This is a genomic window from Methanimicrococcus blatticola (assembly GCF_004363215.1).
Lineage (GTDB): Archaea > Halobacteriota > Methanosarcinia > Methanosarcinales > Methanosarcinaceae > Methanimicrococcus > Methanimicrococcus blatticola.
Genome location: NZ_SNYS01000008.1, coordinates 57,672 through 114,818, shown reverse-complemented (window position 1 = coordinate 114,818; position 57,147 = coordinate 57,672). Strand labels below are relative to the sequence as shown.

60 protein-coding genes and 3 tRNA genes (2 of these 63 running past the window's edge) are annotated in these 57,147 nt (G+C 43.7%); 25 read left to right on the top strand and 38 right to left on the bottom strand.

Annotated elements, in window-relative coordinates:
- On the top strand, window positions 1–69 hold the final stretch of the coding sequence (locus tag C7391_RS04995) for a hypothetical protein (RefSeq protein ID WP_133517452.1). 249 nt of this gene lie to the left of the window's left edge; only the last 69 of its 318 coding nucleotides appear in the window; its start codon lies off the left edge, out of view; it ends in the stop codon at window positions 67–69.
- A gap of 91 nt (window positions 70–160) precedes the next feature.
- Here C7391_RS04995 and artA read toward each other — a convergent pair whose 3' ends face one another.
- The 10 genes from artA to C7391_RS04945 form a co-directional block, all read right to left on the bottom strand.
- Window positions 161–1,024, bottom strand: a complete 864-nt coding sequence (artA, locus tag C7391_RS04990) for an archaeosortase A (RefSeq protein ID WP_133517451.1) — start codon at window positions 1,022–1,024, stop codon at window positions 161–163.
- A 42-nt stretch (window positions 1,025–1,066) separates the two neighbouring features.
- The gene (gene pscS, locus C7391_RS04985; protein WP_279526729.1) at window positions 1,067–2,239 is read right to left on the bottom strand and encodes an O-phospho-L-seryl-tRNA:Cys-tRNA synthase; all 1,173 of its coding nucleotides are present in this window, start codon (window positions 2,237–2,239) and stop codon (window positions 1,067–1,069) included.
- A 66-nt stretch (window positions 2,240–2,305) separates the two neighbouring features.
- Entirely contained in the window at window positions 2,306–2,599 is a 294-nt protein-coding gene (locus C7391_RS04980) for a DNA-directed RNA polymerase subunit L (RefSeq protein WP_133517450.1), read from the bottom strand.
- An 84-nt stretch (window positions 2,600–2,683) separates the two neighbouring features.
- Window positions 2,684–3,781, bottom strand: coding sequence for an exosome complex RNA-binding protein Csl4 (locus C7391_RS04975; protein WP_133517449.1), 1,098 nt, complete (start codon window positions 3,779–3,781; stop codon window positions 2,684–2,686).
- Window positions 3,782–3,938: 157 nt separating this feature from the next.
- Window positions 3,939–4,586 carry an METTL5 family protein gene (locus tag C7391_RS04970; RefSeq protein ID WP_133517448.1) on the bottom strand — a complete coding sequence of 216 codons (648 nt, stop codon included), beginning with the start codon at window positions 4,584–4,586 and terminating at the stop codon, window positions 3,939–3,941.
- A 14-nt stretch (window positions 4,587–4,600) separates the two neighbouring features.
- Window positions 4,601–4,951 carry a hypothetical protein gene (locus C7391_RS04965; RefSeq protein ID WP_133517447.1) on the bottom strand — a complete coding sequence of 117 codons (351 nt, stop codon included), beginning with the start codon at window positions 4,949–4,951 and terminating at the stop codon, window positions 4,601–4,603.
- Between the two features lie 65 nt (window positions 4,952–5,016).
- Entirely contained in the window at window positions 5,017–6,060 is a 1,044-nt protein-coding gene (gene dph2, locus C7391_RS04960) for a diphthamide biosynthesis enzyme Dph2 (protein ID WP_133517446.1), read from the bottom strand.
- A complete protein-coding gene (gene hpt, locus C7391_RS04955; RefSeq protein ID WP_133517445.1) occupies window positions 6,057–6,638 on the bottom strand; it encodes a hypoxanthine/guanine phosphoribosyltransferase in 582 nt (193 codons plus the stop codon). Before hpt ends, dph2 begins: the two co-directional genes overlap by 4 nt.
- A 143-nt stretch (window positions 6,639–6,781) precedes the next feature.
- Window positions 6,782–8,380 carry a lysine--tRNA ligase gene (gene lysS, locus C7391_RS04950; RefSeq protein WP_133517444.1) on the bottom strand — a complete coding sequence of 533 codons (1,599 nt, stop codon included), beginning with the start codon at window positions 8,378–8,380 and terminating at the stop codon, window positions 6,782–6,784.
- A gap of 82 nt (window positions 8,381–8,462) precedes the next feature.
- A complete protein-coding gene (locus C7391_RS04945) occupies window positions 8,463–9,803 on the bottom strand; it encodes a (Fe-S)-binding protein (RefSeq protein WP_133517443.1) in 1,341 nt (446 codons plus the stop codon).
- 149 nt (window positions 9,804–9,952) lie between these two features.
- Between C7391_RS04945 and aroC the strand changes: the two genes are divergently transcribed.
- The 14 genes from aroC to C7391_RS04875 all read left to right on the top strand — a co-directional run bounded on the left by aroC (window position 9,953) and on the right by C7391_RS04875 (window position 21,727).
- On the top strand, window positions 9,953–11,068 hold the full coding sequence (gene aroC, locus C7391_RS04940; RefSeq protein WP_133517442.1) for a chorismate synthase: 1,116 nt from the start codon (window positions 9,953–9,955) through the stop codon (window positions 11,066–11,068).
- A gap of 20 nt (window positions 11,069–11,088) precedes the next feature.
- Window positions 11,089–12,198 (top strand): heme b synthase, encoded by a 1,110-nt coding sequence (ahbD, locus tag C7391_RS04935; protein WP_133517441.1) that lies wholly within the window; start codon window positions 11,089–11,091, stop codon window positions 12,196–12,198.
- Complete coding sequence (gene ahbA / locus C7391_RS04930; RefSeq protein ID WP_133517440.1) at window positions 12,199–12,672, top strand: siroheme decarboxylase subunit alpha; 474 nt, start codon at window positions 12,199–12,201, stop codon at window positions 12,670–12,672.
- Entirely contained in the window at window positions 12,665–13,156 is a 492-nt protein-coding gene (gene ahbB / locus C7391_RS04925) for a siroheme decarboxylase subunit beta (RefSeq protein WP_223611001.1), read from the top strand. The genes ahbA and ahbB overlap by 8 nt, the downstream gene beginning before the upstream one ends.
- Window positions 13,157–13,182: 26 nt before the next feature.
- A complete protein-coding gene (locus C7391_RS04920) occupies window positions 13,183–13,845 on the top strand; it encodes a precorrin-2 dehydrogenase/sirohydrochlorin ferrochelatase family protein (RefSeq protein ID WP_133517439.1) in 663 nt (220 codons plus the stop codon).
- A gap of 104 nt (window positions 13,846–13,949) precedes the next feature.
- A complete protein-coding gene (hemA, locus tag C7391_RS04915) occupies window positions 13,950–15,206 on the top strand; it encodes a glutamyl-tRNA reductase (protein ID WP_133517438.1) in 1,257 nt (418 codons plus the stop codon).
- Window positions 15,207–15,351: 145 nt separating this feature from the next.
- Window positions 15,352–15,627, top strand: coding sequence for a hypothetical protein (locus tag C7391_RS04910; RefSeq protein WP_133517437.1), 276 nt, complete (start codon window positions 15,352–15,354; stop codon window positions 15,625–15,627).
- Window positions 15,628–15,779: 152 nt separating this feature from the next.
- A complete protein-coding gene (locus tag C7391_RS04905; protein WP_133517436.1) occupies window positions 15,780–16,178 on the top strand; it encodes a hypothetical protein in 399 nt (132 codons plus the stop codon).
- A gap of 275 nt (window positions 16,179–16,453) precedes the next feature.
- Window positions 16,454–17,434 carry a porphobilinogen synthase gene (gene hemB / locus C7391_RS04900; RefSeq protein ID WP_133517435.1) on the top strand — a complete coding sequence of 327 codons (981 nt, stop codon included), beginning with the start codon at window positions 16,454–16,456 and terminating at the stop codon, window positions 17,432–17,434.
- 8 nt (window positions 17,435–17,442) lie between these two features.
- Window positions 17,443–18,711, top strand: a complete 1,269-nt coding sequence (gene hemL / locus C7391_RS04895; RefSeq protein WP_133517566.1) for a glutamate-1-semialdehyde 2,1-aminomutase — start codon at window positions 17,443–17,445, stop codon at window positions 18,709–18,711.
- A gap of 34 nt (window positions 18,712–18,745) precedes the next feature.
- Entirely contained in the window at window positions 18,746–18,940 is a 195-nt protein-coding gene (locus C7391_RS04890; RefSeq protein ID WP_133517434.1) for a hypothetical protein, read from the top strand.
- A 71-nt stretch (window positions 18,941–19,011) separates the two neighbouring features.
- Complete coding sequence (gene hemC, locus C7391_RS04885; RefSeq protein WP_133517433.1) at window positions 19,012–19,959, top strand: hydroxymethylbilane synthase; 948 nt, start codon at window positions 19,012–19,014, stop codon at window positions 19,957–19,959.
- 27 nt (window positions 19,960–19,986) lie between these two features.
- The gene (locus C7391_RS04880; RefSeq protein WP_133517432.1) at window positions 19,987–20,913 is read left to right on the top strand and encodes a dihydroorotate dehydrogenase; all 927 of its coding nucleotides are present in this window, start codon (window positions 19,987–19,989) and stop codon (window positions 20,911–20,913) included.
- Between the two features lies 1 nt (window position 20,914).
- On the top strand, window positions 20,915–21,727 hold the full coding sequence (locus C7391_RS04875; RefSeq protein WP_133517431.1) for a dihydroorotate dehydrogenase electron transfer subunit: 813 nt from the start codon (window positions 20,915–20,917) through the stop codon (window positions 21,725–21,727).
- A 97-nt stretch (window positions 21,728–21,824) separates the two neighbouring features.
- Here C7391_RS04875 and C7391_RS04870 read toward each other — a convergent pair whose 3' ends face one another.
- The 7 genes from C7391_RS04870 to C7391_RS04840 form a co-directional block, all read right to left on the bottom strand.
- The gene (locus tag C7391_RS04870) at window positions 21,825–22,700 is read right to left on the bottom strand and encodes a DUF7714 family protein (protein ID WP_133517430.1); all 876 of its coding nucleotides are present in this window, start codon (window positions 22,698–22,700) and stop codon (window positions 21,825–21,827) included.
- Between the two features lie 181 nt (window positions 22,701–22,881).
- Window positions 22,882–23,631 carry a hypothetical protein gene (locus C7391_RS04865; RefSeq protein ID WP_133517429.1) on the bottom strand — a complete coding sequence of 250 codons (750 nt, stop codon included), beginning with the start codon at window positions 23,629–23,631 and terminating at the stop codon, window positions 22,882–22,884.
- A gap of 159 nt (window positions 23,632–23,790) precedes the next feature.
- Entirely contained in the window at window positions 23,791–24,489 is a 699-nt protein-coding gene (locus tag C7391_RS04860) for a hypothetical protein (protein WP_133517428.1), read from the bottom strand.
- Window positions 24,490–24,820: 331 nt separating this feature from the next.
- Window positions 24,821–26,011 (bottom strand): TIGR04013 family B12-binding domain/radical SAM domain-containing protein, encoded by a 1,191-nt coding sequence (locus C7391_RS04855; protein WP_133517427.1) that lies wholly within the window; start codon window positions 26,009–26,011, stop codon window positions 24,821–24,823.
- Window positions 26,012–26,029: 18 nt separating this feature from the next.
- Entirely contained in the window at window positions 26,030–26,434 is a 405-nt protein-coding gene (locus tag C7391_RS04850) for a DUF126 domain-containing protein (protein WP_133517426.1), read from the bottom strand.
- Window positions 26,435–27,622 (bottom strand): aconitase X, encoded by a 1,188-nt coding sequence (locus C7391_RS04845; protein WP_133517425.1) that lies wholly within the window; start codon window positions 27,620–27,622, stop codon window positions 26,435–26,437.
- A gap of 21 nt (window positions 27,623–27,643) precedes the next feature.
- Window positions 27,644–28,927: a UbiD family decarboxylase gene (locus C7391_RS04840; RefSeq protein ID WP_133517424.1), complete on the bottom strand. Its 1,284-nt coding sequence runs from the start codon at window positions 28,925–28,927 to the stop codon at window positions 27,644–27,646.
- A 305-nt stretch (window positions 28,928–29,232) separates the two neighbouring features.
- On the opposite strand from C7391_RS04840, the gene C7391_RS08300 reads away from it, so the two are divergent.
- Window positions 29,233–29,409: a hypothetical protein gene (locus tag C7391_RS08300; RefSeq protein ID WP_166627412.1), complete on the top strand. Its 177-nt coding sequence runs from the start codon at window positions 29,233–29,235 to the stop codon at window positions 29,407–29,409.
- 53 nt (window positions 29,410–29,462) lie between these two features.
- Here C7391_RS08300 and C7391_RS04835 read toward each other — a convergent pair whose 3' ends face one another.
- From C7391_RS04835 to C7391_RS04825, 3 genes are all read right to left on the bottom strand, one after another.
- Window positions 29,463–30,725 (bottom strand): diaminopimelate decarboxylase family protein, encoded by a 1,263-nt coding sequence (locus C7391_RS04835; RefSeq protein ID WP_133517423.1) that lies wholly within the window; start codon window positions 30,723–30,725, stop codon window positions 29,463–29,465.
- A 254-nt stretch (window positions 30,726–30,979) separates the two neighbouring features.
- Entirely contained in the window at window positions 30,980–31,402 is a 423-nt protein-coding gene (locus tag C7391_RS04830) for a GNAT family N-acetyltransferase (RefSeq protein ID WP_133517422.1), read from the bottom strand.
- Between the two features lie 144 nt (window positions 31,403–31,546).
- Window positions 31,547–31,624: transfer RNA gene (locus tag C7391_RS04825), tRNA-Pro, on the bottom strand.
- Window positions 31,625–31,871: 247 nt separating this feature from the next.
- Here C7391_RS04825 and C7391_RS04820 point away from each other — a divergent pair.
- The gene (locus C7391_RS04820) at window positions 31,872–33,407 is read left to right on the top strand and encodes a PIN domain-containing protein (RefSeq protein WP_133517421.1); all 1,536 of its coding nucleotides are present in this window, start codon (window positions 31,872–31,874) and stop codon (window positions 33,405–33,407) included.
- A complete protein-coding gene (locus C7391_RS04815; protein ID WP_208107063.1) occupies window positions 33,404–33,820 on the top strand; it encodes an ASCH domain-containing protein in 417 nt (138 codons plus the stop codon). The genes C7391_RS04820 and C7391_RS04815 overlap by 4 nt, the downstream gene beginning before the upstream one ends.
- Before the next feature lie 133 nt (window positions 33,821–33,953).
- Here the strand turns inward: C7391_RS04815 and pyrF are convergent, their stop codons facing one another.
- The 4 genes from pyrF to C7391_RS04795 all read right to left on the bottom strand — a co-directional run bounded on the left by pyrF (window position 33,954) and on the right by C7391_RS04795 (window position 38,625).
- On the bottom strand, window positions 33,954–34,628 hold the full coding sequence (gene pyrF / locus C7391_RS04810; RefSeq protein ID WP_133517420.1) for an orotidine-5'-phosphate decarboxylase: 675 nt from the start codon (window positions 34,626–34,628) through the stop codon (window positions 33,954–33,956).
- 51 nt (window positions 34,629–34,679) lie between these two features.
- Complete coding sequence (locus tag C7391_RS04805) at window positions 34,680–35,705, bottom strand: deoxyhypusine synthase (RefSeq protein WP_133517419.1); 1,026 nt, start codon at window positions 35,703–35,705, stop codon at window positions 34,680–34,682.
- A gap of 413 nt (window positions 35,706–36,118) precedes the next feature.
- Window positions 36,119–36,685: a LemA family protein gene (locus C7391_RS04800; protein WP_133517418.1), complete on the bottom strand. Its 567-nt coding sequence runs from the start codon at window positions 36,683–36,685 to the stop codon at window positions 36,119–36,121.
- Window positions 36,686–36,792: 107 nt separating this feature from the next.
- Entirely contained in the window at window positions 36,793–38,625 is a 1,833-nt protein-coding gene (locus C7391_RS04795) for a DUF2207 domain-containing protein (protein ID WP_133517417.1), read from the bottom strand.
- Window positions 38,626–38,761: 136 nt separating this feature from the next.
- Between C7391_RS04795 and C7391_RS04790 the strand changes: the two genes are divergently transcribed.
- Window positions 38,762–39,397, top strand: a complete 636-nt coding sequence (locus tag C7391_RS04790; RefSeq protein WP_223611000.1) for an ArsR family transcriptional regulator — start codon at window positions 38,762–38,764, stop codon at window positions 39,395–39,397.
- A gap of 119 nt (window positions 39,398–39,516) precedes the next feature.
- Here C7391_RS04790 and C7391_RS04785 read toward each other — a convergent pair whose 3' ends face one another.
- The 4 genes from C7391_RS04785 to oadA all read right to left on the bottom strand — a co-directional run bounded on the left by C7391_RS04785 (window position 39,517) and on the right by oadA (window position 44,567).
- The gene (locus C7391_RS04785) at window positions 39,517–40,050 is read right to left on the bottom strand and encodes a hypothetical protein (RefSeq protein WP_166627411.1); all 534 of its coding nucleotides are present in this window, start codon (window positions 40,048–40,050) and stop codon (window positions 39,517–39,519) included.
- A gap of 158 nt (window positions 40,051–40,208) precedes the next feature.
- On the bottom strand, window positions 40,209–41,183 hold the full coding sequence (locus C7391_RS04780; RefSeq protein ID WP_133517415.1) for a biotin--[acetyl-CoA-carboxylase] ligase: 975 nt from the start codon (window positions 41,181–41,183) through the stop codon (window positions 40,209–40,211).
- 106 nt (window positions 41,184–41,289) lie between these two features.
- A complete protein-coding gene (locus C7391_RS04775; protein ID WP_133517414.1) occupies window positions 41,290–42,795 on the bottom strand; it encodes an acetyl-CoA carboxylase biotin carboxylase subunit in 1,506 nt (501 codons plus the stop codon).
- A gap of 14 nt (window positions 42,796–42,809) precedes the next feature.
- Window positions 42,810–44,567 carry a sodium-extruding oxaloacetate decarboxylase subunit alpha gene (gene oadA, locus C7391_RS04770; protein WP_133517413.1) on the bottom strand — a complete coding sequence of 586 codons (1,758 nt, stop codon included), beginning with the start codon at window positions 44,565–44,567 and terminating at the stop codon, window positions 42,810–42,812.
- A gap of 374 nt (window positions 44,568–44,941) precedes the next feature.
- Here oadA and C7391_RS04765 point away from each other — a divergent pair, with 374 nt between their 5' ends.
- On the top strand, window positions 44,942–45,346 hold the full coding sequence (locus C7391_RS04765; RefSeq protein WP_133517412.1) for a hypothetical protein: 405 nt from the start codon (window positions 44,942–44,944) through the stop codon (window positions 45,344–45,346).
- 102 nt (window positions 45,347–45,448) lie between these two features.
- Here the strand turns inward: C7391_RS04765 and C7391_RS04760 are convergent, their stop codons facing one another.
- Together C7391_RS04760 and pta are read right to left on the bottom strand one after the other, a co-directional pair.
- Window positions 45,449–46,639, bottom strand: a complete 1,191-nt coding sequence (locus C7391_RS04760; protein WP_133517411.1) for an acetate/propionate family kinase — start codon at window positions 46,637–46,639, stop codon at window positions 45,449–45,451.
- A gap of 65 nt (window positions 46,640–46,704) precedes the next feature.
- Entirely contained in the window at window positions 46,705–47,700 is a 996-nt protein-coding gene (gene pta / locus C7391_RS04755) for a phosphate acetyltransferase (protein ID WP_133517410.1), read from the bottom strand.
- Between the two features lie 657 nt (window positions 47,701–48,357).
- On the opposite strand from pta, the gene C7391_RS04750 reads away from it, so the two are divergent.
- Window positions 48,358–48,690 (top strand): thioredoxin family protein, encoded by a 333-nt coding sequence (locus tag C7391_RS04750; RefSeq protein WP_133517409.1) that lies wholly within the window; start codon window positions 48,358–48,360, stop codon window positions 48,688–48,690.
- A gap of 54 nt (window positions 48,691–48,744) precedes the next feature.
- On the opposite strand, the gene C7391_RS04745 is transcribed toward C7391_RS04750, so the two are convergent.
- The 3 genes from C7391_RS04745 to C7391_RS04735 all read right to left on the bottom strand — a co-directional run bounded on the left by C7391_RS04745 (window position 48,745) and on the right by C7391_RS04735 (window position 50,795).
- Window positions 48,745–49,074, bottom strand: coding sequence for a hypothetical protein (locus tag C7391_RS04745; RefSeq protein ID WP_133517408.1), 330 nt, complete (start codon window positions 49,072–49,074; stop codon window positions 48,745–48,747).
- A gap of 151 nt (window positions 49,075–49,225) precedes the next feature.
- On the bottom strand, window positions 49,226–49,450 hold the full coding sequence (locus C7391_RS04740; RefSeq protein ID WP_133517407.1) for a hypothetical protein: 225 nt from the start codon (window positions 49,448–49,450) through the stop codon (window positions 49,226–49,228).
- Window positions 49,451–49,550: 100 nt separating this feature from the next.
- Window positions 49,551–50,795 (bottom strand): HD domain-containing protein, encoded by a 1,245-nt coding sequence (locus tag C7391_RS04735; RefSeq protein WP_133517406.1) that lies wholly within the window; start codon window positions 50,793–50,795, stop codon window positions 49,551–49,553.
- A gap of 363 nt (window positions 50,796–51,158) precedes the next feature.
- Here C7391_RS04735 and cofH point away from each other — a divergent pair, with 363 nt between their 5' ends.
- The 4 genes from cofH (at window position 51,159) to cofD (ending at window position 54,833) form a co-directional block, all read left to right on the top strand.
- Window positions 51,159–52,268: a 5-amino-6-(D-ribitylamino)uracil--L-tyrosine 4-hydroxyphenyl transferase CofH gene (cofH, locus tag C7391_RS04730; RefSeq protein ID WP_133517405.1), complete on the top strand. Its 1,110-nt coding sequence runs from the start codon at window positions 51,159–51,161 to the stop codon at window positions 52,266–52,268.
- Window positions 52,269–52,480: 212 nt separating this feature from the next.
- Window positions 52,481–53,404, top strand: coding sequence for an AEC family transporter (locus C7391_RS04725; protein WP_133517404.1), 924 nt, complete (start codon window positions 52,481–52,483; stop codon window positions 53,402–53,404).
- A 100-nt stretch (window positions 53,405–53,504) separates the two neighbouring features.
- Window positions 53,505–53,783, top strand: a complete 279-nt coding sequence (locus C7391_RS04720) for a hypothetical protein (RefSeq protein ID WP_133517403.1) — start codon at window positions 53,505–53,507, stop codon at window positions 53,781–53,783.
- 126 nt (window positions 53,784–53,909) lie between these two features.
- Complete coding sequence (cofD, locus tag C7391_RS04715) at window positions 53,910–54,833, top strand: 2-phospho-L-lactate transferase (protein WP_133517402.1); 924 nt, start codon at window positions 53,910–53,912, stop codon at window positions 54,831–54,833.
- Between the two features lie 12 nt (window positions 54,834–54,845).
- On the opposite strand, the gene C7391_RS04710 is transcribed toward cofD, so the two are convergent.
- From C7391_RS04710 to C7391_RS04690, 5 genes are all read right to left on the bottom strand, one after another.
- Window positions 54,846–55,274, bottom strand: coding sequence for a hypothetical protein (locus tag C7391_RS04710; protein WP_166627410.1), 429 nt, complete (start codon window positions 55,272–55,274; stop codon window positions 54,846–54,848).
- 268 nt (window positions 55,275–55,542) lie between these two features.
- Window positions 55,543–55,615, bottom strand: a tRNA-Asp gene (locus C7391_RS04705).
- 140 nt (window positions 55,616–55,755) lie between these two features.
- Window positions 55,756–55,865, bottom strand: a tRNA-Tyr gene (locus C7391_RS04700).
- 217 nt (window positions 55,866–56,082) lie between these two features.
- Complete coding sequence (locus C7391_RS04695) at window positions 56,083–56,880, bottom strand: hypothetical protein (RefSeq protein WP_133517400.1); 798 nt, start codon at window positions 56,878–56,880, stop codon at window positions 56,083–56,085.
- 174 nt (window positions 56,881–57,054) lie between these two features.
- Window positions 57,055–57,147: the 3' end of a hypothetical protein gene (locus C7391_RS04690; protein ID WP_133517399.1), read on the bottom strand. The gene runs 675 nt beyond the window's last position; the window shows 93 of its 768 coding nt (coding positions 676–768); the start codon falls outside the window, past its right edge; it ends in the stop codon at window positions 57,055–57,057.

The following is a 57,147-nucleotide window of genomic DNA, read 5'->3' as shown; positions in this document are numbered from 1 at the left end:
CTATTGATATTAATATTCGGATTAACGGTGATTGTTGCCATCGTGAATCACAGCTTAAAAAAAGAATAAATCGGATATTTCAAAAAAATGAAATATACGTCGATTTTTTGAATCAGAATACATTTTCGGATTATTTTTTGAATCGGGATACAGTTTCTGATTATTTTTCATCTTTTGTTTTCGGTTTTATTTTGAGAATATAACGGATTTCGTCAACAAATAAATCCCAAACACCGAGAACGTCATCAATTAATCCCGGGAGCAATCTCATCGTGAGATAAGCAAAAACAATCAAAGCAACGCCGGACCCTGCTTTTCCGATGTAATGATGCGCGATTTCAAAACTGTTTGCGCCGAACCACAAATCGCCGTAAGCGACAACAATGAAGATGTTGCGAACCAGATTCAAAACGTAAATGACCGGAACCGTCAGCAAGAACGCAATTCCTTTGGATTTGGGAGAGCCCGGAACAGCCAGAATCAAACCCGTGAAAAAGGCAATGCTTTCGATGGCGGTACACGCTAAAATAACGACAACTCTGATGCCGTTGTAAGCAATTGTGTTGTAATCGGCAAGCGTTGCGTTGTAGCCGAGGAAATTCAGTAGCTCTACCGTTTGTGTTGCCACGGTTTCAATGATAAAATGATTGAGCGGCGGGAACAAACTAAACGGCATGTAAATGATGCAAACGACGGCGATTAGTTTTGTCAAATCAAAAAGCAATTTAACGCGACGGTTCAGTAAAACGGAATCGGCGTGTTTCGGATTTTCACGGCGCGTTTTGTTTTTGAAAGCGCGGGCTGCGAAATTCGCGAGCAGCAGACAAAATAAAAATAAAAGAATCGTCAACACGATGTTTGTGTAATCAGCTTTCGCGTAATAATAAGGAATGAGCGTGATCCAATAAAACCCGAATATCAGCCAGCCGGCACCGCAAATCATTTCAGCGATTTTATTATCCTTTTTCAAAAATATCGCCGCAATCATCAAAACAGCGGAAAACCAAAGCAAGCTTGTTGTCATTTATATCCTCATTTTAAATTAAAATAAATTAAATTTGAAATCTCAGATTTCATCGTATTTTTTCAGAATATCAATAAAAGAATCGGCGATAAAATCAAGTTTCTCTTGACCGAGACCGTATGTGCTCATTTTGAAATTCTTCGTCAGTCCGGGTTTGATGCCGTGAATTTTTTTGTCTTTCAATTCATCATAAAGGAAATAACGTCCGCGTTTTGCCTTTTCGGAAATGTTGAAAAAACCGGCGGCTTCAAAGAACATTAAATCGTGATTGTGCGGATTTTGCCCGAAAAGTTTGAACTTGCCGGTTTCTTCCAATTTTTGAATAAAACCGCGGGCGAGATGAACTTCTTTTTCCCAATTTTCGGGCTGCGTTCGTTCAACGACTTCCGGAAAAGACGCCATCAATGTCATGATCGGCGCGCCGCGTGACGTACAGCCGAGAAGTTCAACCTCTTTGACTTTGTTGTAAGCGGATTTGCGGAAAAGCTGCTCTGCCGCCTCGTCGCCGACGACGCCGAGAACGCCGACCGGACCGCAGGCCGACATAGACTTGTGACCGCTGCCGACAATATAGTCGACACCGAACTCTTTAGCGTTGACCGGCATTCGGCCGACCGCATAAGCACCGTTTAAGAGAACGGGAACATCGAATTCGTGAGAAATGGCGGCAATCTTTTTGACATCAGCCAAATTGCCGTAACTGCCGTCGGGATAAGTGAGAAGTGTTAAAAGCGGTTTTTTGCCGTATTTCTCAATACCTGTTTCAATGGCTTTGAGAAAATCTTCGGGCATGATTTCTTTTTCAGGCTTTTCGGTTTGAACAATTTCCAAACCGGCGCGTTCCGCTGCGACTTTGCTGGAATAATGCGCCCAAGCGTCCATCACGACATAATTATTTTTGTCAGCAGCAGTACTTGCAAGCGAATGCATGACAGCGAATTTGGATTCGCGCGCGCCGTTCATCACGCGAGCGGTGTCGGTTCCCAAGAATTCGGGAAGCGCTTTGTAAACAAATTCCTGAATCGGCGGTTTTTTAACCAAATCCAAAGCGCCGTTACAATAATCACAAACGGAATAACCGTCGCCCCACTCGATAAGAGCGTCGCGGGCCGCATCGGTTAAAAGACCGGCTGTCTGAAGCGGATCAATATTGATAAAATCACGCGTATCGCGTTTGATAAATTGAAACATTTGAAGATTATTGTTCGCTGCCACTTGTGCCACCTCAATAAAAATCCGGCATGAGTGCCGGAAAAAGTTGAAAAAAGAAAAGCAGAAGAATTATTTCTGCTGAACTGCCTTTGTAAAAGCGGTTGAAAACTCGTCACACATCGCCATGATTTTGTCGGCGACATCTTTTAAGATTTCAATCGGCTTTTCGCCGGGCATTGTTTTGATGTAGAGAACGGGTTCTCTCTCGACGGAATTGGATAATCTTTTCACGTCATAGAAAGCTGTTTCAATACGCGGGTCATCTAAAAGCGTCGCTTTGATAATGTTCATCAGGGTGTGTGTTTCCCCTTTGACGAGAATTTCCATCTCGTCTTTACTTTGTGAAAGAATTGTAAGTTCCATAATTTAATCTCACTTTAAGTCAAAATATTTGATTTTCAGAAATGAATGATTTCGGATAAATTTAACGGTGAAACCTTAAAAAAATTAAGGCGCGGAGGAAATGCCTTTGCCGTATCCTTCCGCAAGTTTGCGTCTTTCTCTGTTGCCGCAATTGCCGCAAACCAAACCCTCATCGCTCTTTGTGAGAGACGTTTTGCATTTGGAGCAGTACGCTTTCAAAACACCGAGTTCGGGCTCAACCGTTGACAAGCCGATTTTCTTGCTGTCAATGACTTTGGCGCGAACAATGTCACCGACACTGAATTCCTCGGCAACGGATTTGGCAAAGCCGTCTTTAATGTTGGAAACGTAAATTTCAGCATTTCCTTTGTTGACGATTTCTTCACCCAAACTCTTTTCAGCCGCAACAATATCAACGCGCGCATTGGATTCGCGGACATCGGTAATGGATGCGATGACAATGTCGCCTTCCGTAATCATGTTGAGCGTCTTTGTTTTCGGAATAACGGTAATCATGCGGTGTTCTTTGTTAACGCCGATAACGCCGGAAACGGTTGCGCGAATCGTGCCGTCATCATTAACGGTACCGAAGCCGGGCTTGTATTCTTCAATTGCGCCGACAATTTCGCCCGGGAAGACAAACTGTTTTGTCTTTTCGTAAACGATTTTCTCGGGGCGTTTCTTCTTTTCAGCGGGTTTTCTGCCGCCGAAGCCGCCTCTGCCGTTGCGGTCATTGCGTCCGCCGTTACGGTCTCTGCCGCCGTCTCTGTCTCTGCCGCGTCCGTCCCGGCTGCCGCGGTCACCATTGCCGTAATTGCTGCGGCCGTCACGGTCATTGCTGCGACCATTGCGGTCACCGTTGCGGCTGTTTTCGCCGCGGTCAGATCTTCTGTCAGAGCGCTCCGCCGAAGCAGGTGCACGGCGCGGTCTTTCTTCGGGCTGCTCTTCTGCCGCATCGGGTGCCGAGCGCGCGGTTCTGCGAACAACGCGTTTTGCAGGCGCATCCGCCTCGGGCTTTGCCGCGACTTCAGGCTTAGGTTTTCTCGGGATACGGGATTTCGGCGTATCTTCTGCGGGAGCAGCATTAACCGGCTCGGACGGTTCGAACGATTTCGGGTCTTCCGCCTTTCCTGCGGCGTCTTTCAATCTTCTTCTGATTGGTTTTTTTTGCACTCTGCTCATAAATGAACCTTCGTAATTTGATAATTGTGAATCCGGACAGCGAATTAATTCGATCGCCGTCGTTTAAACATATAATTGCTGACCATTCAGCGTTGTTATATTCAATTCGGTGAAATGAATATACATTAAACATAGATAAAATAATCTTTTCAGGAAATCAGCGTCGTGACTCAATCCTGTAAATTTCAACATCGATTGACAGAATATCTTTCTTATGAAAATCAAATGTTTTTCGTATCGGAAAATCTGTTATAAAACAATCTGTTACAACAGCGGGTTTAATAAATTTTTCTATAAAAGCGCGGCTGCCTTTATTGTGAATGGAATAAATCACATTGCCCGCCGCAAGCGCCGCTTCCAAAAACGGCCGATCGTTTCCTTTTTCCTGCGCTCCAAACGGCGGATTCATGAGAATCGTATCGGCCCGTTTCAATTCACCGCTTTCAATTTTTTCAGAAATGTTTGAAACATTTGAGACGATAAAATCAATATCAAATTCAGACTCAGACCCCTGAATTTCAGAACACATCAAAGCCGCGTTATTTTTCGCCCCGAGAACCGCCGATTCGTCAATATCAAAACCGGTCACCTCAGAAGCACCCAAAATTGCCGCGCCGATGGATAAAATTCCGGTGCCGCAGCCGAGATCGTAAACGGTTTTGCCTTCAATATCGCCGCTCATAAACGCCAAATGAAGAAACGGCGCGGCAACGACAGCAGGCGTTTTGTACTGCTCGTAACCGACATTCGGGGATTCAAACCCTTCCACTTTTTCAAGTGCCATTTCCAATTTTCTGAGTTTCATGATCGGTGACGGAATTATTCAAACATCCGCTCTCCCAAATATTTATCGTGAGGCACAATCAGGCATTTGTCAATTTCCTTCCAATAACTTTCGTACAAATCCTTTTGCGCGGCACCGTAATGCTCGATTGTCTCAAATTCCCAATAAAGCAAATATTTAACGCTTTTAACAACGCGGGTCAGTTTTTTCGGCGGCAGCCCTTCTTTGATTTGTTCAAAATCAATATTGTAACCCCGTTTTATAAAACGAAGCAGAAGCAACCCGTCGCGCTGTTCCATAAATCGGGCGGCATCGTTCATGAGAGATTCAAAGTTATCGACTTTGTCGGGTTTGACTTGATAAACGCAAATTTCAGAAAAAGACATTCTTCGCCTTCCTTTTTCACTTTCTTTTGACTTTCTTTTGACTTTCTTTTGACTTTCTTTTTGATTTAATCCTGCCCGCCTTCCAAGATTTCATCCAAAACCAAATCTTCCCACGCCCGCTCACCCAAAACGATTTCAAATTCCTGCGGCGTTAAAACCGGTGCGGGATATCTTCCGGAATCATCAATTGCCAACCGCGGGCAGGCGGTATTGACAAAAGCGTCCGCCTTAAACGAAAGCATTTGATCGGGCGACACGAAATCCATGAACAAAACAAAAGCCGTTTTCCCGTGCGCTTCTGCTTTCGCTTTCAAAGATTCCGCCAACGATTTTCGATACTGTCCGTTTTTGGTTGAAACAATAATACAAAACGTTTCTGCATCCGCCGCGTTTCCGATGACCGCGCTTCGCTGCATCAAAAATTTGCGGTCACTGAGCTCAAAAACATCAGATGTAAACGGGTCGGCGCAAACCACGCGTTTTTTAGATGAAAGCGCGGCACCGATCGGATGAAATTGACCGCTGCCGATATACAAAAGCGCGCCGCATTTTTCAATTTCATCAGAATGCGCCGCCGAGAAATTGCACCCGAGAATTTGACCGGGATAAGCGATTCTTCGATCGCCCTCGGCAATAATGACGGTTTTGCCGGCCGCTTCCAAGATTTGCTTGGCTTGTGTCAATTGGTGGACATGCTGAACCGTTGTCACCAATCCGATTGTCTGTTCCGGCAGAAGCGGAAGCGCAGACTTGACCGCATCGGAAATGTCAACTTTGGAACGCGCTTCAACGAAGCGGACTTTCTTTTCAATATCGCCCTGTTTGAGTTCGGCGTGCCCGAAATGGAAAAACAGATCAGATTTTTCAAGCAAACGCATATCCAGATCGCAGGCGCCGAAACACGGATCGGCAGAAATATAAACGGTTGATCCTGTTTTTTCTTCGATTTGAGACGCAATTTCAAGCGCGTGTTTTTTCAATCCTTCAGGAAACTGGAGACCGACAACAATTTCACCGTTTTTTTCTGTTTTAATTTTTTCAATCTCTTCAAAAACGGTTTTTATTTCAAAATCATAAGAAGAAGCGGAAAATGTCGGAAGCTGAGTCATTTCACGCCCCCGATAACCGTCACGCCGTCTTTTGAAACGGAAATGTCAACCAATACCGTCACGTCAACGCCTGTTTTTTCTTTGATGTGACCCATTCCTTCACCGCGCCCGATGACGCAATAAACGCCTGCGACATCCGCCCCCATGCCGTTTAATGTTTCCAGCAACGGCAAAAGCGTTCCGCCCGTGCTGATAACGTCATCAACAATAAGAATGCGGTCGCCTTTTTTGAGACCGTTGATAAAAAGAGCGCCTTTGGAATAACCGGTGGATTGCGACAATTCAACTTCGCCGACCATTCCGTATTTCCTTTTGCGGATAATTGAGACCGGAATCCGCGTTTTTAATGAAAGCGTTGTTGCAATCGGGATTCCCATCGCTTCAACAGTGACGATTTTATCAATCCCGCCGACTTTGCCGTCAGCGATAATAAAATCTGCAATTTCCTCTAAAATTGCGGGATCCGTTTCGGGAATACCGTCTGAAATCGGATGAATAAAATAATTGTAAATCTGCCCGTCACATTCCTTTTGAATCACGGGCGCCTCTTCTAAGGACTTTTTAAGTTTCTCAAGCATATTCGTATCTCAAAGAATTCAGCGTATTTATATTTCACTTTAAACGGCTCATTGTACTGCCCGCCGTCTGCGCGCGTGAGTTGCACAGATTTTTAAAAAAGAAGAAAAAAGAAACGACGTTTTTTCAAAAAATAAAAAAGAAATTAAGGCCGATATTCAGCGGCCTCTTTAAATCTGACAACCAAAAAACTGTTGTCAAACGACGTTAAGAACCAGCCGGCTTTCGGACCGGACGGCTGTCCCAAAAGTGCCGTGTAAATTGCGGAAAAGAAATTTTTGGTATCAATTTCTTCGGCTGGAATTTCGCCGCCGGCGTATTCTTCCATTTTCTTTGAAATGGGAGACGCGGGCTCTTTGGTTTCATAAACGATGCGCTGAATGTCTTCGGGACCGAGTTCTTTGTCCGCTGCTAAAAGCTCATCCGCAAACGCTTTTAAGAATGCGCGCTGCGTGTTTGTCAACGATGCAGCCTGAACCGGAACGGTGTCTTTGACGCCGAATTTGGCGAAAGACGGCGCGTATTTGTCAAGCCAAAGACCGACATTGTGCGCCATTAAATTGATAATTTCGGGATCTTCATCAAAACCGGAGCGTTTGGCAATCGCGTCAATTTTGTCCAAATCACCGCCGGCAACCTGATAAATGGTTACCATCTGTTTAAACGGAATCTTCGACTGCTTCACGTCTTTGGACTGAGACAAGCTGACGATGCGCTTTTCAAATTCGGACGGTTCTTCTTTGTCGCGCAAGCGTTCGTATTCGTCCACCAAATTCAAAAGCGGTTGTCCGGGGTCGAACTTAATGTGCTTTTCCGGGCGCGTTTTCATGATTAAGAAACGCAACGCTTCCGGCGGAACAACGTCAAGCATATCTGAAATAGAAACAACGACACCGGATGACGAAGACATCGCGCCTTTTTCGCCGAGCATGATCCATTCATAAACAATTGGAAGCGGCGGTTCGTTGTTGAAAATTTCACGGGATATTCTAATGCCTGAATCGTAAGAGCCGCCGCTTGATGCATGGTCTTTACCGAACGGCTCGGCGGTAACGCCTAAAATTTTCCACTTTGCCGGCCATTCCACACGCCAGGTCAGCTTGCCGCCGCCGGTCATGGACACTTTGCCGGATGTGCCGCAAGCGGGGCAGTCGTAACTGACCGTCTCTTCCGCTTCGTCAAAGCCTGTGACTTTCGCGCTGTTGATGCGTTTGCAGCCCTCACAAATCGGATTAAACGGACTCCAGTCTTCCTGAACTTCTTTGCCGGAAACTTCTTCCAAAATCTTGGCAATCGCGTCGCGGTTTTTAAGCGCGGTTTTGATGGCGTCAACGAATTTGCCGGCCTTGTAGAGTTCATCCGTTCTCTTCACTTCAGGGTGAATGCCGAGCGTTTCCATTGCGGCGATAAACGGTTCTAAAAAGTGATCGGCATAGCTTTTGTGTTGACCGCACGGGCAGGGAATTTCAGAAATCGGTTTGCCGACGTGCTGCGCATAGTCTTCTTCTTTTAAAAACGGATAGACCTTGCGAAGCGGGTCGTAATTGTCGGCGATGTAGAAAAAGTCTGGCTCTTCGCCTTTGTTTTTCAAAGCGCAGTAAACGGCGTCCGCTGTCAGCACTTCTCTCATATTTCCGATATGAATGTGGCCGGAAGGCGTAATTCCGGTTGAAATCACATTCTTCTTGTTTTTTGTCGTCGCCTCTTCCGCAACGACATCTGCCCAGTGGGTAATCTCTGTCATATTATTTCCTTAAAAATTGATAAAAATTAAAATAAATCGATTTGAAGTGATGTCTTAATCATTCTTTTTTATTAAAACTTTCTCATTTCAAATCGGGGTCGTAATCAGCCGCCAATTCTTCAAAGGGCTCGTAATCGTAATGCGTCAGGCATTCTTTCAATGATTTATTGGAAAGATAAATCAATTTCAAATCATCACGCTCTGTCGGTTCGTTGCCGCAGGCAATGGAAATGAATTCCGCCAAATCATAAACAGGAAGACCGGCGTTTTCGGGACCGTTCTCTTTTCCCGACATATAACCGCCTTCAATGATATTTTTCATACAGCCGCCGCAATTTGTAATAATAATATCACTGTCGAGGCTTTTGGCATATTCATGAACGTCGGCGGCCTGATCAACTGATTTTTTCGGAAAAGACGTACGAACGCCGCCGCCGAAACCGCAGCAGATTGAACCGTCAGGCGTCGGATTGACAAGTTCAGCGCCGGGAACAGCAGACAAAACGCGGCGCGGGTCTTCATAAATTCCGAGCGCACGTGTCAAATGGCACGGGTCCTGATAGAAAATCCGAAGTTTGCCATCGGGGTTGTCATTTTTGTCGCTGCCGACAGAGTTACCGCTGCCGACAGTGCTGCTGCCAACAGTGCTGCCGTCATCCCCTGCACTGCTTTTGAAATATTCGTCCATATCTCTTTTGAAATTCAATTTGCCTTCATTCAGCAACCGGGCGAAGTATTCCGATGTTTGAAGAACTTCAAAATTCAGATTTTCAAATTTCTGCGGATAGAGTAATTTAAAAGCGCGGTAGCAACCGGGGCACGTCGTAATTAAAATTTTAGAACCGCGGGCATTGATTTCATCAATATTTCTCTGCCCGAGTTTTTCCAAAGGAACAGTATTGCCGGCACCCGCCGACACAGAGCCGCAGCAATAATCAACGCCGCTCATCACAGAATAATCAACGCCGGCGGCATTCAATGCTCTGACGGTGGATTTCCCGACAACTTTATTCATGCAGGAAGCGGCGCAACCCGGGAAATAAACAACATCGCTCTTTCGCCCTTCGTTTTTAAATTCAACCGGATTTTCCCATTCACCGATTTTTTTGTAAATATTATTGTTTGAAAACGGATCGACCAATCCTTGTTCTTCGGATGCGCCGCGGATTTTTGTCTTTTTCTCGCGGGACGCGGAAATGAGCTTTCGGATGCCCAAATCTTCGGGACAGGCAACCGTGCAGACATTGCAGGTGTAGCAAAGGCGAATATCGAATTCCAGCGGGCGTCCTTCTTCCTCTTTGCCGCCCGATTGAATGTAATCGCAAAGAGAAGGAATCATGTCAACCGTGTCATAGCTTGGGCAGACATCAATGCACAAGCCGCACATGCTGCATTTATCAGTATAAAGTTGAATGAGGTCCATAAATAATCCTTTTTGTTTTTGAAAAACTTATATCTATGAGGCAATTTATTATTTCAGCCTCAACAAATTGCAAATAAAATATCTTTTATGCAGGCAAATGATTAAAAAGTATTCTGAAATTTTAAGATTTGAAATAAAAGGAGACACTCATGGCAGGAAACACTTTCGGCAATGTTTTTCGAATCACGACTTGGGGCGAATCTCACGGTCCCGCTGTCGGTGTCGTGATTGACGGCGCGATTCCCGGAATTGCAATCACAGCCGAAGAAATCCAAAAGGAATTGGACCGCAGAAAGCCCGGCCAAAGCGATGTCTCCACATCACGTAAAGAATCCGACACGGTTGAGATTCTCTCCGGCGTTTTTGAAGGGAAAACAACCGGAACGCCGATTTCTCTTTTGATTCGAAATACGGATCAAAATTCTTCTTCTTACGATGACCTGCGCGACACACCGCGTCCCGGGCACGCCGATTTCGGTTACGCCGAAAAATACGGCATTCGTGACCATCGCGGCGGCGGGCGCAGCTCGGGCAGAGAAACGGCCGCAAGAGTCGCGGCAGGCGCGGTTGCCAAGAAGATTTTAACGCAGTACGGCATTGAAGTCGTCTGCCATACGGTTCAAATCGGCAAGGTTTGCGCCGATTCGGCAATTATATCACAATTCTCTTTTGATGAAATCAAAGAAAATATTGAAACGAATCCCGTTCGCTGCGCCGACTCCGAGACGGCGGCGAAAATGGAAGCCGAGATTTTAGCCGCCAAAGAAAAAGGCGATTCCGTCGGCGGAATTGTTGAAGGACTCATCCGCGGTGTTCCCGCAGGACTCGGCGAACCAGTTTTTGACAAATTGGACGCGGACTTGGCAAAAGCGATTATGAGCATCGGCGCCGTCAAAGGATTTGAAATCGGCGGCGGATTTGATGCGGCCGCGTGCTGCGGCAGCGAATTTAATGATGCGTTTGAAATCAACAGCGAAAACGGAAGAATTAAAACCGTAACAAACAATGCCGGCGGCATTCTGGGCGGCATTTCAACCGGTGAGACGATTCGATTCAGAGCGGCGATTAAGCCGACACCATCTGTTTCGACGGTTCAGAAAACAGTCAATCTGAAAGACATGACGGAAACGGAAATCGTAATTTCAGGTCGGCATGATCCGGTGATTGCGCCGCGTTTTGTTCCGGTCGGCGAAGCGATGGCGGCAATTGTGATTTTGGACCACTTGATGAGAAACGAAGCTTTACATTTATCAATTCAAAAATAAAAACGAAGAGAGGAAAATTAATGGATTACAAAAATGAAGGAAACTGCCCGCACGGACACGGCGCGGCAATGCCTCAAGCGGAAGGCGGCGTTCGTCCTCCGAGAATTTTAGCGTGGGAAACGACCGGTGCATGCAATTTAAAATGCAAACACTGCCGCGGCTCGTCCACGGAAGACGTTTCCGAAGGCGAATTGTCAACAGCGGAAGCCAAAAAACTGCTTGACGATATTCGCGAAACCGGAACGCCGATTATTATTCTCAGCGGCGGCGAACCATTAATGAGAGAAGACATTTTCGAAATCGCGCGTTACGGAACAGATTTGGGATTCCGTATGACGCTTGCAACCAACGGCGTTCCCGTGACGGAAGAAGTCGCTCATAAAATCAAAGACGCCGGCATTCAGCGTGTCAGCATCAGCTTGGACGGCCGTGAAAAAACGCATGACGCGTTCCGAATGATTCCGAACTGTTTTAACGATTCCATGAAAGGCATTGAAAATTTGAAAAAAGCGGGCGTTGAGTTTCAAATCAACACGACGGTTTCCAAATTCAATCTTCACGAAATCGAAGATGTTCACAATTTTACCAAAGAAATCGGCGCGGCAGCGCACCACTTTTTCTTTTTGGTTCCGACCGGCCGCGGCGCGGAATTAACGGAATTTGAAATTACGCCCGAAGAATATGAAGTCGCTTTGGAATTGCTTCATGATTTATCCCGCAAAACTGATTTACAAATTCGTCCGACCTGCGCGCCGCATTATTTCAGAATATTGCGCCAGCGCGCCAAAAAAGAAGGCATTGAAATCACGCCGAAAACACACGGCTTGGACGCGATGACAAAAGGATGCCTCGGCGGCATTTCTTTCGGATTTATTTCAAGAAACGGCGATGTCAATCCGTGCGGCTACCTCCCCGTATCCGCCGGAAACGTGCGTCAGCAATCTTTTAAAGACATTTGGGAAAACGCAAAAGTGTTCAATGATTTGCGCAATTACGACGCGTATAAAGGAAAATGCGGTGCCTGCGAATACAAGACGGTTTGCGGCGGCTGCCGTGCCCGCGCTTATTCCGAGACGGGCGACTATATGGAAGAAGAGCCTCTTTGTTCTTATTATCCGGAGGGATATTGAATGGCAGCGGTACAAAATAAACCCGTTGAATTGGATGAAATTGATCGAAAACTCATCAATTTAATTCAGCTGAATTTTCCGGTTTCTGCTCATCCGTTTGAAGACATTGCCGCTGAAATCGGCACAACCGAAGATGTTGTGATTGACAAGCTCAGCCGCTTGAAAAAGGAAGGCGTGATTCGCCGAATCGGCCCGATCATCAACACACGCGGCATCGGCGGAACGAATACGCTTGCCGCAGTCAAAGTGCCGGAAAATCAGATTGATAAAGCGGCCGCAGTCATCAACAGATATGACGAAGTGTCTCACAATTATCTCAGAAATGAAGAATATAATATTTGGTTCACGGTGTCGGCGCCGACGCAGGACCGGCTGAATCAAATTTTGTCGGAAATTCAAACGGAACTGGATTGTCCGCTTTTGGATTTGCCGACGATTAAACAATTCAAAATACAGGTGAATTTCCATGTCTGAACAAAAACCGGTTTGGAAATCCGATATGGATGAAATTGATGAAAAACTCATTCGTTTGATTCAGGACGGCATTGAATTCACGCATTCGCCCTTTGCCGCGGCGGCGGTCGAGCTCGGCATTTCAGAAGATGAAATTGTCAGCCATTTGAAAAAATTAATTGAAGAGAAAAAAATCCGCCGTTTCGGCGCGTCAATCGGTCACATCGCGCTCGGTTTTACAGCAAACGGCATGGGTGTTTGGGATATTCCCGAGGACAAAATTGAAGAAATCGGGCAAAAAATGGCGTCGTTTCACGAAGTCAGCCATTGCTACCAGCGACCGAGATCGGAAGAGTGGCCTTATAATATGTATACAATGATTCACGGCCGAACGCAGGACGAATGTAAAGCGGTCGCTGAAAAGATTTCAATTGCTGTCGGCATTTCCGAGTACAAACTTGTTTTCAGCGAAAGAGAATTGAAGAAAAAAGGCGTTCGAATCTGACTAGAAGAAATGAAGGAGAAAGAGAAATGACAATACCGCCGCAGGATGAAATGAACCCGTATCTGCCTTTAATGATTGATTTTACGGACAAGATTGTCGTTATTTTCGGCGGCGGCGCTGTCGGCGAGCGCAAGGTGAAGCGTTTTGCCGAGAAGGCACTTGTCACGGTTGTCAGCTCGGGTTTGACGCCGGACCTTCGGCAAATGGAAAAAGAAGATTCGATTTTGTTTATTGAAAAGAATCTGGATGAATTGACCGACGGCGAAATTTTTGACTGCATGTCGGATGCTTTTTTGGCGATTGCGGCAACTTCTGATTCAGCTGTCAACCGCCGGATTGTTTCAATGGCAAAAACCGCCGGCGTTTTGGTGAATGACACTGAAAAAGCTGACGAAGTCATTATTCCTTCTTTTATTGAACGCGGCGGGCTTCAAATCGCGATTTCATCGGGCGGCGAAAGCCCGGCGGTGACAAAATACGCCCGCATGAAAATTGAAGAAGCGATTGATGATGATTTAGAACTCATGATTGAGCTTCAGAATGAAATGCGCGAATATTTGAAAACGGTTGAGTCGGATCAAAAGAAGCGGCAGGAAGTTCTGTGGAATATTATGAATGATGAAGAAATTTGGAAACTGCTGCCGGCGGATTTCGAAAAAGCGAAAGAGAAAGCGATGAATAAAGTTTGAGATTATCATTTTTACATCGTTTAGCGGGAAACATTCATATTTGAGTTGAATTAATTAGTATTACTTTTGACTTCAATTAATCATACGATTTTTTAGGTTGTATCATGAACGAAATTTCAAGCATGGTTATCTCTCACAAAAAAGCGACAGTCGCTGAAATGGAATGCGCGTGGCCGCTGACAACCGAAGAGATGCTCGAAAAGCTCTATGAGAGTGAACTCGTTTATGAATGTGTTATTTTAAAAACATGCAACCGCGCTGAAATTTATGTTGTTTCCGAGAAGGGAAGCAGCGTTTTATTCAATTTTTCAAAAGCGATCGGCGTTGAGACCCGAATCGTTGATTTCCATGACCATGAAGAATCATTGGATCACCTGCTTCGGCTTTCCTGCGGTTTGGAATCCATGATTATGGGCGAAGACCAGATTCTCGGCCAAATCCGTGACGCTTACAATTTGGCGGTCAAAAAGAAAACAATCGGGCGCATTTTGGACACGGCGTTTACAAAAGCGATTCAAGTTGGCAAACGCGCCCGCACGGAAACCCGGATCAATGAAGGATCTGTTTCCATCGGCTCGGCTGCTGTCGAGTTGGCGGAAGACACGCTTGGCGGACTGGACGGCAAAACCATCATGGTTGTCGGTGTCGGTGAAATCGGCGTTTTGGTTGCCCGCGCGCTGGCAGATAAGAATTTGGAAGGCATTTACATTTCCAACCGAACGCACCAAAAAGCGCAGGAATTGGCATATGACCTCGGCGGCGAAGCGATTTTATTTGATGATGTTCCCGATTATTTGAAAAATGCCGATGTCGTTATCAGCGCAACCGGCGCGCCGCATTATGTGATTACGAAAAAAATCGTTGAAGAGGCTGTTCCGAAAAGAAACGGCAAACCGCTTTTTATGGTTGATATCGCCAACCCGAGAGATATTGAAGAATCCGTCAATGATTTAGACGGCGTCACACTTTGCAACATTGATAATTTGCGCGTCATCAGCGAAAAAACGCTTAAAATGCGCAATGAAGAAGCCAAAAAAGTCATTGAAATCATCAATGAAGAATTGGATTTGCTCGGCAAGCAATACAAAAGACAGAAAGCGGATGACATTATTGCCGCTTTATACAGAAGCGTTTACGACATTCGTGAAGAAGAGAAGCAAAAAGCGGTCAACAAATTCCGCGTAAAACATACCATCGGCGATTTTGAAGAGAAAATTTTAGAAAACTTAACGCACAGCATTGCCAATCAAATTCTGGCCGAGCCGACTAAAATTCTCAGAAACGCGGCGGAATCAGATGACGACGATTTGTTGGAAGCTGTCGCCCGCGTGTTTAATATTGAACACACAACCGAAGAATAATTTTTTTGACGAATTATTTTGTTTTTTTGATTTACTTAATTCGTTTGAATTGAAAAAGCAGACACCTCTTTTTTAATTTGTTTTGTTGTGTGTCGACTCGACTGTGTGCATCTGCTCTCGACTATGTGCATCTGCTCTCGACTGTGTGCATCTGCTCTTTTTTATGGCAGCCGTTCGCTTGCGCGAACGTGACACTATTACCTTACTGTTTGAGTTGACGCTGCTACCTTACTGTTTGCGTTACTGCTGCTATCTTACTGTTTGCGTTACTGCTGCTACCTTACTGTTTGCGTTACTGCTGCTATCTTACTGTTTGCATTGCTGCCTGCTACCTTGCCGTTTGCTGCCGCCGACTGCCGCGCCGCCGTCGAACAATCACCCTGAAATGAATACATTTTTCAAATGCAGCCGTCATTTTTAAATTATTTTGGAAAGATTTTACATTTTTATAAAAAATCTTCCAAAAAGAGCCAATTTTGCCCGAATCTTGAGAAAAGCATAAATAGTAAATATGAAAGTCTAAAAACAAGAATTGTATTGGCAACGATACAGGATGAATTTCAGAGGCATAATATGGAGAAAATGAAAGATATTCTCGGAGAACCGATGGATTTAGTCATTGTTTCACTCAATGAAGACGAAGATTACGGCATTTGTGTGATATCGGTTCGTGATGATGATCCCATTTATCAAATTAAAATGTTCCAGAATCCCTTGGATTTGGAAGATAAAAGCCTGACAAAGGCATTGGAAGAACTTGAAGATTATTCCAAAGTCTTCACCGAAGAATCCAATGACATCTACGAAATTTTAAATGTCCATCGCGACTTCTGGCTTCAGCCGGAAATCACATCTGATGAATGCGACAAACTTCCCGTCACAGTCGTTTCAAGCTGGTCCGAATTGGAAGAAGTTGTTCGCAAAGGAAAATTGAAAGGATTGTTCAATTATTTTGCATTGGATGATAAATAATTGTATTTCTGTTTTTACTTATTTTGCCGATGCGGAGAATGCCGGCAAAACTACTTTTATTCTTTGTAATATCCGATTTTAAACATTTGATGCCACCCGGCCAGCATAATTTTCGGAAATAAAAACAAGAATTTATTTTTTCATATCCGTGCAAACCTGTTCATTTCATATATATTTTCGCGGAATGCGAAAGCTATTTTATGTAAATGCATCTTAATTCTTTCACATACCCGTTCAAGGTTTTTTTTGAAAAAACCGCACAGGAGAAAACAATCATGTTTCCGCAGACCCGAATGAGACGCTTAAGATACGGAAAATTAAAAGACATGGTCAGAGAAAACACACTGACTGTCAACGATTTGATTTATCCGTTTTTCGTGGATGAAACAACGGATAAAAAAATCGACGTCGCTTCCATGCCTGGCGTTTCCCGCTGGCCGCTCGCGCAAGCCGTCGATGCCGCCCGCGAAGCATATGATTTGGGCATTCCCGCCGTTTTGATTTTCGGCATCCCGAAGACAAAAGACGCGGAAGGAAAGTCAGCTTACGGCGATGATGATGTCGTTCAGGCTGCTGTCCGCGCCATTAAAGCGGAATTCGGAAAGGATTTGATTGTGATTACCGATCTTTGCATGTGCGAATACACCGACCACGGTCACTGCGGAATCGTGAATTTCGAAACGCACGATGTTGTCAATGATCTGACGCTTCCGATTCTCGGAAAAATTGCAGTCAGCCACGCCAAAGCCGGCGCAGATATTGTCGCCCCGTCCGGAATGATGGACGGCATGATTGAAGCGATCCGCTCGGCATTGGATGAAAATGGTTTTGAAAACACGCCGATTATGTCTTATTCTTCGAAATACGCGTCCGTCTTTTACGGTCCGTTCAGGGACGCGGCCGACTCGGGATTCTGTTTCGGTGACCGTTCTGAATATCAAATGGACCCGGCCAACAGCGATGAAGCGATTCGCGAAACCGAATTGGATGTTTTGGAAGGCGCCGACATGCTGATGGTAAAGCCCGGCATGCCTTATTTGGATATTGTTTACAGAATCAAGCAGGAATTCGGATTGCCGCTTGCCGTTTATCAAGTCAGCGGCGAATACGCGATGATTAAAGCGGCTGCTGCAAACGGCTGGCTGGATGAAGAAAAAGCATTTTATGAAGCCTGTCTTTCCATGAAAAGGGCGGGCGCTGACATGATTATTACTTATTACGCCAAAGAATTGGCAATGATTTTAGCGGAAAAATGACGGTGACGATGATGAATTTTGAAAAATCAGAAAAATTGTACAACACTGCAAAAACAATGATTCCGGGAGGTGTCAGCAGCCCGGTCCGCGCGATTAAACCGTTTCCGTTTTACACCGCTTCTGCAAACGGTTCTAAAATTTACGATGAAGACGGCAACGAATTTATTGATTATTGCATGGCGTACGGGCCGATGATTTTGGGTCACAATCCGGCGGTTGTTCGTCAGGCAATTGAAAAGCAACTTGAAAAGAGCTGGCTTTACGGAACGCCGAGCGCATTGGAAATTGAAATGGCGAACCGGATTTCAAACTTATATCCGTCGATTGAAATGATGAGATTCGTTTCATCGGGGTCGGAAGCGACGATGAGCGCGATCAGATTGGCGCGCGGATTTACGAAAAAGAACAAAATCATCAAGATTGAAGGCGGATTCCACGGCGCGCACGATGCTGTTTTAGTGAAAGCCGGCTCCGGCGCGACAACGCACGGAGAGCCGAATTCTCCCGGAATTCCGACGGGTGTAACGGAACACACGCTTCAAGTGCCTTACAATGATATTGAAAAAATGACAGAAGTCATTGAAAAGAATAAAAATGATATGGCAGCCGTCATTTTGGAGCCGGTTCTCGGCAACATCGGACCGGTTTTGCCCGAAGGCGATTATTTAAAAGAATTGCGCGCGGTGACTGCTGAAAATGATGTTTTGCTCATTTTTGACGAAGTGATTACCGGATTCAGACTGGCGCCGGGCGGTGCTCAGGAATATTTCGGCATCAAGCCGGATTTAACAACGCTCGGAAAGATTGCCGGCGGCGGTATGCCGATTGGAATTTTCGGCGGTCGCAAAGATATTATGGAAATGATTTCACCAAACGGTCCCGTATATCAGGCCGGAACATTCAGCGGAAGCCCGTGTTCTATGTCTGCCGGCATCGCCGTTTTGGATTATTTGAAAGAAAACAACGTTCAGGAAACTTTGAACAAACGCGGCGACGTTTTCAGAAAAATGCTTTCGGATGTTGTCACAGATAAAAAACCGGATTATTATGTCGGCGGATTATCGTCCTTGTTTGTGATTTTCTTCGGCGGCAAACCGTTGAATTATCAGGACGTTTTGAAATGCGATTCCGCTAAATACATGGAATTCTTCCACAAAATGCTGAATTCAGGCGTCTTTTTGCCGCCGTCGCAATTTGAAACAAATTTCATTTCACTCGCGCACACCGATGAGGATTTCAGCAAAACGGCTGAAGCGGTTGAAAAGAATTTGATTTAAGCGGAACGAAGAAAACGGAAAAAAGAGGGGCGAAATGGAACACTTCATCAAATGTCCGGCATGCTGTATGACAGATGTCGTGCCGACGGAAATCGGCAGAGGCGCAGGAGACAAATATATCTGTGCCGGCTGCAATCACGGTTTTACGGTAAAATATACGAAAACGCCCCAAACGATTGTGGAACAATATTGGAAAAGAGCGCTGATCGCCGCAATCCTATTGCTGTAGATCGGGGTTTTGATTTGGTTCTTCTTTTTAAGATGAATGGAAATGAACGGGAAACAAAAAGGAAAGTAATTATGATTATCGGAACAAGAGGAAGCCGGCTTGCGTTGGTTCAAACAAGAAAAGTCGCCGCGCTTTTGAAAGAAAAAGGAATCGAGACGGATGAACAAATCATTAAAACCGACGGTGACCGCTTCACCGACAGACCGCTCTACCAGGTTTCAACCGGCGTCGGTGCGTTTGTTCGTGAACTGGATGACGCGATGATTGCAGACGGCATTGAAATTGCCGTTCATTCCATGAAAGATCTGCCGACCGTCCGCCCGGACGAATTGGTGACAGCAGCGGTTTTACCGCGTGATTCTCCTTATGATGTTCTTTTGACAAAAGCCGGTTTAACAATTGATGAGCTTCCGAAAAACGCAATCATCGGGACGAGCTCCATGCGCCGCCGCGCTCAGCTTCTGCGCTACCGCCCGGACTTAACAATTGAAGAGTTGCGCGGAAACATTGACACGCGCCTTCGAAAACTCGAAGAAGGACAATATGACGGCATTATTTTAGCCGAAGCCGGTTTGGAGCGGATGGGCTGGAACGACATGGTCCGCACGCGCTTGGACATTGATATGTTTACGCCGTCTCCGAATCAGGGAACGGTTGCCGTGGTCGCGCTTGCCGGAACGCCGGCTGTTGACGCTGTTGCGCTTTTGAATGATGAAAAATCCCAAATTGAAACAACGATTGAAAGGCTTGTTGTGAAAGATTTGGAAGGCGGCTGCACAACGCCGATCGGTGCTTACGCGAAATTTGAATCAAACGGCAAAAGGATTCGTGTGCGCGCTGAAGTTCTGTCCTGTGACGGTACAAAAAGCATCAAAGTGGATGAAAAGATTTCTGCCGACAACTGGGCGGAAGAAGCTGAAAAACTCGGTAAGGACTTGGCGAATTCCGGCGGAAAAATGCTTGCTGAAGAAGCGATTTGCTACATTCAGGAACTGAAAGATCAAAAAGAGAAGAAATAAAAAGAGAAAAATAAAAAAGGTAAAATTATGGTTTATATAGCGGCAGGCGTTCCTCTTAAAAATCCGACAATTTTAGCGGCCGGCATTCTCGGAACAACCGGCGCGTCCATGACACGCGTAATTCAAAACGGCGCAGGCGCGGTTGTCACAAAATCAATCGGCCCGGTTCCGGTTTACGGCCATGCCAATCCGTCTATGATTACACTTAATGCCGACGGCGGCAAAGGGCAGACATTCGGTTATTTAAACGCGATGGGTCTCCCGAATCCGTCTTACGGTGAATTCACGCAGGAAATCGAATTTGCCAAAAAGAACGGCGACGCGCCCGTTATCGCAAGTATTTTCGGCGGCGACTCAAAGGATTTCGTTGCCGTCGCAGAAGGGCTTATGCCGTCAAAACCCGATGCTTTTGAATTGAATTTAAGTTGCCCGCACGCGAAAGGTTACGGCGCGGACATCGGCAGCCAGCCCTGTCACGTGGAAGAAATTACAGCGGCGGTTAAAAATGCCGTTGATGTGCCTGTTTGGGTGAAGCTGACGCCCAATGTCGCCAACATTAAAGACATCGGTCTTGCGGCTCAAGCCGGCGGCGCTGACGCTGTTGTTGCGATTAATACAGTTCGCGGAATGGTGATTGACATTCATTCCGGCTGGCCCGTTCTCGGCAACCGTGCCGGCGGCATGTCCGGCCCCGCGGTAAAACCCGTTGCGGTGAAATGCGTTTATGATTTGTATGAAGCGCTTGAGATTCCGGTAATCGGTGTCGGCGGCATTTCTTGCTATGAAGATATGATTGAAATGATGATGGCCGGCGCTTCCGCGGTTCAAATCGGTTCGGCGGTTTACGAGAGTGACCGGATTTTTGAAAATATTTGGGCCGGCGCGCAGCAATTTATGAAAGAAAACGGTTACGCGTTTGATGAGCTCATCGGCATGGCGCACAGGAGGAAATGAAATGGCTGAGAACTGTCAATGTTTTTCGGGCGGCTTTCCGATGAACGCGAAAATTATTGAAATTATTGATGAAACAAATACGGGCAAAAGAACGCTTCTTTTTGACCGTGAATTTGAAAACATGAATCCCGGCAATTTTTGTATGGTTTGGATTCGCGGCGTAGATGAAATCCCGCTCGGCTGCGCTTACAAAAACGGCGTGACTTTCCAAACGGTCGGTCCCGCGACAAATGCGCTTTTCGACTTGAAAGTCGGTGACAGCGTCGGTCTTCGCGGCCCGCTCGGCAATCCGTTTACGCTTCCCGAGAAAGGCGAAAAGGTTTTGATCATTTCAGGCGGCATCGGTGCGGCACCGCTCGCGCCGCTGGCTGAAAAATCAAAAGAAATCGGCGCGGACGTGACAATCATTCTCGGCGCAAGAAGCGAAGCCGATTTGATTTTTGAACAGCGTTTCGGCAAAACCGGAGAAGTCCTGCTCACAACCGATGACGGAACCAAAGGACGAAAAGGATTTGTCACAGATATTTTAGCGGAACTTGATTTGACAAAAATCGATAAAATTTATGTTTGCGGTCCCGAAATGATGATGAAATTCGTCATGAAAATCTTAATTGAAAAAGACGCGCTTGAAAAGGCAGAGTTTTCGATGGAACGCTATTTCAAATGCGGCATCGGTGTTTGCGGCGCTTGCTGCATTGACACGCTCGGCGTTCGCGTCTGCAAAGACGGGCCTGTTTTCAAGGCGGAAACATTGATTGATTCCGAATTCGGGAAATATCACCGCGATGCTTCCGGGAAAAGAATATCTTATTGATTTCGTTGCTCGCCGCACGCGAGCTACGCCGTTTTTTTTAAATAATAAAAACAGACCGTTTTTTGAAAAGATGAAATGAAAACCAATCCGACTTCCATCATTTTTTGCGAAGCTCAAGCGCTAATTTTCGAATGCTCTCGGCGATTTGCCACTCGCCTGCGCCCCAATGAACAATAACACCGGTTTGCCCGTTGATTTGAACGATTTTTCCCGAGTTTTCCGATTTGCAGCAACGCATAATAAATGGTTTTTCGGGTTTTGTACGGTCTGATCTCATCGGACACATGTCAATAAAATCGTATTTTAAATTCGGATACAAAGCTCCGATGAGTTTTTTAGAAGTGTCGCAGCCGACTAAGGTCCAGCCGTCTTCTTTTTCATCCAATTTGTCGGAATCCAAAAATTTGCCTTTCAAACCGGAAGAATGGCAGGGATAAATGGTTTTATCACCTTGGTAAACGGAAAGGTCGACTGACTTTTCGGAAAACTTGATTTGAAGATCACCGAAAAGATTGGCGGCATCAATTCTTTGAATACAATTTGAAAGCCATGGCGGCTCCGGCGGAAAAACATCAATGATTTCAATTTCCAATATTTCGGAAACATCGGGGTCTTTGACAAAAGTCAAATGTTTGTCAAACCCTTTGAAAACAACCGTTGTCAAGGGTTTTCCGAAATTGCGTTTTTTATTTTCATCCTGAAGCAAACGCGCCGCCGCTTCAATTAAAAAAGTCCGGTTTTTAATATTCATTTCCTCAGGACAAATGAAAATTTCATCTTCGCCTGCGATGAGTTTTGACCCGACAGGCTCTCTGAGAAAACCGGATCCTTTATGCTCAATTTCATATAAATTGTAGCCGGCATCCGTTTTCTCAAGAATGTATTGAGACAAAAAATAAACTTTATTCAAATCGGATGCATCCTTTCCTTGCTCTGTCCATCCGATTGTTTTGTATTCTTCCGGGAAAATCATCAAAAATCCTCTTGCTTACTCTAAATTGAAAAGAGGTCTATAAAAAGATTACAGAAAAGAAAACAGAAAAGAAAAATCAAGATGAAGAGAAATCAAGAGAAAGAGAAATCAAGAGAAAGAGCTGTCACTAAAAAAAGAAATGTTGCCTGAAAATCAGGCAACAATTCATCAAACAGCGATTTTAAACAACAGCTTCCATACCGGATTCGTCTTTAATTGTCGGCTTCAATTCTTTGAGCATATACGCACCGAAAATATAGCCGAGCGGGATTGTAATGATTAAGATGGAGAGAATCCAGGAAATAATAATCGTTAAAATGACCATAACGATATTGTCTTTCCCGATATTGACACTTTCTTTTAAGGCGTAGAAGAACCCTTCTCCCGGCGTCATCACGTAAATGTAGATGGTGTAGAAGAAGAAAATCTCAACGAGAAGCATTAACAAGAAAGTCAGAATACCGGCGACCAGCACGCCCGTTGAAAGGTCGACAATGCCGATTATACCGCCGATAAAATCAGAAACAACGACGACAACAAAGCTGACAACGGTCACAACGATTGTGTAAACAAGAACGTAAATCAAACTTCTTGTAAAGGCTTTGCCGGATTTAAAACCGTAAAAAAGGTCGCCGATTTTAACCTTTTCACCGCGCGTTCCTTTGATAGCCATGTAATATGTACTGTACATTAAGGGCGAAAGAATCAGAAAACCGATGAGTGCTGCAATGACCGTAATCAAAAGAGCAACACCGAATTCCATATTGACAAACGCTTCATAGACCGCAGCAATGCCGCCTGCAAAACCGATTGCATATACAATTCCCGTAATGATAAAGAAAAGAATAATTGCAACAACATAAGCAACAATGTTGTCGATATATGAATGGAAAGCTTTCTTAATGCCTTCAACTAACAAACCAAATTCCATACACATCACCTGTATTATATATATCTAATTTGTTTTAACCACATTATATTTATTTAATTGTTTTTAGTTTTATATTTTTATATAATTTGTTTGGCAAAAAAAATTCAGAGTCCGAATGAACGAACTCTGAATTAGTTTTCGTATAATTATTCAGTCAAATTACTGACCGGATGCATCGCTGAGTTCCGGCTTGAGTGATTTCAAGACAGCTGTTGCGAAGATGAGTGCAATCGGCAATGTGACCAAAAGGCCGATACCGAACAAAATTGCGCCGATCATAACGAGGACAATGTAGACGATGTATGCAACAAGCACCAAGATCAGGTTGTCCTTAATGATATTGAAACTTTCCTTAAATGCGTAAACGATGTTTTCGGAAGGTGTCATGATGTAAATGTAGATTGCGAAGAACAACAAAAATTCAACGATTAAAGCGATAAGTCCACCGATAATCGGAATAATGCCCAAAATACCGAAGATAACAGCATAAACAACGCCGAAGATCAACATTCTGACATAGTTCTCCTTGCGGAAGGAATAGAAGATGTCTTTAATTTCAACTTTTTCTCCGCGGAAGCCTTTAATTGCCATAAAGGTAACACCGAAGCCGAGCGGCATGAGAACAAGGATAGAAACAATTAAAGCAACTAACATTCCGGCAGCTGCCAAGCCCAAGCCGGCAGTTGAACCTGTTTCAATTGCAGTAACGAGTGAAGCACCGCCCAATAAAGCGACAATAGCACCGATAATAATAGCGACGACGATCATGAGAATAAGTCCGACAACATACGCGACGGCGTTGTTTTTCCAGACTTCCCAGCCTTTTTTAAGGCTGTTTGTAATGATATCAAAATCCATAACAATGACTCCTTAATATTTTTAACAAGTATTACAATTTTTAAATCTTTGAATCGGCAATAATAACACAAATCGCGATCACCGCATAATAAAATCATTGCCAAAATCAGCATTCATTGACATTAAAAAAGGATTGACGAATATTTATTTCAGATATAATATAATAATATTATTCCTGAAACAATTAAATATATACCTCTATAAATGCCTCTGCATACATATTTAATGAAAACGTTCTATTAATACGTTTCCATTCCTTGCTAATTATATTAGACATCTTATATATATTTTATCTATTCATCTGAATAAAATGAAAATAATCGTTTGGCACTTATTCGATTTTCGGAATGTTTTCCCACGTTCCTTTCAGCTTTCCGCCAAGCGCCAATTTGCCGAGCTGTTTGGAAATTTCAGGATGTACTTCTGACGGAACAATATTTTCATATGCTGTTGACGGCAGCGGCGACAAATAATGTGCGCGCACTTCCCCGCCGCGTTGGCAGAGCCAATCAATCATTTCCAAAGATTGTTGCTGATCGCTTTCGGTTTCACTCGGAAACCCGATGATGAAATCAACAATCGGTGTTATGCCATTGGCAAAACAGATTTCTGCGGCGTTGTAAACATCTTCAGCCAAATGTCCGCGCCCGATTTCTTTTAAAACAATATCGCTGCCGGATTGCGCACCGATGCTGAGCGAATCATTGGCGCAATAGGTCTTGACCAAATCAATCATTTCATCCGTTACGAATTCCGGGCGCACTTCTGACGGGAAAGTGCCGAAAAAAATTCTTTTGTTTTCCAACTCGGAAAGCGAAGACAATAATTCTTTGACTTTTTCAGATTTCGCTGTCACACCATTGCTGCCGTAAGCGAATGCGTTTGAAGAGATGAAACGCAAATCATCATAATACGCCGCGTATTTGACAATTTCCGAAACGCTGCGATGACGCATTTGATGCCCGAAAATCTGCGGCGTTTGACAGAATTTGCAGCGATGCGGACAGCCGCGGGAAAGTTCAAGCGGTCGCCAAATGTTGTCGGGCGAAAAACAGGGATAACAATCCATTTGAACAGCATCCCGCTTCGGTGTCGAAACGATTTCACCGGAAGCGTTTTTAAAAGCGATTCCCGAAATATTTTCAAATCCGCTTCGAAGATCAACGCCGTTTTGGAAATTGGATCGGATTTGAGAAATTAAAGCGGGAAGCGTCACTTCTCCTTCGCCGATGACAACAGCATCAAAAAAATCCAAAGTTTCGACAGGCGCGCCTGACGGATGCGGGCCGCCGGCAATAAAAAAAGCGGAAATGCCGGAAGCTTGGGCTTGCATCACTTCCCGGAAAACGTCTTCTTTTTGGTTTGTAAAAAAACTGTAAAGCATAATTCCCGAAACGGGTTCCTTCACAAAATCAATGTTTGGGAGGACGGGAATCAAAGCGGAATAACTGTATGTGTTTTTCTTAAAATAGCGGAAATGAATCGGGAGGAGAGTTTCATTTCTGCTCAAATCCGAATTCATTTTCAAATACCCGTCCGATTACAAAATTTCAATAAAACCTTCGGCGCTGTTGACCAAAACCTCGTCGCCGTCTTTCAAAACATCATACGGATTGGTTTCCAGTTTGTCAATCATCGGAATTTCAGAAATGATTGCGCCGACAGCGACAATCGGCTCACACTCCAAATTGATGATTGCGGCCGGAGCCGCGTTGTTCTTTTGAAGCTGGTAAATCACATACGAGCCGACAGTTGATCCTTTTCCTTGCGGAAAAACCAAAACGGTTCCTTTGATTGATTTTCCGAAAAGTTCATGGCTCGGATCGACAATGTCGCCGGTTTCAGGATTAACGGTTCCCAAAAAAGAAATCGGATCTTTGGTCATCAAAACTTTTCCGGAAGCCTGCCCGCGCGCAATGATTCGCCCTTTGATTATTTGACTCATTCAAATCTCCCCCGTCGCTTCTTTAACGCACCGCTCCGCTGTTCCGTAAGTCGCTTTCAGTCCGCACATGCTCGGCACGTAAGCGTAAGCTTTGCCGGAATTAACCATCATGCAGCTGTAAGAATTGGCGGCCGGCGAGACAACCATGCAGGTGTCACAAACGACTTTCGCACCGCTTTTTTCAATTTTGTCAACAATGGCTTTGTTTTGTTCGGCAACTTCACGCGATGTGAAAATCCAGAATTCTTTAACAACTGTTTTGCCTTCCAGAAGAGCGGCGAGCATTTCGAGTTCTGCTTTTGAACAGTGCGGGCAGCCGATGGTAACAATATCGGGCTTCATTGTTGAATCGTTTGATGTTTCATAAACCGCGCTGATGTCTTTTTGATCAATCGTAATGCTTTCCGCCGGTTTTTCGTAAACGAATTCTTTATCTTTAATTTCAGGCGTCACGCCGTCGATATGATAAAGCGCAACAGCACCGGAGGCCGCCATTGCCGCGCCGAGCATTTTCATTTCATCCTTTGTCGGCACGGATTTCATTTTGAAAAGCGGGATTTTGCTGCCGACCATTTTGCCGGCGACATAGCCGAGCGCGCCGTAATCTGAGCCGGCGGTTTCAAAATCAACAATAATTTCAAAGCTCGGCGTTCGGTTTTCAACTTTATGATACCCGTAATCAGGCGTTTTGCCGATCAAAGCGGCAGCAAGCGCAGACGGTCCGCCTTCGCGGTTCGTGCGCGCGCCGAGAACGGAGTTGGAAAAAGAGATGGCTGAAGACTCTCCCCATGCCAAATGATCTTTGTATTGAACATCAAAACCGTTCAAATAATAAGGCGTACATGTACATTTCGGCTCGATTCCGAGGCTGCCGAACGCTTTAATGATTTCAATCTGCTTGGCGGCAAACTTCGGGTCAATGCCGAGGCGTTCCCAATTGTTCATATCCATGCCGGCAGGATTCAAAACGGTCGGCACCCGAACTTTTCCTTTCAAATCGGAAATCCATTCAAGACCGGCATCGCCGATGGTTTTGTAAGAAACGCCCGAGACCTGAGCGCTTTTAATCGGGATGAGCGCATCGGCCCCGTAAATATCGCCGAGCGCAACAAGAATTTCAATCATTTTGCGAAGTGTTTCGCCGTCCTCGCCGCGAAGCGTCTTCTCTTCTTCTTTTGTCAGATACACTTTGCCACCTCATCCGACAGATTACTTTTTCAAAACGGGAAACTTCGCGCGTTCGAAATCTTCTTTGTTGACCAGCACTTTTGTCGCGTCAACGCCGACTTTGGATGTCGTTCCGTCCGGCGCGCCGCGCGGATCAAGCGAACTGCCGCGCACGTTTGTAACAATCATAATGTCTGCATCGCCTTTCACGCGCGTCGCAATTGCGAATTCAACGTCATCCGGATTGAAAATATCAATATCTTCGTCAACGACAACAACATGTTTCAAACTGGTGTGCGCCGCAAACGCTGCCATAATCGCGTTCTTCGCGTCGCCCTCCGTTTGTTTCTGAATTTGAACAACGGCATGCAGATAACAGCAGCCGCCTTCGGTCAAAACGACATTTTTAACGGTTGTGACTTCGCTGACCGCTTTGTAAATTTTGGGCTCGTACGGAACGCCCATCATCAATAAATGTTCGGCACCGGCCGGCAGAATGCCGTGATAAATCGGATCTTTTCTATGATAAATTTTCGTGATTTTGATAACGGGTTCGGGGCGGATGTGATCATATGTTCCTGTGATGTCAACAAACGGTCCTTCCGCGACACGTTCCTGCGGATCGAGATAACCTTCCAAAACATATTCGGCGTGAGGTACTTTGATGCCGTTGCTGCATTCAAATAATTCGACCGGCGCGCCGCGAAGTGCTGCCGCGTATTCAAACTCTTTGGACAGCGGAACGCGTGTCGTACTGGCGTAAGTAATCACCGGGTCGGCACCGAGAACGATTGCAATCGGAAGTTTTTCGCCTTTTTCGGCCGCTTTTTTGTGAATCACATAAGTGTGGCGCGGCGGAACCAAGCGGGCTGAAAGCGTATTTTTGTCAACGACCATCAATCTGTGAATGGACGCATTCTTTTCGCCTTCATATTCCGAGACGACAATGCCTGCCGTAATATATCCCTGACCGCCGTCTTTTTCGAAATGCTTCATGATCGGGATTTTGAACAAATCAACATTCTTTTCTTCAACAATCACGTCTTTCGTCGGCGAATCTTTGACAACGACGACTTCGCCATCGGGAGAAATATCGGCCAGCCGCTGAATAATTTCTTCTTTGGGAACGCCGAGCATGGCACCGAGTTCTTCGCGGGAGCCGAGCAGATTCATAATTGCTTTAGAACCGTCAACGTTTGTGAAAAAAACAGGTCCTTTGTTTTCATGCGCTAAAATCGGCGCTTCAAAGTCTTTCGAAACAGGGCGGTCAATTTCAGTCAAACGCCCGTTCTTTCTTAAATTGTCAATAAAATCACGGAAACTCATAGTATCTGCTTTTGAAAAAGCGGTATGTAAATAAAAAGGTTGTTTTCGATTTTTGCAAAAACACTTTGGGTTTTATCAGTTTGAACTTTATCAGTTTGGACTTTATCAGTTTGGGTTTATCAATTTGAGTTTTATCAGTATTAGAGAATCAGAGAAACCCAAAACAGCCGACCGCTAATTTACGTTTTCGATCGGAACGAAGTGAAGAGAGAAAACGGAAATTTGCGGATTCGTACCCAACCCATACAGCAATAAACGAGACTCTGCTTTTTGATTTTTTTGTTGCTGCATGTCTGTGTTGCTGCATGTCTGTGTTGCTGCATGCATCTGCTCTTTTTTATGATAGCCGTTCGCTGCGCGAACGTGCCGCTGCTACCTTACCGTTTGCGCTGCTGCCGCTACCTTACCGTTTACGTTGCTGCGACCTTGCCTGTTGCATTGGCATCATTGTCGCCATCGCGCGAGCCGCTCCGCTTTTCTGAAATATATTAAAAACGCATCTCGTTTTTGAAAAAAGAAAGAAAAAGGATGATGTTCATTTGAACGATTTCAACCCTTTAAAATCCAATGTCGCGAAATAATCTTCAATTGTTTCCGCTCTTCGGATTTTGAAAATGCTGCCGTCGGGTCTGAGGAGAAGTTCAGCCGAGCGCAGTTTTCCGTTGTAATTAAATCCCATCGCGAATCCGTGCGCGCCGGTGTCGTGAATGACCAAAAGGTCACCGCGCTCGATTTCAGGGAGCATTCTGTCGACGGCGAATTTGTCGTTGTTTTCACACAAAGAGCCGGTCACATCGTATTTGTGATCCTGTTTTGTATTTTCTTTGCCGAGTACGGTGATGTGATGATAAGCACCATAAATGCCGGGGCGCATGAGGTTTGCCATACAGGCGTCCGTTCCGACATAATCTTTGTAAATGTGTTTCATGTGACGGACTTCTGTGATCAGATAACCGTACGGTCCGGTAATCACGCGACCGCATTCGAAGTAAACATTCGGTTGAGCGATGTTTGCTTTGCCGATTGTCTCGTCATACGCTTTTTTCACGCCGCCGGCCACCGCGTCAAAGGAAACACGTTCTTGGTCCGGGCGGTAAGGGATGCCGATTCCGCCGCCGAGGTTGACGAATTCAAAGTTAATATCGAGTTTTTGAGAAATTTCAACAATCACTTCAAACAAAATGCGTGCGGTTTCAACGAAATAATCAACATTCAGCTCGTTGGAAGCAACCATTGTGTGAAGACCGAATCTTTTAACGCCTTTCTTTTTGAGAATTTCGTATCCTTCAAAAAGTTGCTCGCGGGTGAAACCGTATTTCGCTTCTTCGGGTTTTCCGATGAGTTCGTTACCGCCCTTCAGCGGTCCGGGATTGTATCTGAAACAAACAATGTCGGGGAGCCCGGCGGTTTTTTCCAAAACATCAATATGAGAAATGTCATCCAAATTGATGATTGCGCCAAGCTCTTTGGCTTTTTTGAATTCTTCGGCCGGCGTGTCATTGGAGCTGAACATGATGTTTTCGCCCGTGATGCCCGCTTCCTCTGCGAGCAAAAGTTCCGGCAAAGAACTGCAGTCGGCACCGAATCCGTGTTCGGCGAGGATTTTTAAGATGTAAGGGTTCGGAAGTGCTTTGACCGCGAAGAATTCTTTGAAGCCGTTGACGATTCTGAATGCGCGCTTCATGTCTTCGGCGTTGTCGCGAATCGCTTTTTCATCATAAATGTGAAACGGCGTCGGATGCGTTTTGATGATCTCTTCAATTTGAGATTTTATAAAAGGAAGTTCTTTTGAAACCATAATCAGCCTCTTGATTTATATTTATTAATAAGTGATTTCGGTATGCTTGAATGATATATATTCTTATTGAAGTGAAAGGAATGCATCTTCCGTCAATTTTTTAAGTTTTTGAAATAAAAGACAAGCTGTTGCATATTTTGAAATTTAAAATATTGTCATGAAAATATTATGAAAAAAAGAAAGAATGGATAAGAAAAATAGATAAGAGGAAATGGATCTGAAGAAATGGGTCAGAGAAATTCATTTAATCAAAATCAATCAATAAATCCATGTTCAAGCGCCGATTCCGCGTCAATAAACCGTCCCATCCCGGTCTTTGTGCGTCTGAATCCGAATTTGTGATAAAACTCTTCTTTTCCGGGCGTCGCGTAAAGAATAATGTTTTTGTCCTCTTCGCCTTCCATCAAAAGGCGGACAATCATTTTACCGATGCCTTTTCCTTGTGATGTCCTGTCAACGGCCACGTCATAAATGACGCTCTGATACGCAAAATCAGAAATCAAACGACCGCAGCCGATCAAAATGTCGCCGTGGTAGATAAAAATGACTTTCGCGCTGTTTTCAAACGCTTTTTGATGAAGATCGACATCATAAATTGTCATGTCGGTTCGCTGCAAGAGACTTTTCACGTCTTTCCAATTGATGCCTTCCGTATCTTTTTGTATGGTCAATTCCATGAACATAATTATCCCCCAAACAGTAAAGGCGCTGAAGGTTTATAAAATTTTTAATACGGCAAACGACGGTTTTTATCAAAAATGGATTCTGCCGGCATCGACAATTGCAATTCTTTGAGTTTAAATTATTTTGAAAATAAGATGTGGTGGGGCTGCTGAGATTTGAACTCAGGTCGCAAGACCCCCAGCCTTGCAGGATGGACCAAGCTACCCTACAGCCCCTTTATGAGGTCAATTTTTATTAAAAAAGCAAGTGTAAAAACCGTTTTTATTATATAAAGGTTTCACCACCAAGAGTGGAATAAAATGAAGGAAAGTAACTCAAAAAGTAATAACTATTTAACACATAAGATATTTGACTAATTTTTAATTGATTAATAATTTATTATTAAGATGAAAAAATTTGTGAGAACTATACATTTTTTGTAATTAATGCTGTTACCTAATGAATTCCTTCGGAGAACTTAACATGCGCGTTCTTCTTGACACCAACATCATCATATATCGTGAAAATAAAAAAGTAACAAATTACAGCGTTACTCACCTTTTTCGTTGGCTTGATAAGCTAAAATATGATAAATTAATTCATCCCCTATCAAGAAAAGAAATAGAGCGGTACATAACAGCAGATCCCGCCGAGTCAATGACTCTTAAGTTAGATGCATACGATGAATTAAAAACAGTTGCCCCTTTGGATATTAAAGTCGAGGAATTGAGTCGTACAACCGATAAAAATGATAATGATAAAATTGATACAGCTCTACTAAATGAAGTTTATTTAGGTAGAGTCGATTTGTTAGTAACGGAAGACCGTAAACTTCAAAGAAAGGCAATAACTCTTGGAATTCCTCAAAAAGTCGTTTCAATTAATACTTTCATATCTAATGCTACTGCTGAAAATCCTACCCTGGTTGAGTACAATACTCTTGCTGTAAAGAAAGGATACTTTGGGTCAATTGACATTAATAATTCATTTTTTGACAGTTTCAAAGAGGATTATGATGGTTTTGCTAGTTGGTTTGCAAAAAAATGTGATGAAGAGGCATATATCTGTCAAGATGGTACAGATCGAATTCTAGGTTTTCTTTATTTAAAAACTGAAACAGAAGACGAAAATTATTCAGATATTATACCATCATTTAGTAAAAAACGTCGATTAAAAGTAGGTACATTCAAAGTTGAATCTACGGGGTTTAGGTTAGGGGAACGATTTATTAAAATCATTCTAGATAATGCCCTTGAAAGAAATGTCGATGAAGTATATGTTACATTATTTGATGATAGAGAAGAATTGATTGCATTGGGACAACTTTTTCTACGGTGGGGATTTGTCAGATTTGGTAGTAAAATTCATACTGATGGTAGAAATGAAATCGTTCTAACGAAAAACATGACAAATTATGATTCGGTTTTATCCCCTAAACAAAATTATCCAAATCTTCGATATAATGTCAACAAATTCATAATGCCAATAGATCCCAAATATCATACATCACTTTTTCCAGATTCAATTTTAAATACCGAAAATGAAAATGATTTTTTGGAAAATACACCATACCGGTATGCTCTGCAGAAAGTATACATCACATGGGGACAAGATGACAATGTTAATCCAGGAGATGTAATGTTATTTTATCGCATGGGACCTGAAGGGAGTAAAAAACGATTTTCTTCTGTTATAACGACAGTTGCAATAGTTGATGAGATTTTAGATACATTTTCAACCAAAGAGGAATTTTTAAATCAGTGTCAAAATCGAAGTGTATTTTCGATAGATGATCTTGAGTTATTTTGGCAAAATTACAGAAATAACATTAAAATTATGAAATTCGTTTATGTTAAAAGTCTAGTACATCGACCAGTTTTGGATTTTCTATGGAAGAACAATATCATTCCATTTCCAAAAGGACCACGTCCTTTTACACACATTACTAATGATCAATTCAATTTGATAATCAATGAAGGGCGAACTGACCTAAGCAGATTTTGGAGACTGAATATATGAGTTCAATTGTATTATCCATAAAACCTGAGTATGCCAAACAAATTTTGTCTGGTTTGAAGTTATACGAATACCGTAAATCCCTGCCGCAGAAAAAGGTTGATACTTTAATTTTATATTCTACCACACCTGAAATGAAAGTAGTTGGAGAGGCAAAAGTCATTAATGTTATTTCAGCAAGTCCAGCTGATTTATGGGAACAAACAAAAACTCATTCGGGAATCAGTTATGCTAAATATCTTGAATATTTCAAAGGAAAAGAGAGAGCGTATGCTTTTCAGATAGGAGATGTCATAAAGTATGAGACCCCAAAGAATTTATCAGACTACGGTCTGGAATTCCCCCCCCAATCATTTGTTTATTTCAATAATGGCAAAAAAGTTAATTCGCAAATAGGGTGGTTTACAGATGAGTAATGAAATTTTGATATCGAGTGCTATGGTCTTAATTTAATCAAAAATGCCTCAGAACTCATAGGGCTCATCACTAAATCAGCCAAAACTCTCATCATCGGCATTTTGATTCAATCAAATCTAGGATTCAATCACCTTAAATCAATTTTTCAATTTCAACCTTCACTTTCATCGCTTCGTCTCTCGGATTTTCAGCATTGTAAATGCTGCGCCCGACAATCACCCAGTCTGCGCCCGCTTTGATTGTATCCGCCGCGCTGCCGCCTTGAGCACCGACGCCCGGAGAAATAATCTTCAAATCGTCACCAATGACAGCACGCAATTCTTTCACGCGTTCAGGACGGGTGGCCGGCGCGACAATTCCGAAGGCACCGTATTTTCTGGAAAGGCCTGCAATCTCTTTTGAAATTTCGTCGGTGAAAAAGTAGCTGCCGCCGGGATGACTCATTTCGGAAACAACGAATACTTTTCCGTCAAAAGCGGTTGCCGTTTTGACGCATTCCGATAAACTGTCCGGACCGGTGAATCCCTGAACGATCACTGCGGCGCAGCCGGCTTTGAACACATGTTCGCAAATCAAATGATCCGTATTCGGAATGTCGGCGACTTTAAAGTCGGCGATGACCGGCGCGTATTTTGATAATTTTGAAACAATCGAAAGTCCGGTTCCGAGAACAAGCGGATATCCGATTTTAACGGCATCCACCAAGTCAGCAACAGCTGCCGTAATTTCAAGCGCGCTTGCTTCATCCGTGACATCCAATGCCAAAATAATGCCGGTTTTTCTCTGTAATTTGTTTTTATCTGCCATTGTATTCCCTCAATCAGTCTCCCTTAATCGACCTTCTTCAATCGTTTCTCCTCAGTCCGTCGGATATGTCAACCCGTCTTTATCGGCTTCACATCTTTTTTCCGGTTTGCCGCCCGCTTTTTCCCTCTTTTTCAATCGGGATCTGGCCGCGCCGACCATCAGCGGAAGCGTAATTGTCGCGTCGGAATAAACAGTCACCATCTTGGATTCGGCATTGGTTTTGCCCCACGAAACCGCTTCATCAAGCGTCGCGCCGGACAAACCGCCGGTCTGCGGTGTGTCCATCGTCAGCTGAATCGCGTAATCAAATTCACGCGGTGTCACAAGCATGGTTTGGAAAATGAAATTTTTCGGAACGCCGCCGCCGACAAAAACCGCGCCGGCCCGCTCAGCCTCCCAGCAGATGTCCATTAAATCATGCATGTCGCCGAGCGCGTCAATGACAAGCGGATTCGTTTCTTTGTAAAGCCAAGACTGAAGACCGATGACGGAGTCCGGAAACGCCGGGCAGTAAACCGGCACATTCATATCATACGCCGCGCGCAAAATGGAATCCGGATTGTCAATGTTCTTTCCCATGTGACGCATAAATTCGACAATAGAAACCGGTTTTTCCGTCGGCAGTTCCGCAATGATTTCCTGCATAAATTCTTCAAAATCTTCAAAATGATTATCAGGCAAATAAACATCGTAGATGCGGTCAATACCTTCTTTTCTGAGCTCGACATCGTTGGCCATATCGTCGCCGACATAATGCGGCATATAAAGCCCTTCAAGCGCATCATGAACCATATTCGCGCCGGTTGTCACAAGCACATTGATATGACCGTCACGAATCAAATCCGCAATGATTTTACGCATGCCTGCAGGAACCATGGCGCCCGCGAGGCCGAAAAACTTGACTGCTTTTTCATCCGAAAGCATTTCCGTGTAAATGTCTGCCGCCTTTCCGATTCTTCTGGCACCGAATCCGCAGCTGGAGAGCGCAGCCACGAACGCGTCCAAATCCATTTCCGCTGAAATTTCAGCCGGCACAATCGGTTTAACCAATTTGCTTTGTCCTTCCGTAATATGCATTTAAAATCCTCTGAAATTGAATAAAATTGAGTAAAATAAGTTGAAATTTAATGAAAGAACTAACGAAACAAACAATTTAAATCAACCGATTGTTTAAAAATAAGGAGCAGGTTTTTCAAATACAAAAAGAGTTGAGAATCTCATTTTTTTACAAAAACCGAATACGAATTTTGATTTATTTTTCGAAAAGTCGAACGGTTCGCGCACAACGGCGACCGCCGCTTAACAGAGTATTGTTCTGTGCACTGTTTCGAAGCGGCGCAAGCCGCATAAAAATCGCGCAGCGATTTTAAATAAACACCGGATGAAATCGACGGCGAAGCCAAAAAAATGACGAGCGAAGCGAGGCATTTTCTGCAAACACCTCCCTCCCCCCGCCTTGAAAAATCGTGAGCGAAGCGAACGATTTTTGTTTAAAACTGAACTTTCGGTGCTTCCCGAACTTCTTCAGGTCCGGCATCGAACAACTCTTTCTTTTCAAAGCCGAAGAGTTTTGCAATAATGTTTCTCGGAATTGTTTGAATCGAATTGTTGTATTTCGTCACGGTGTCGTTGTAGAACTGACGCGCGTAAGCGATTTTATCTTCCGTGTCTCTCAATTGTTTTTGAAGATCCTGGAAGTTGGTATTGGCCTTCAAATCCGGATAAGCTTCGGCAACGGCGAACAAGCTTTTCAAAGTAGATGAAAGTATGTTGGACGCTTCTGCTTTTTCGTGAGGCGTATTCGCGCTGTTCATTGCCGAGCGGGCAGCGATTACCTTTTCAAGCGTTTCTTTTTCGTGGCTTGCGTAACCTTTGACCGTCTCAACCAAATTCGGAATCAAATCATATCTTCTTTTCAGCTGAACATCAATCTGACTCCAAGCGTTTTCAACAAAATTTCTGCTTTTCACTAATCCGTTATACATCGCTGCAATCGCAACGAGAATAATCAAAAGCAAAACGATTAAAACAATTGCAATAATTGTACCGGTTGCCATTTTTATTTCTCCTTTATTTGTTTTCGTTTGGTTACAAACCACCTTTTGTTTATTTTAGCGGTTCTGATTCTTATATTCATCGTCTTTTCATGAAATAGGGGAGGAGGTCAGCGGAGACCACCGCCGCCGCCACCGAACCCGCCGCCGATGCCGCCGCCGCCAAAGCTGCCGCCGCCACCGCCATTGCTGTTTGGCGTAGAGGATGCGTAAGCGCGTCCCATTCCCGAATAGAAAAGCGGATAATAGTAAATAACTCCAAATCGGCTGGATGACATTTGTGCTGTCGGAACAGCCAAATTCATATTTTTAAGAGCTTCTTCGGCAACACCAAGAGCCATTGCATACACAATGTAATGGTCCCAAATAATCACAGATGCCGGCGGATATTTTTCAATCAGCGAATAATCTGTCAAATATTTTTCAAAATTCTTCCATTTTAAATAGAAAACACGTCCTTCCGGTGTCCATTGACCCATAGATCTCTTCCAAATAATCGGATAAACAATCAAGAAAACGCCCAAAATGAAACAAATTGCAACAAATCCGGATATATAGGACGTTGAGGGAAACTCGGAGGATGGAGCAACGGCTTCTGAAATGAAGAATAACAGAACCGAGCTGATAATTGCTGCCAATCCTATACCGGTAATTTTCTTGTTTCCGGTTTCATCGAAATACTTTGAGAATTGAGCTCTTGATTCTATTTTCGAATCCCAGCTGTTCAAGAAATTATAGAATGAATCATTTGATCCCAATTTCTTTTGAAACGCCGTCCATTCAATTTCATCGTTTGTCTCATATCTTTTCAAGAATCTGTAAACATCTCTTTCAAAGTCTTCTAAATTGTTATCTTCGGGAGACTCGAATTTTAAAATCACTTCCTTGGATGATTTATTTCTCCAATTTGTTTTATCAACCTCTCGGATTGACAGATAATCTTTGTCAACCAAACTCATAATGGTTGAAACAAATCCATCCATATTCGGTTTACCATGACCGGCAATAATCGCATTAACGATTGCCGGTTTCGTGTCAGTCGGAATTTCTCTTTCGTAAAGTGCCGTATAGTCGACTTTGTGTTCCTTTCCGTATTTGTTGTAAATGTATAGCGGTGCTGCAATACAAATTAGGATAATTAATATTTGAAGCCCCAAAAACAAATACGAATACAAAGCTTTTCTTTCGTATTGCGCCTCTTGATCCATTATCTCTTGTAAGCCATCTTTGCTGATAATGTTTACATAAGAACTGTCCGGAGACTCTAACCGCGGACTTGCGATTCTGACATCACAGCGCGTGTAAGACGGAATATCTTTTGCATTAAATGAAAATAAAATTGTCTTTGCGTCAGCAGTCGAATTCACGACATGGTCACTGAATTCTGTTGTATACGCAAACGGGTGAGACCAATAAAGAACGGTATGTTCCCCGTCAATTGTTTGATTCGGAACATTCAAAAACGTAATATTCGCGTTTAAATTTTGAATCGGCTCGCCCCAATTATCGCCCCAAATATTGTAATTAAACTCAGTAATATCGTTATAAACATTGATACCGCCATAATATTCATAAGAAATAACCATCACGATTTCTCTCGGAATCGGTTGCGGTAATTTACAAATAAGTTCGTATCCGCCCTGAACTTTTTGTACATAGAATTGTCCGGTTTCATATCCTTCCAAATATCCGGTTGCATTTTGAATGGTAATGTCGGAGTTTGTTTGAACGTAACGATATGCTTCTGTAAACTCTTCCCATTGCTCTGTTCTGAATGTGATTATTTCATGAACATAGACAACTCCGTTTTCATCGATTGTTATGTTTACATCGGCGTTTTCCATTGTATAAGCGAGCGCCGGTGAACTCAACATCAATAAAAACAATGCTGCAAATATGGCTGCAATCGCAGTCCTTTTCAAAAAACATGTATTCTGAGTCATAAAATCTCCTGAAACATTTTAAAATTTGAAATGTTAAGTTTATATATCTTAGTTAATAAGATTAAATACATAAATTACAGACTTAATTTATTCATATTCTAATAAAACTTATCTCTTTCAACGAGGAATTCGACTTATGGCAACAAACTCCGTTTCTTCAAAAGGAACTGCTCAAAAATCTAAAAAAAGCGGCCGTGCGCCTAAAGAAGAATCACAGACGGAAAGCACGCAAATGTTTGCAGCTGTTTCCAGTCAAATGCGCCAAAAAATTCTTCAGATTTTGGCTGAGGAAGATATGCATATTTCGGCCATCGCCCGCAATTTAGGAATTTCGGTTCCCGTGGCTTCCAAACACATTAAAGTCTTGGAAGACGCTGACTTGATTGAGCGGAAAATTTACGGCAAAACCCATGTTTTTTCTTTGAAGAAAAAGAACTTTACCGGTGCTTTTGATCCGTTCGCGCCTGTTAAACGATTGGAAGTCGACAAAGGAACAACTTTAATGGAGGCGTTCAAAACCGTTTCCGTGGTCGAAGTTAAAAACATTGACGGCAAAGATTTTATTGTCGCGGCCGACGGCGAAGAAGGATTCTACCTCTATGAAGTCAACGGCAAACTCATTGACAAGCGCGCTGAAGATTTCATTTTAGAAGAAGATGCGGTTGTCGAATGGAAACGGTTAGAGCCCGTAACCAAGAAAAAATTGATTGTTTCCGTCAAAAAAGACGACGACAAAGAAAAAAGAAAAGGATATTATGAAAGCCTGATTTAACGGCTTTTCATTTTTTTTGTTTATTTGTTTTTTCATTTTTGTTTATTTTTTGTTTTGTTTATTTTTTGTTTTGTTTATTTTTTGTTAGTTTTTCGTTTTGATTAATTTCTCATTTTAATTTATCGGGTTCGTTTAACGCTTTTCTTTTTTGTTTTTCTCTTGAAAAAAACGCTGAGAATTATTAAAGCGGCTGCGGCAAGACCGATGGCTACTATAATATAAAGCGGTTCGTTGACATAATCCGGTCCGATATTGTTATCCTTATCCGTATTGCCCGGCTTTTGAGGAACTGACGGGTCATCCAAAACGGCTGTGTCAAATGTCCAAACCGTTTCTTCCGTGTACCGCGTATATCCGTCTTCGAACTGATAAATGTGGGAAAAGCCGACAATCACTTGAGAATTATTCAAATAAAGCTTATCCAACGTCATCATCAAAATTTCCGTTTTATTATTGTTGTCTAAAATTCGATAACATTGGACTGTTTCGCCTTCTTTTAACGCAACACTTCCCATCGAAAGTTCTTTGTTGTAATTGTTGCGGAATTCAACCAAAACGGTGTCGGATCCGAACCCTTTCAGCGTAATCTCATACCCTTGCTCGAATTTCAGAACATCTCCGTCACGCATGATTTGATAATCATCCGAAATCAAAATATTCTGTTCTTTTTCAGCATTTGCGGGAACAGCAGCACACAAAAGTAAAAAGACGGAAAATAAAATAAAAACCCGTCTTCGGACGGTTTGTGTTTCTCGAAATACAATCGGCTTGAGTCGAATTGTTTCATCCCCGTTTTTCACAATAAAACATATTATTTCTTTGTATATATACAGCGGCCGGCAATAATTTCTTCAATTTCACCGTCTGTTCTCTTCAAGAGAAGCGCGCCTGTCTTTGAAATGCCGACAACGGTTCCTTCTGCGATTCTGTTGGGCATATTTACCGTGACTTCACGGCCGATCGTATCGGAAAGCGTAATGATTTCTTCCATGATTTCGCTGAACGGACGGGTGCTGAAGCGAATGTATTCCTGTTCCATTTCAAAGAGAAGTTTTTGAAGGAACTCAACGCGGTCAATACTTTTTCCGCCTTCGTCGCGAAGCGTGGTTGAATTTTCGCGAAGCTCTTCCGGAATGTCTTTCAAGCTCATGTTGGCGTTGATGCCGATGCCGATAACCACGAATTCAACGGTGTCAATTTCAGCGTCGACTTCCGTTAAAATGCCGCAGACTTTCTTGCCGTTGACCAAAACGTCATTCGGCCACTTGATTTTTGCGTCAAAACCGAATTCGCGAAGTGCCTTGGTGACACTGAGACCGAATGTCAGCGTGAGGCGTGACGCGGCACTGAGCGCGATGCGCGGCTTCAAAATGGTTGAAAACCAAATGCCGCCTTTCGGAGATGCCCATTGCCTGCCGAGACGGCCGCGGCCACCGGTTTGCTGTTCGACCACGACAATCGTTCCTTCTTCCGCCGTCGGCGCAAGTTTTTTCGCGATATCATTGGACGAGCCGGCTTCATCATAATAGTGAATGTTTTTGCCGAAAAGCGTTGTCTTTAAGCCCGACAAAATTTCTTCGGGATAAAGCAGCTTGGGGACGGATTTTAAAACATAACCCTTTTTCGGGGCTGATGAAATTTCATAGCCGTCGTCCTTTAAGCCTTTAATATATTTGCACACCATCGTTCTTGAAATGCCGAGCTCTTTGCCCAGCTCTTCCCCTGAAATGGCTTTGCCGTTTGCGGCTTTAAATGCATTGATAATTTCTGATCTTTTGCTTTTCATCCCGAGTTTCCCCCGGCTCCTTGCCTTAGCATCTTATTCTCTATTTCCAAGTTTATATAAATTTGGATTTGTTAACCAAATAAATCAGATGCATGTTTACATCCGGTTATTTCTTTTTCGATCCCGTCTTCTTGTTCTCGATTTCCGCAATGTTGGCAATATAGCTGCCGACCGCTGCCGTAATTGCGGCAACGACAACTTCTTCATTGTCTAAAGCCGAAGCAAGCGTTGCACCTTTTGCGGAATCTCTCTTCAAAACATCATTAATCGCATCAACAATGTTGTTGTCGTCAATGAATCGGGTTGAAAGATTTCCTTTGCGGAATTCTTCGTTTTCCATGACCGCTTTGTGGAACGGGATGTTCGTTGTCACGCCGATGACCACATATTCGTAAAGCGCGCGCTTCATACGGGCAATCGCTTCATCGCGGTCGGCACCGTAAGCGCACAGCTTGGAAATCATAGAATCATAATAAGGCGAAATCGTATAGCCTGTATGAACACCGCTGTCGACACGAATGCCCGGGCCGCCGGAAGATCTGTATCTTCTGATTTTACCGGGAGACGGCGCGAAATCGTTGAGCGGATCTTCCGCATTGATACGGCATTCAATCGCGTGGCCGCGAATGGAAACATCTTCCTGCTTTATGCCGAGTTCTTTGCCTGCCGCAACGCGAATCTGCGCTTTGACCAAGTCAACGCCCGTAATCAATTCCGTGATGCCGTGCTCAACTTGAAGACGCGTGTTCACTTCGAGGAAATAGTATTTGCCGTTGGAATAAATGAATTCCACCGTTCCGGCATTGGAATAGCCGACTGCTTTTGCAGCGCGGATGGCGGCTTCCCCCATCTCTTTGCGAAGTTCGTCCGTCATAATCGGCGACGGTGCTTCTTCAATTAATTTTTGGTGACGGCGCTGAATGGAACATTCACGGTCGCCCAAATAAATCACGTTGCCGAACTTATCGGCCATAATTTGAATTTCAATGTGACGCGGCTCTAAAATGTATTTTTCAATAAAAACGGAAGGGTCCCCGAAAGCGGATCCGGCCATTCTCATGGTGGATTCAAGTGCGTCTTTGAATTCTTCTTCGCTGTTAACAACGCGCATCCCGATACCGCCGCCGCCGGCAGATGCTTTAATTAAAACAGGATAGCCGATTTCTTTGGCAACCGCAATGGCTTCATCGGCATCTTCGACAGCATCTTCCGTTCCCGGAACGGTCGGAATGTTTGCCGCCTTTGCGATTTTGCGCGACTCGATTTTGCTGCCGAGCTTTTCAATAACCTCAGCGGACGGACCGATAAAGGTAATGCCTTCTTCTTCGCAGCGTCTTGCGAATTTCGCGTTTTCGGATAAGAAACCGTAGCCGGGGTGAACCGCATCGCAGCCGGTTTGTTTCGCGACTTCGAGAATTTTTTCCATGTTCAGATAACTTTGGCTGGCCGGCGCTTTGCCGACGTAAGCCGCTTCATCCGCGTACATCGCGAAAAGTGCTTTGTTATCCGCATCGGAATAAACAGCCACTGTCTTGATATCCATTTCACGGCAGGCGCGCATGACACGAATCGCAATTTCACCGCGGTTTGCGACAAGGATTTTTTGAAACATTCCTGTTCCTCCGCTTATTCGATAATCATCAGCGCGTCGCCGCCGGTAACCGTGTCACCTTCGGCAACAATGATTTCTTTCACAACGCCGGACTTGGGCGCACTGACAGCGTTTTCCATTTTCATCGCTTCAATGACGCAAATGGTATCGCCTTCATTTACCTGTTCACCGACTTTGGTTTTGATCGAAAGAATCATTCCCTGCATGGAACTGACAACCGCTCCCGGCAAATCCGCTTTGGATTTCTTTTCATCCGCCGCAGGTGCTGCTTTGCTTCCGGCATTTCCGCCGTCGGCTGCAACAATGCTGTATCCGGTCGGCTCGACTTTGACATCAAACACGCTGCCGTCCACTTCCACGCGGTATTCTGTCGGAATGCCTGCTGTGTTGACACTGCCTGAGCTCGGGATACTGCATCCGCAAACGAGTTCTTCTTCTTCGGCTTCGCCTTTGAGGAATTTCGGCGCGATTGCAGGATATAAAATGTAAGTCAAAACATCTTCTTCAGACTTGGCGATGCCCATTTCTTCGGCTTCTTTCTTCATCTTTTCATATTCCGGCGGAATCTGGTCGCCCGGTCTGACAGTAATCGGCTGTTCGTCGCCGATGATGAGTGAAATCATTTCAGGAGACATCGGAACCGGCGTTTTGCCGTAATAACCGCGCGCATAGTCCTTGACTTCTTTCGGAATCACTTTGTAGCGCTCGCCCATGATGACATTTAAAACGGCTTGGGTTCCGACAATCTGGCTGGTCGGCGTGACAAGCGGCGGATAGCCGAGTTCTTCACGGACGCGCGGCATTTCGGCCAGAACATCCATGTATTTGTCAAGCGCATTCTGCTCTTTGAGCTGAGAAACCAAATTGGAAAGCATGCCGCCCGGAATCTGGTAAAGAATGACATTGGCGTCAATCGTTTCTGAAATCGGGTCGCAGATGGAGTTGTATTTGTCCTTTAAGTTTCTGAAAAACGGCGTAATTTCATTGAATTTCTCAAGTGAAATGCCGGTGTCGTATTTTGTTCCCATGAGGGACGCAACCATCGCTTCTGTCGGCGGCTGTGAACTGCCCCAGCCGAACGGGGAAATAGCGGTGTCAATGATGTCCGCGCCGGCTTCAACTGCCGCGTAATACATCACAGGCGCCATGCCGGAAGTACAATGGGAGTGAACGCAAATCGGAATCGACACTTCTTTCTTCATGCCGGAAACAATCTCGGACGCTGCTGCCGGTGACAAAAGACCTGCCATGTCTTTGATACAAATCGAATCGCAATCCATTTCTTCGAGCTGTTTTGCCATTTTAATAAATGTCTCGGGCGTGTGAACGGGGCTGATGGTGTAGCTGACCGTTCCCTGAACGTGCGCGCCAACCTTTTTAGCGGTTCTGACAGATGTTTCAATGTTTCTGAAATCGTTGAGCGCGTCAAAAATTCTGAAAATATCAATGCCGTTTTCGTGCGCTTTTGTCACGAATTTTTCAACGACGTCGTCGGAATAATGGCGATAGCCGACTAAGTTCTGTCCGCGAAGGAGCATCTGCGCAGGCGTTTTCTTCATGCGCGATTTGATGTCGCGAAGTCTCTGCCACGGATCTTCATTGAGATAGCGGATGCTTGTGTCAAACGTTGCGCCGCCCCACATCTCAAGCGACCAGTATCCGACATCATCTAACTGTTCCACGATATCTAAAATATCGCGGGTTCTCATGCGTGTCGCGATTAAAGACTGGTGTGCGTCACGAAGAGCGGTTTCTGTAATTTTAACGGCCATAATTTTAGCCCTCCCATGTAAAAATGATAAGCAATAATTCGTTTTTTTCATTCACATCTGTTCGGTTGCCTCTTTGATTTTAAAGCGGCAAAAACAGAATCGGTTCATTAAAGTGAAACAAAAAAGAATGTAAACTATAAATAAATTACCGCCGAGTTTACAATATCAAAATCAGTCACCACGCTGCCGTTTTATATGAAATATTATCCGATACAAAAGACATTAATAAAAATCAGCTGTATTTCTTTTATTGATTTTTTTTATCAAATCTTTATCAGTCATTTTATCAGTCATTCCATCAGTCATTTCATCAGTCAGTTTATCAATTAGTCAGTTAGTCATTTTATTGATTCGTTAAGAAACAAGGGATTCAAATGTTTAAAAAATGCAGATTACTCAATCATTCTCTCCGCCGTTTGGAATATGAATATAATCCGGTTGCCGGCGCTGTCAATATGCAGATTAAAACCGGAACGAACGTCAAAGTTCCCATCGGCGACTTAAGCAAGCCTTGTATTCTTGAATATATGATTGAAATCAATTCCGATGACGGCTCTTTGAATTTGAAATGTATTTCCGTTTTCCAATTCAAAGTCGACGGAAACAGCAACGATTACGACGTTGAAGATTTAAGAAAACACGTGACAGAGAATGCAAGCCCGATTGCTTACAAGAAAATGTCGGATATTGTCAAAACAATTACCGGCTATTCCAATTCAAATCCGTTTAATCTGCCGACATATCAGATGATTATGAAAGGTCAAAACGGAACAAAATAAAATGAAAATAAAAAAATCGGAAGAAATTTGACTTCTTCACGATTTTCTTCCGTTTTTCATTGATTTTTTTTATTTTTGAATGATTTGTTAATTTTTTAAAATTTAATTCGACACGATACGTTTTGTGTCTCTGGCAATGACTAATTCTTCGTTGGTGGGAATCACCAATGTGCGCACTTTTGCGCCGTCTTTTGAAAAGTCAACTTCCTTGCCGCGCACATCATTTTTCGCCGTATCAACATCAACGCCGAGATAGGTCAAATATTTACAGACTTCTTCTCGCGTCTGAATGTGGTTTTCGCCAACGCCCGCTGTGAACACGATGGCATCAACGCCGTTCATTGACGCTGTGTAGCTGCCAATGTAGCGAGCGACACGGTACCAGTAAGAGTCCAGTGCTGCCTGGGCCTGCTCATTGCCTTCTGCCGCTGCTGCGCCAATATCTCTGAAGTCGCTGGAAACGCCTGAGACACCCAACACCCCGGATTTTTTGTTCAAAAGATCAATTGTTTCCTGAACGGTCAAATGTCCTTTTTGCATAATGAACGGAATGACGGCGGGGTCGATGTCGCCGCTGCGCGTTCCCATGATTAAGCCTTCGAGCGGTGTCATTCCCATAGACGTGTCAACCGAGCGGCCGCAATCGACAGCGCAAATGCTGGCACCGTTTCCGAGGTGGCAGGTGATGATTTTTAATTCGTCATAGGGTTTATTCAAGAGTTCTGCGGCCCTCATAGACACGTATTTGTGGCTGGTGCCGTGGAAACCGTACTTTCTGATTTTATGTTTTTCATAATATTCGTAAGGAATGGCGTAGAGATACGCTTTTTTCGGCATGCTTGAATGGAACGCCGTGTCAAAAACAGCCACTTGCGGAACGTTCGGCATAATATGCTTGCAGGCGCGGATGCCGACAAGATTTGACGGATTGTGTAAAGGCGCCAAGTCACCGCATTTGTGAATGACGTGTTCGACTTCTTCATCAATCAAAATAGAATCACTGAACTGTTCGCCGCCGTGAACGACACGGTGTCCGACAGCGTGGATTTCATCCATGGATTTTAACACACCGTGTTCGGCATCCAAAAGCGCGTCCAAAACGATTTTAACAGCCGCTTCATGGTCGGGCATGGGCAGATTTGCTTCATACACTTGGTCGCCGCGCTCATGTTTTAAAAAGCCGTCAATGCCGATGCGTTCGCACAAGCCTTTAACCAATAATGTTTCTGTATCCATGTTTAATAATTGATATTTCAGCGACGAGCTGCCGCAGTTTAAAACCAATATGTTCATAATCGTATTCCTCCTACGTTGACGTTTTTATTGATAATTTGCATAAGGGGCTGCGCTTTGCGCATTTAGTCTTTAATGGCTTGTACGGCTGTAATCGCTGTCACGCCGACAATATCTTCAGCGGTGCAGCCGCGGGAAAGGTCGTTGACAGGTTTTGCGATTCCTTGTGTAATCGGCCCGTACGCTTCGGCTTTTGCCAATCTTTCCACCAATTTGTAACCGATGTTGCCTGAATCCAAATCCGGGAACACCAACACATTGGCTTTGCCGGCAATAGGACTGTCAGGTGCTTTCTGCTTGCCGATTTCCGGAACAATTGCAGCGTCCAACTGAAACTCGCCGTCCAATAAAAGATCAGGGGCGGCTTCCTTTGCCAAACGCACCGCTTCAATGACTTTGTCCACATCGGGGTGGCTTGCGCTGCCTTTTGTTGAGTGGGAAAGCATGGCGACTTTGGGTTCTGCTTCGACCAGTTTGCGGAAGGAGCCTGCTGCGCTTTGGGCAATGGCTGCCAATTCCTCGGCATTCGGGTTTTGAACCAATCCGCTGTCGGAAAAGAGAAATACGCCGTCTTCGCCGTAGGCACAGTCCGGAACGACCATGATAAAGAAACTGGAAACTAATTTGACGCCAGGGGCTGTTTTAAGAATCTGTAAGCTTGCACGCATCACATTTGCGGTGGAGTTGACGGCGCCTGCAACCATGCCGTCTGCAATGCCTTCTCTGACCAGCATGCATCCTAAATACAAAGAGTCTTTTTGAAGCAAATCAGAGGCATCTTCGAGTGTCATGCCTTTTTCTTTGCGCAGGTCGGCCAGTTTGGCGGAAAGCGTACCCATTTCAGAATAGTTCGCCGGGTCAATAAAAGTCGCTTTGGAAATGTCTAATCCTTCTGCCTTGGCAAGAATTTCTTCCGGATTGCCGATTAAAATGATTTTTGCGATGTCTTCGCGTAAAATAATGTCTGCCGCCTTTAATGTGCGTATGTCGCCGGCTTCGGGAAGTACAATCGTCTTGCCTGCGGCTTTTGCGCGTTCTTTAATTGTTTTCAAAAAATTCATAGCCTTTTCTCCTCATTATAATTGAAATAAAACCGTAAAATTGATCCTTTCTTACCGTACGCTTCGCCGGATTCTTTGTCCCGTGTTGGAAAAATGCCTTTGCGGACAATATTGCTTACGCTGTCACTGTCCGTGCCGAAATGTTTGGCGGCGACGGTTTGGTTAAAACATATTGAGCTTTTTCTCCTTTTGTATCGGCGGCTTATATTTACCGCTTCCCAAGTGGGTTTCTATATCTTATCTTGGTTTGATCGCTCAAATTAAACAGACTTTTTTAAAATGGTTTGATTGCATGAGGATGCAGTTTTCCGTTTTTATTTCATTCGATCGTTTTTAATTTTTAGTTCGTTTTTCGGTTCGTTTTTGATTGAGTCGTTTTTGATTCGACTTATTTTTTCGAATGTGCAATTTCTTGCTAAATTACTTCTTCCGCCCCGGTAAATCTCGATCCGTGCGGGTATGTAATGATTGTATGTGTAAATCCGCACTTCTTATATAAACATGATTGCAGAAATGAAATTTGATGATAATTGAATGATAAATCTCTGTTCAGTATGACACGTCATATCTTCGCTGATTTTTATTTCACTTATTTTTATTTCACTTACAAAGCTATATATCGTTGTGAAAAAATGTTATTATCAGGAGGAATAATCTGTGACGATTACAGAAGCAACCGCAGCAACTTGGGATGACTTAATCTCAAACAAAGAAAAACCTGTCATGACCATGTTTTATATGGAAACCTGTCCGCACTGCGAAAAAATGAAGCCGGTTTTTGCCGATTTGGACCAAAAATACGGTGACAAAGTTTCATTTGTCCGCATCAACGCGATGGATTATTTGGACATTACAAAAAGATACGGCATTGTCGCCGCTCCCGGCTTTAAATTCTTCAAAGACGGCAATTTGCTCAATGAAGATAATGAAGTCATGAAGCCCGAGCAATTGGAAGCGATTGCAAAGGATTTGGCAAGCGGAGAATTGTAATTCTCCGGCATTTCTTTTTTCGTTTTTCTTTTTTGTAAAAAACGGGGTGTATTTTCATATTTTATCGAAAAGCGGAGCGGCTCGCGCGACGGCAGCGATGCCGATGCAACAGGCAAGGTAGCAGCAACGTAAACGGTAAGGTAGCAGCGGCAACGTAAACGGCAAGGTAGCACCGGCAACGTAAACGGCAAGGTAGCACCGGCAACGCAAACGACAAGGTAACAGCGGCAACGCAAACGACAAGGTAGCAGCGGCAACGCAAACAGTAAGGTAGCAGTGCCACGTTCGCGCAAGCGAACGGCTGCCATAAAAAAGAGCAGATGCACGCAGCAACACAAAAACGCAGCAACACAAAAACGCAGCAACACAAAAACGCAGCAACATAAACACACAAAAACAAAAAAATCAAAAAAGTCTCATTTATTGCTGTATAGAATGGGTACGAATCCGCAAATTTCCGTTTTCTCATTTCATTCGAAAACGAAAATTAGCGGGCGGTTGTTTCGGGATTAATTAAATTGAAAAAATAAGGAGATCAGTCCTCATTTTCTAAAAGATCAGTTAATGTAAACTGTTTAATCTTCGGTTTTGAATCAACATTAAAAAAGTTATTTGCCGCTTTTGAAACAGATTCTAAATATTCTTTCGGCGTGAAAACACCCATTTTCCAGTTGTTGATTTGAGCATGTTCAAGGTCTTTAACAAAGACGGAAGCATCTGTCAATTTTTTCATACCGTCATCAAAGACCGATGCTTTCATGTCCGCAAAAATTGCTCACTGCGCTCGCAATTTTTCAAAGTGCAACTGAATCAGATTTGCGTTTTGAGGGGTGTCTTCGACACCCCGTCTGATTTAAAAATCAGTCCTCATTTTCCAGAAGATCAGTCAACGTAAACTGTTTGATCTTCGGTTTTGAATCAACATTAAAAAAGTTATTTGCCGCTTTTGAAACAGATTCTAAATATTCTTTCGGCGTGAAAACACCCATTTTCCAGTTGTTGATTTGAGCATGTTCAAGGTCTTTAACAAAGACGGAAGCATCTGTCAGTTTTTTCATGCCGTCATCAAAGACCGATGCTTTCATTTCGGCCATTGCCGGTTTTGACGGAATGTCGATAATAACATATTCAGGGTCAACGTGAGCGGCCTCGGCAATTTCTGTTTCGATTCGGCTGACAGAGTCGCGGTATTTGAAAACGCCGGCATCCACCGAACTTAAGCCTGTATAAAGCGCGCGCTTGTACAAATTGCGGTTGTCTAAACGGTTTGCGATTTCACCGGCGAAGCCTTCGTCTGTTCTCAGAACAGCCATCAAGCTTGTATCATCCATTCGCGCAAATTCCTGGGGGCGAACGATATTGTTTTCAAGAAGATAAGCGCAAGCGCGAGAACACATGGTTTCCGAAATTCTTGAAACGTGGTGATAATAAACGGAAACGTTCATCCAATATCGTGAGACGAGAAGCCCTTCTGCTGCACGAATGGCACCGGCATTCAAAACGAGTTTGCTTTCAAAATATTCCAAATGATTCAGCAAACGCATGTAATCAATGCTACCGGAAGCGACACCTGTATAATGCATGTCGCGGGCTAAATAATCCATCTTGTCGACATCGATTTCACTGCTGAGAATTTGACTGACAGGTGTTTCGCCTTTGATATGCTGCGCGATTCTGGAAGGTTTAAAACCGAAATCATTGAGCACATCACCGACTTCTGTGTCCGATAAGATGTGACGAACATCATCGTGGCTTTTGCGTGTGTATAATTCAATCAGCTTTTCAGTGGCGTGCGAAAACGGACCGTGGCCGATGTCATGAAGAAGCGCGGCCACAACGATTTCATCCAAACCATCGTAATCGGAAACGGCTGAAATGGAAGCCTCATTTTCGCGCTGAATTTTTAAGAAAAGAGAAGCGAGATGCATGGCACCCATGCTGTGTTCAAAACGCGTATGGTTGGCGCCCGGATAAACAAGATTTGAAAAGCCGAGCTGCTTGATGCGTCTGAGACGCTGCATTTGAGGCGTGTCAAAAAGTGAACTTTTCAGCCGGTCAAATTCAATATATCCGTGAATCGGATCTAAAATCACGTTTCGATCCATGATTATCAACAATATTTTGGGGTTCCGGGCGGTGCAAAGCAGCGAACGGACTTTAGTTCCGGGCGGTGCAAAGCAGCAACCGGATTTAATTTAAGTGGAATTGGCCGGAATATATCACGGAGTTCGTTCAACAATATAACCGGATAATAAATGAATATAATAAAATCAAAAACCGTATTTATAAATCTTCTTAGATTTTTTGAAATTTATCATCCTTTGAGAAGAAGATTTGTCATTCTTTGAGAGGAATTCTACATTTTTACATAGATTGATGTCAAAAACCCGAAAAACCTGCATAAAATTTTCACCGCCGTTGATTAGGTTTAAATAGCTGAAAACAAAAGAGCGAATTTGGTGTCATTAATGGATGTATTTGAACTGAAAAACAGAGACATATCCAAAGCTGAATGTTTGGAATTGTTCGAGAATGATGATTTGTTCTTTGACACGCTCAAAGCAGCTGATGAGCTGCGCAAAGAAATCTGCGGCGATGTTGTGACGTACATCATCAACGCCAACCTTAATTTTACAAATGTCTGCATGCTCAACTGCGGTTTTTGCGCATTTAAAGCGAAGCCGAATGATGAAAACGCTTATTTTATGACACCCGAGCAGGTCGGCAAAAAAGCGCTCGCTGCCAGGCAAGCCGGCGCAATGGAAGTTTGCGTTCAAGGCGGCATCCGCAAGGAAATTGACACTTATTTACAAGTCGAAATGGTCAAAAGCATTCACGAAGAAACCGACCCTCACGGCGGAATTTCAATTCACGGATTTTCGCCGATGGAAATTTATGCCGCGGCCGAGAATGCCGGCCTGGATTTAAAAGATGCCGTGCAGCTTCTCAAAGAAGCGGGACTCGACACAATTCCGGGAACGGCGGCTGAAATTTTAGTGGATGATGTTCGCAAGAATTTGTGTCCCGGAAAATTATCCGTTGACGAATGGGAAAAAACGATTAAAACCATTCACAAAGCGGGCATCAAAACGACATCAACCATCATGTACGGCCATATTGAGAACAATGAAGACCGTGTTGACCATCTTTTCCGCTTAAAACGCATTCAGGAAGAAACAGGCGGTTTTACGGAATTTATTCCGCTGACGTATTTGCATGAAAACACACCGCTCTACAGAAAAGGAATCGTCAAATCCGGCGCGTCGGGATTGGATGATTTGAGAATGTATGCGGTTCCGCGTCTGCTCTTTAAAGAGCTCCTCCCCAACATTCAAGTTTCTTGGGTGAAGCTCGGCGCGAAATTCTGCCAAGTCGGTCTCAGATCGGGTGCAAACGACTTTGGCGGCACGCTGATGGAAGACACCATTTCAAAGGCGGCCGGATCTAAATACGGTACCAACATGACGCAGCAGAAAATCGAAGAATGCATTGAGCAGCTCGACAGAAAGCCGCAGCTTCGAACAACAACTTACAATCACGTGGATGAAGCCCCTGTCAAACCGTCCGTTCAAATTTAAAACAATTTAAAATTAAAACAATTTAAAAACAATTTAAAACGAATGATAAGGAACAAAAAGGTTTAAGAAAGGCAGTTTGTAAATTAGAAGCGTATAATGAATTATAACTTTGGATTATGAATTATTATAACTTATTATAACTTTGAATTATAAATTGGGCTTTCTTTAATTCTTTTTGAATTAGACGGCTGATATGAAAAAGCGATGATTGTATGGAAATTATTTTTGTAATTATCTTTTTAATTCTTCTCGGTTGGGTTTTAAAATATCTCGGTTTTTTGGCGGAAAAAGACAAAGTGACGCTGAATAACATTGTCATTTATGTCGGCATGCCGGCACTCGTTTTTAATTCGATGCTGACAAACGTGAAAGCAAACGAATTGGCTTCATTTTTCAAATTGACAATTTTCATATTGGTAATTTCATTGCTTTGCGCCGCGCTGGCGTATTTGGTCGGCAAAAAACTGCTCAAACTTCAGCCGAAATCGCTTGCGGCATTCATTCTTGTCTGCGCCTGCGGCAACACTGCTTTCATGGGATTTCCGATTATCACCGGCTTTTACGGAACGGAAGGATTTACGCGCGCCATATTTTGTGATGTCGCCACTTTGGTTGTTGTTGTCGCGCTCGCCTCTTATTTGGGCGCGAAAGTCAGCGGTCAAAAAGTAAATGTTTTCAAACAAATTCTGAAATTTCCGCCTTCAATTGCATGGGCGGCTTCATTGGTCTTAATTCTGCTTGGCGTGAATATGGATATGTTGCCGACCTTCATTCCGACCGTTTTGGATTTGCTCGCAGGAGTCGTTGTTCCTCTGATTATGATTTCACTCGGCGTTTCGCTCTCCGGCAAATATTTGAAAATCGCCATGATTCCGGCAATCGGCGTGACCGCCATTCAGTTAATCATTGCGCCGGCCATGGGCGTTTTAGCCTCACCGCTCTTTTCATTCGCCGAATTGGACAAAAAAGTCGCCGTCATGGAATCAAGCATGCCGCCTGCGATGACGCCTGCAATCTTTGCTGAAATGTACGGGTTTGATACGAAATTGATTTCAGCATCCATCTTCTTGTCAACGGTTGTTTCGCTCGGCTCGATTCCGCTGCTTCACATGATTTTGGAATCGGGATTGATTTGATTTTGTTCAAGTCTAACCGACATTTAAACTCGATAAACCACAAATACGACCGCTAATTCCGGATTTCGATCTGAGCAAAGCGAAGAGCGAAATTTGGAATTTGCGGCTGCTCAAAGAAGAGGCAGATGCAAGCGGAAACACTGATGTCGCCCCTGTCACTTCTATCCGTTTCTCTGCCTGTGTTTCTACCTGTTTTGTCGACTTCTGCCCTGCATTGCCGCATTGGTCTGTGTTGCTGCGTTCACCTGCTCATTTTCATCACACCCGTTCGCTTGCGCGAACGGAAGCTGCTGCCCACCTACTGTCTGCGTTGCTGCCGCCACTTCGCGCTGCTGCTGTCGCCGCCGTCGTCGCGCGCGAGCAGCACCTGTATTCCTAAAGATTTGAAAAACAAGACCCGGTTTTGAATCAATTAAATCAATCAGATTCAACCTCAAATAGAATCATTATTTAATGAATCAGCACCTTGTCCGAAAATAAAAATGACAGAAAGGATTCGTTTTTTATGATTATTCTCTCCGGCGGAACCGGCTCACCGAAACTGATTGACGGCCTCAGACAATTGATTCCCGATGAAGAAATAACCGTGATTGTCAACACGGGCGAAGACATTTGGTCGTCGGAAGTTTTTATTTCACCGGATGTTGACACCGTCCTTTACCTTTTTGCCGGCATATTGGATAAAACCAAATGGTGGAGCATTGTCGGCGACACTTACAATACATTTAATCAAATGAAAGAACTCGGTCACAATGAAATTTTGATGCTCGGCGACCGCGACCGCGCCGTTAATCTGGTTCGCACACGATTGCTTAAAAACGGATTATCGCTGACAGAAGCAACCGTAGAAATTGCAAAACAATTTGGAATCAAAGCAACCGTTCTGCCGATGTCTGATGAAACCGCCACCAGCGTGATTGAAACGCCGGCCGGAAAAATACATTTTCAGGAATTTTGGGTCAGTAAAAAAGGCGAGCCTGAAATTCTTTCTTTTGAATATGAAGGGATTGAAAAAGCAAAATTATCCCCGGCCGTCAAGGAAATTTTGGAAAAAGAGGATTGTGTTATCATCGGCCCGAGCAATCCGATGACAAGCATCGGCCCGATTTTAGCACTTCCCGAAATGAAAGAGATTTTGAAAACCAAAAAAGTGATTGCGATCAGTCCGATTATCGGAAATGCGCCCGTCAGCGGGCCCGCCGGAAAATTAATGGCAGCGAAAGGATTGGAAGTTTCATCAAAAGGCGTCGTTGAATTATATCGGGATTTCGTTGATATTTTTGTTTATGACATTCGCGACGAAGTTATTAATCCTGCTGAAATCGAAGCGATGGGAATTCAAGCGGTTGCTTTGGATACAATGATGACGGATGAGGGGAAACGAAAGGGATTGGCAGAAAAAGTTTTGGAATTATTTAATAAAGGATAAAAATTAAAATTATTAAGAATCAAGCGTGTAATCAAGTCCTGATATTTCAATTCTCGAAGCATGGAAAACAACAGGAACATTTTCAACCCCGTGATCCGCTGCGGCCTGATTTATTATTTCCATAATTATTTTAATATCTTCAGATGTTAATTCATTTCTTTTTTCAGGAGCAACATAAATTAACATATAATCTGTTGATACCGCATATCCCGTAAGCGGTCCTCCATGTTCTTCCAAATAATTTGTAAAATTATCATCGTTTTGTATTGTTTTTGCAATTGAGTAAAGAGACTCTCCCCAAGAATAAGCGGCTCTTCCTCCCAATAAAGGAACTTCATTGAAAATTGCAATTGTTGCAGGATCGGTTTCAAACTTTTTGAAATACTCGGGGTTTGTTGAATTCGTGTTTTCAATTCTTTGATTTAACTGGTCTTGTATCATTTGTTCCGATGAACTTAGAAGAACGGAGTTACCAACTGAGGCGTTGTCGGACATATTTTCTTCAAGACATCCGAGCGTAAGAAAAACAAAAAATACCGCTAAAAATAAAAACAGTTTAGGTTTCATAAAGTAACATCAAAGCTATTCTGATAAATTATTTTTGAATGATGAAAGTAAACAAAACCGGAAAATAACAGAAAAAAGTCCATAAAAAAAGCCTTCCGATTCTAAAATCGGAAGGCTTTCTCATTTTTCGGTTCGTAAGTAGCGTCCAGACCGGGATTCGGACCCGGGTCGGGGCCTCGACAGGGCCCCATGATAGTCCCCTACACTATCTGGACATGCTGATTTTATTTCAGGTTCGCACCTGCGCCCCTAAAATGTTATTTTCATATAAAAAGGTTACCCGTTTTACATGTATTTCGAGTTTTAAATCGTATTCAAACGGAAAAGGGATAAACCGATTTCCGCCTGAAACAAGTCCCACCTCCCAGACTCGAACCGGGGGCATCGCGGTGCCTGCGCGAATTTCACAAAGACTGTGAAAAGATCATACTACAGCCGCGCACTCTACCACTGAGTTAAGGTGGGCTTCAGACAAATTCCAAAGGATTTTGTTTTGATGCCTTTCACTCAATTTCAGATTCCGCCGCACTTGAGAAAAACCAAATGCTGCCGAAAACGTATCCTTCACATAGGATTCTTCTTATTTATTCCTTTCGTTAAGAGTGGTCGAAAACAAGCTGTAATCGTAGTTTTCACAAATTTTCGGTTTGAAATTCTGCCGAATAAAAAAGAAATGGAGATATTAAGAATCAACCAGCTGATTGTTCCGGATCTTGAAAGAATAAACATTTCCATTCATATGAATCTCATATTTCCCGTCTTTCAGGTCCTTCGTTTCCGCAATTATGATTTCTTCTGTCTCACGGAATGTTTCAGATGATTCCTCTTCCGTAATCTGAAGCGGGACATATAAATCAAAAGCTTTCTCGTCTTTATGGAAAACGGAAGTGATATTAGCTTGATCAACCACTGCTGTTCCGGATTCGTTTGAAGTGAGCGTAGATACGACAACAATCGAGCCGCTGACCTCTTTGATTCGTAAGTTTTCAATGACCGCCGGTTTGTACTGAACCAAAATGCCGTTCAAGAATTTGAACACCGGAATTTCATCTTTATCATCTTCGCCGTTGATAATTATTCTGTAATCTTTTCCCTCTTCAAATTGTGATTTTGTACCGATGACCACAGAAAAATCTTCGGCGGGCATAGATTCGGTGCCTTTTTTCATTTCCAGAACAGGAATCAAAACTTTAACATCAGACTCGACAATTGTCACAGATATATTTTGAATATCAGCGACATGGTTCTTTTTATGAAAAGTAATCGAAGGAATTGCGTTGAGAACATTACCTTCGGTATAAAGAACAACAGAATTGACATCTGCAAGATTATATTGAGCAAGATTAGACAAATCATCTGAATCATAATCAATGCCGTTGGCATCCGGTAGCGGTAAAGTTTTATTAATGCACCCTGCCGCAAAAATCATTGAAATGACAGCCGTTAAAAAGATCACACGAAATAAGATAGATTTATTCATTATAATCACACATCCATATTTAAATAAATATTAGATGTGTGAAATATATAAATAGTTATTGAAATAAATAGAGCGATGCCACACCATGAAAATTAATAAAAAAAGCCTTCCGACAATAAATCGGAAGGCTAAGATTTCATTGAGATTTTCAGTATTTTCAGTTTTTTAAAGATTTTACTCAGTCACAAGCTGACCGCCACTGATTGTGAAAGTCACTTCAACGCCGTTAACAGAAACGGTATAAGTTCCGTCTTCCAACTGATCAAG

Excerpts from the sequence above, each read along its gene's own strand:
- artA (WP_133517451.1), bottom strand. The coding sequence starts at position 1,024 with ATGACAACAAGCTTGCTTTGGTTTTCCGCTGTTTTGATGATTGCGGCG.
- C7391_RS04980 (WP_133517450.1), bottom strand. The coding sequence starts at position 2,599 with ATGGAACTTACAATTCTTTCACAAAGTAAAGACGAGATGGAAATTCTC.
- C7391_RS04975 (WP_133517449.1), bottom strand. The coding sequence starts at position 3,781 with ATGAGCAGAGTGCAAAAAAAACCAATCAGAAGAAGATTGAAAGACGCC.
- C7391_RS04970 (WP_133517448.1), bottom strand. The coding sequence starts at position 4,586 with ATGAAACTCAGAAAATTGGAAATGGCACTTGAAAAAGTGGAAGGGTTT.
- C7391_RS04965 (WP_133517447.1), bottom strand. The coding sequence starts at position 4,951 with ATGTCTTTTTCTGAAATTTGCGTTTATCAAGTCAAACCCGACAAAGTC.
- dph2 (WP_133517446.1), bottom strand. The coding sequence starts at position 6,060 with ATGACTCAGCTTCCGACATTTTCCGCTTCTTCTTATGATTTTGAAATA.
- hpt (WP_133517445.1), bottom strand. The coding sequence starts at position 6,638 with ATGCTTGAGAAACTTAAAAAGTCCTTAGAAGAGGCGCCCGTGATTCAA.
- lysS (WP_133517444.1), bottom strand. The coding sequence starts at position 8,380 with ATGACAGAGATTACCCACTGGGCAGATGTCGTTGCGGAAGAGGCGACG.
- C7391_RS04945 (WP_133517443.1), bottom strand. The coding sequence starts at position 9,803 with ATGGACCTCATTCAACTTTATACTGATAAATGCAGCATGTGCGGCTTG.
- aroC (WP_133517442.1), top strand. The coding sequence starts at position 9,953 with ATGGCAGGAAACACTTTCGGCAATGTTTTTCGAATCACGACTTGGGGC.
- ahbD (WP_133517441.1), top strand. The coding sequence starts at position 11,089 with ATGGATTACAAAAATGAAGGAAACTGCCCGCACGGACACGGCGCGGCA.
- ahbA (WP_133517440.1), top strand. The coding sequence starts at position 12,199 with ATGGCAGCGGTACAAAATAAACCCGTTGAATTGGATGAAATTGATCGA.
- ahbB (WP_223611001.1), top strand. The coding sequence starts at position 12,665 with ATGTCTGAACAAAAACCGGTTTGGAAATCCGATATGGATGAAATTGAT.
- C7391_RS04920 (WP_133517439.1), top strand. The coding sequence starts at position 13,183 with ATGACAATACCGCCGCAGGATGAAATGAACCCGTATCTGCCTTTAATG.
- hemA (WP_133517438.1), top strand. The coding sequence starts at position 13,950 with ATGAACGAAATTTCAAGCATGGTTATCTCTCACAAAAAAGCGACAGTC.
- C7391_RS04905 (WP_133517436.1), top strand. The coding sequence starts at position 15,780 with ATGGAGAAAATGAAAGATATTCTCGGAGAACCGATGGATTTAGTCATT.
- hemB (WP_133517435.1), top strand. The coding sequence starts at position 16,454 with ATGTTTCCGCAGACCCGAATGAGACGCTTAAGATACGGAAAATTAAAA.
- hemL (WP_133517566.1), top strand. The coding sequence starts at position 17,443 with ATGATGAATTTTGAAAAATCAGAAAAATTGTACAACACTGCAAAAACA.
- C7391_RS04890 (WP_133517434.1), top strand. The coding sequence starts at position 18,746 with ATGGAACACTTCATCAAATGTCCGGCATGCTGTATGACAGATGTCGTG.
- hemC (WP_133517433.1), top strand. The coding sequence starts at position 19,012 with ATGATTATCGGAACAAGAGGAAGCCGGCTTGCGTTGGTTCAAACAAGA.
- C7391_RS04880 (WP_133517432.1), top strand. The coding sequence starts at position 19,987 with ATGGTTTATATAGCGGCAGGCGTTCCTCTTAAAAATCCGACAATTTTA.
- C7391_RS04875 (WP_133517431.1), top strand. The coding sequence starts at position 20,915 with ATGGCTGAGAACTGTCAATGTTTTTCGGGCGGCTTTCCGATGAACGCG.
- C7391_RS04870 (WP_133517430.1), bottom strand. The coding sequence starts at position 22,700 with ATGATTTTCCCGGAAGAATACAAAACAATCGGATGGACAGAGCAAGGA.
- C7391_RS04865 (WP_133517429.1), bottom strand. The coding sequence starts at position 23,631 with ATGGAATTTGGTTTGTTAGTTGAAGGCATTAAGAAAGCTTTCCATTCA.
- C7391_RS04860 (WP_133517428.1), bottom strand. The coding sequence starts at position 24,489 with ATGGATTTTGATATCATTACAAACAGCCTTAAAAAAGGCTGGGAAGTC.
- C7391_RS04855 (WP_133517427.1), bottom strand. The coding sequence starts at position 26,011 with ATGAATTCGGATTTGAGCAGAAATGAAACTCTCCTCCCGATTCATTTC.
- C7391_RS04850 (WP_133517426.1), bottom strand. The coding sequence starts at position 26,434 with ATGAGTCAAATAATCAAAGGGCGAATCATTGCGCGCGGGCAGGCTTCC.
- C7391_RS04840 (WP_133517424.1), bottom strand. The coding sequence starts at position 28,927 with ATGAGTTTCCGTGATTTTATTGACAATTTAAGAAAGAACGGGCGTTTG.
- C7391_RS08300 (WP_166627412.1), top strand. The coding sequence starts at position 29,233 with ATGTCTGTGTTGCTGCATGCATCTGCTCTTTTTTATGATAGCCGTTCG.
- C7391_RS04835 (WP_133517423.1), bottom strand. The coding sequence starts at position 30,725 with ATGGTTTCAAAAGAACTTCCTTTTATAAAATCTCAAATTGAAGAGATC.
- C7391_RS04830 (WP_133517422.1), bottom strand. The coding sequence starts at position 31,402 with ATGGAATTGACCATACAAAAAGATACGGAAGGCATCAATTGGAAAGAC.
- C7391_RS04820 (WP_133517421.1), top strand. The coding sequence starts at position 31,872 with ATGCGCGTTCTTCTTGACACCAACATCATCATATATCGTGAAAATAAA.
- C7391_RS04815 (WP_208107063.1), top strand. The coding sequence starts at position 33,404 with ATGAGTTCAATTGTATTATCCATAAAACCTGAGTATGCCAAACAAATT.
- pyrF (WP_133517420.1), bottom strand. The coding sequence starts at position 34,628 with ATGGCAGATAAAAACAAATTACAGAGAAAAACCGGCATTATTTTGGCA.
- C7391_RS04805 (WP_133517419.1), bottom strand. The coding sequence starts at position 35,705 with ATGCATATTACGGAAGGACAAAGCAAATTGGTTAAACCGATTGTGCCG.
- C7391_RS04800 (WP_133517418.1), bottom strand. The coding sequence starts at position 36,685 with ATGGCAACCGGTACAATTATTGCAATTGTTTTAATCGTTTTGCTTTTG.
- C7391_RS04795 (WP_133517417.1), bottom strand. The coding sequence starts at position 38,625 with ATGACTCAGAATACATGTTTTTTGAAAAGGACTGCGATTGCAGCCATA.
- C7391_RS04790 (WP_223611000.1), top strand. The coding sequence starts at position 38,762 with ATGGCAACAAACTCCGTTTCTTCAAAAGGAACTGCTCAAAAATCTAAA.
- C7391_RS04780 (WP_133517415.1), bottom strand. The coding sequence starts at position 41,183 with ATGAAAAGCAAAAGATCAGAAATTATCAATGCATTTAAAGCCGCAAAC.
- C7391_RS04775 (WP_133517414.1), bottom strand. The coding sequence starts at position 42,795 with ATGTTTCAAAAAATCCTTGTCGCAAACCGCGGTGAAATTGCGATTCGT.
- oadA (WP_133517413.1), bottom strand. The coding sequence starts at position 44,567 with ATGGCCGTTAAAATTACAGAAACCGCTCTTCGTGACGCACACCAGTCT.
- C7391_RS04765 (WP_133517412.1), top strand. The coding sequence starts at position 44,942 with ATGTTTAAAAAATGCAGATTACTCAATCATTCTCTCCGCCGTTTGGAA.
- C7391_RS04760 (WP_133517411.1), bottom strand. The coding sequence starts at position 46,639 with ATGAACATATTGGTTTTAAACTGCGGCAGCTCGTCGCTGAAATATCAA.
- pta (WP_133517410.1), bottom strand. The coding sequence starts at position 47,700 with ATGAATTTTTTGAAAACAATTAAAGAACGCGCAAAAGCCGCAGGCAAG.
- C7391_RS04745 (WP_133517408.1), bottom strand. The coding sequence starts at position 49,074 with ATGTTGCTGCGTTTTTGTGTTGCTGCGTTTTTGTGTTGCTGCGTTTTT.
- C7391_RS04740 (WP_133517407.1), bottom strand. The coding sequence starts at position 49,450 with ATGAAAGCATCGGTCTTTGATGACGGTATGAAAAAATTGACAGATGCT.
- C7391_RS04735 (WP_133517406.1), bottom strand. The coding sequence starts at position 50,795 with ATGGATCGAAACGTGATTTTAGATCCGATTCACGGATATATTGAATTT.
- cofH (WP_133517405.1), top strand. The coding sequence starts at position 51,159 with ATGGATGTATTTGAACTGAAAAACAGAGACATATCCAAAGCTGAATGT.
- C7391_RS04725 (WP_133517404.1), top strand. The coding sequence starts at position 52,481 with ATGGAAATTATTTTTGTAATTATCTTTTTAATTCTTCTCGGTTGGGTT.
- cofD (WP_133517402.1), top strand. The coding sequence starts at position 53,910 with ATGATTATTCTCTCCGGCGGAACCGGCTCACCGAAACTGATTGACGGC.
- C7391_RS04710 (WP_166627410.1), bottom strand. The coding sequence starts at position 55,274 with ATGATACAAGACCAGTTAAATCAAAGAATTGAAAACACGAATTCAACA.
- C7391_RS04695 (WP_133517400.1), bottom strand. The coding sequence starts at position 56,880 with ATGAATAAATCTATCTTATTTCGTGTGATCTTTTTAACGGCTGTCATT.